We start from the raw sequence: 57,671 nt of genomic DNA, 5'->3' as shown, positions 1-57,671 counted from the left end.
CATTTCAACGAATCATTATTGGCATAATTCGACCTGAGTGTCACCTCAATGGAGGCAGGACAAGGGTTCTCACCATCGGTAAACTCGGAAGGGTCGCTTCCCATGGCCGCTGTAATCTCTTTGAGGGCTTGTTCTTTACTGATATAATCCAGGCGTTTGATATAAGGTCGCTTCTTGATGTCGACACAAATCTTCTGAGCTTCAGGATTTGTCATGTCATTTTCCAAAATCAGCTGCACCACCAAATTCTCCTTGACATACGAAGAAAGGTTTCTGCCGGTAAGCGTTGAAAACACAACCAATCCCAATAAAATAAGCACCAAGGCTGTGCTAATACAAAGAGTAACGGCCTGTAGCCCACGATGACTACTGGTTTTATTTCGTTTTTTTCCCATTCCGATACGGATATAATACACCAAATTTGTTGCAAAGGAACAAAAAAAACAGCGATATAGCAACGGTTTAACGACAATTAACGTCCATTCCTGTAAAGAAGGAGCGCAGGGGCAAACGCAAGCTATACCCATACAGTCTTCATCATGTTTCCGGAACTGCCATTTAAGCTATCAATCATTCTTTGCTGAAAGTTCTGATCCACCCCTTCTATTGACTACCATTGACCTGTATTGCCGCTCTACCAGCCCATGTTTTCCATTGATCCATTTTGCCAAGAACAGCACGGATAAGCAAATTTGGTTATCCACAAGACGATTTAACCCTGCTGATTTATAATTTTCTAAAACCTGATTTTGTCAAGAAAACCAACCGTTTTTTAACACTTCACGAACACTCATTCTGGAAAAAAATAGGGAGATTTAGACGCAGTGACGAGAGATTTGGTGGGCAGTTCATGGTCTTTTACAGCCAATTTGTATGCTTTTTCTCCACTCTTATGCATTTTTAATCGAAAATAGCCATGCCATTGACTACTTAAAGCAATGGGGTTGCGGGGCAAAAGCTATGCTATTGGAAGGTAAAAGCATAGCTATAGAAAGTAAGAAGCCTTGACAAAATTCGACAACCCACTGAACACAAACATATTACAAACATGCGAAATCCTTGCCGTATTTGCAAACAAAGGGGCGTGAGGCTGCGAATACGCGAGTTATGAAGAAGGCTTTGTCAAGAAAATTTCACCTTACACGCAGGGTCACGACTTGCACAAAACAACCTTTTCATTGTCATAATGAGAACTATATTTGTACAACTCGCTTTTTTTGTTTTCCTTTGTATCTGACAATCGGCGTGCATGGTGCCACACCATCAGGGGCCGACGTAGCATGAAACAGCGCAACACGATATTGACAATCACCGGTTCTGACGGTTCTGGGGGAGCCGGAATCCAGGCCGACATCAAGGTCATCACGTCCTTGGGCGGATATGCCGTGTCGGTCATCACGTCAATCACCATGCAGAACACGCTTGGTATTCAGCGCTTTTACGATATCCCGGCCGACGTCGTAGCAGAGCAGGTGGAAGCGCTTATTGATGACATCAAGCCCTCGGTGGTGAAGGTTGGCATGGTTCGCAACGTGAAGACGCTGGATAACATGGTGAGCATTTTGGCGAAACGCCAACCACTGAAACTCATTTACGACCCGGTGGTAACGTCGAGCCAGGGCGACCTGCTGATGCCACCAGAGATGATTGACAGCGTCAAGACCAAGCTGCTGCCGCTGTGCTCGCTGGTTATCTTGAAGCAAAACGACGCAGTCTACTTGCTGAACAGCCCGCTCAAGACCCACGACGACATCGTCAAGGGCATGAGAAAGCTATTGGACATGGGGTGCCGGGCCGTGTTGTTGCACAGCGGCGACGACCACGATTTCATCGCATGGCAGCAAGATGACGACATGCACGTGGAGCCCTCGCCCACCCTTTGGCAAACCAACGCACACGGATTGGGCAGCAACCTGACCTCGGCCATCGCCTATTTTCTGGGCGAAACAGATGATTTCAGAGAGGCCATCAGTAGAGGCAACGCTTACATTCATCAGCAGATGAGCCAGATGGGTGAACTGAAAGGACGAGGAAGCGAGCTGCTCAACGCGTTCATGAAAGCCGTATCGACACATTATGCCACCAACAACGACGTGCGGTTTTATGCCGACATGCTGAACGTGAGTCCCCGTTACCTGGGACAGGTGACCAAACGCATCGTACAGAAAACGCCGAAGACCCTCATCGATGAACACGTTTTTCACGAAAGCAAGTTCTTATTGGACACCACCAGCAAGACCGTTCAAGAGATAGCGTACGCGTTAGGGTTCAACTCACAGTCGCATTTCACGAAGTTTTTCAAGAAGATGGGAAACTCAACACCAAGTATTTACCGACAAAAACAAATAAAATGAAAACAACTGAAAGACAAACACTGAATCGTAATTTAGCACAAATGCTCAAGGGAGGTGTCATCATGGACGTTACAACACCCGAGCAAGCACGTATCGCAGAACAAGCCGGAGCCTGTGCGGTGATGGCTCTCGAGCGCATACCGGCCGACATTCGCGCGGCAGGAGGCGTTTCGCGCATGAGCGACCCGCACATGATCAAGGGCATTCAGCAGGCCGTAAGCATTCCGGTGATGGCCAAATGCCGCATCGGACACTTTGTTGAAGCTCAGATTTTGCAGGCCATTGAGATTGATTACATCGATGAGAGCGAGGTACTCTCGCCCGCAGACAATGTCTATCACATTGATAAGACCAAGTTTGAAGTACCTTTTGTCTGCGGTGCAAAGAACCTTGGTGAGGCGCTCAGACGCATTGCTGAAGGCGCAACCATGATCAGAACCAAGGGAGAACCAGGTACTGGCGACGTGGTTCAGGCTGTGACGCACATGCGCATGATGCAGGCTGAAATCAGAAGACTTACCTCTATGGCTGAAGATGAGCTGTACGAGGCCGCCAAACAATTGCAGGTTCCCTACGAATTGGTACAGTATGTACACGAAAACGGCAAGCTGCCTGTGGTGAACTTTGCCGCCGGTGGTGTAGCAACTCCTGCCGATGCAGCCCTGATGATGCAACTTGGAGCTGAAGGAGTGTTCGTGGGTTCGGGCATATTCAAATCGGGCAATCCAGCCAAGCGCGCAGCTGCCATCGTTCAAGCTGTGACCAGCTACAACGATGCGAAGCGGTTGGCCGAGCTGTCAGAAGACCTTGGTGAAGCCATGGTGGGCATCAACGAACACGAGATTGAAGTGCTGATGGCAGAAAGAGGAAAGTAAACAGATGAAAATAGCGATATTGGCATTACAAGGAGCATTCGTCGAACACGAACGAATGCTCCGTTCTTTGGACGTAGAAACGTTTGAGGTTAGGAACAAAGACGACTGGCAGCAGCCGAAAGACGGTCTGATTATTCCCGGTGGAGAGAGCACCACAATGGTGAAGTTGCTGCACGACCTCGATTTGCTGACATCCATACAGCGTGAAATCCGTGAGGGATTGCCGGTATTTGGCACTTGCGCAGGACTTATCTTGCTGGCAAAACAAGAGAATGGACAAGCGGCTTCACGCATTTCCACAATGGACATTGACGTTTGCCGCAACGCTTATGGCAGACAGTTGGGCAGTTTTCGCACCGTATCATCATTCAAAGGCATTGAAAACGACATCCCCATGACCTTTATCCGCGCCCCTTATATCAATCAAGTATATGGCGAGGCCGAGGCGTTGGCTACGGTCAACGGACACATTGTGGCCGCCCGGCAAGGCCATCAGCTGGTCACGGCCTTCCATCCCGAGCTGGATGAGGACGTAAGCATACACAGGTATTTTGTTGACAGCATTAAAAAAGGATAGGAAAGCTATTGCGCCAACCTATCCTGTTCTTTATATAAATGTGTTCGATGCGAACTAAAGTTTACCGATGATTCCTGCTTTTGTCGCCTGAATGAAACGTATGATGTTTTCAATTTCAGGACCGCCGGGAACCTGTTCCTTTACTTGCAGCACCGCATCAAACACACTTGTTTGGCCATGGAATATCAGGCGGTAAGCATTGGCTATGTGACTCTGAACCTTTTCTGTGATGCCATACGTTTCCAACATGGTCTTGTTGGGACCTCCATAGCTTACCGGTACACCGCCAGCAATGATGTACGGCGGCACGTCTTTATAGAACGTGGTACCAGCTTGTATCATGGCATAGTCGCCAACGCGTGTGTTCGCATTCTCGATGACACTCGAACTGAAAATCACTCCATTGCCAATTTCACAGTCACCGGCAATCTTTGTTCCATATCCAAACACACATTGATTACCTACTTTGGTATCATGTGAGATGTGAGTTCCTTCCATTAAGAAGTTGTCATGGCCGATGACGGTCTGTCCTCCCGCATGGGTTGCCCGATTGATGACTACATTTTCACGAATGATGTTGTTGTTTCCAATAATCAATTCGGTGTTTTCTCCCTTGAATTCAAAGTCCTGTGGAAGGGCTCCCATCACCGAACATTGATGCACGGTGTTGTTGCTTCCCATGCGAGTTCCCTTCAAAATGCTGACAAAGGGATAAATCACACAGTTGTCTCCTATCACTACATCTTCTTCAATATATACGAAAGGGAAGATTTCACAATTGTTTCCAATCTTCGCTTTGGGTGATATTTCCGCTTTCTCACTGATATCGTATGCCATAATTTTTAGTTTTTTAGTTTATAGTTTGTTAGTTGATAAGTTGGTACATCATGCGGGTCGGGCTTTATGTGACCAGTCTAATTTACCTAATGGGCCCTACTTTGTCGACTTATCAACCATCCTACCCTATTCTTTCACGCCGCCTCCGAGGGCCTGATAGAGGTTTACAACAGCCTGCATCTTGTGAAAATCGTCCGTAATCTTAGCCATCTGCGCATTGAGAAGGGTTTGCTGAGCAGTGATTACCTCAAGGTATGTACTGCTCGACTGACTTAAAAGAAGCTTGGTATCCTCCACATTTTGTTGCAGAGTTTGTATTTGTTTAGCCTCAATCTTGCTCTTTTCATCCGACGAATGGTAAAGCACAAGTGCGTTACTCACTTCATTTCCTGCCTTGAAAATGCTGTTCTGCCATGTGTTGTAGGCCTTTTCATATTGCGCTTCAGCAACGCGTAGACCTGCAATAATCTTTCCTTTTTGGAAAATAGGCTGCACCAAACTGCCGACAGCCGACAGCATCCATTTGCCTGGATTGATGACTGCAGCTCCCGCACTGTTGGTAAACATGCCGGTAGGAGCAATCGTTAGACTTGGATAAAATCGGCTTCGAGCGGTTTCTATGCCATAGAAACATTCGGCTAATTGCATCTCAGCTGCATGAACGTCGGGACGATTGGCCAGCAACTGGATACCGATGCCGGTAGATAAGTTCGTGGGCAGAGCCTGATTCTCAAGCCTTCCGCGCGAAATACTCTGTGCCGGTTGTCCCATCAAGAGCGACAAAGCGTTCTCCGTTTCACGTATCTGGCGCACCAAATCGGTCTTTTTGGCCTCCACAGCATAGTAGTTTGCTTCGGCACTCTGCACACCTGTCGACCGAATACCACGTCCAAGATCCTTCAATACCTTCATCTTGTCCCACGTTTCCTTGGTCAATTCTTGCATGTTGTTGACGATTTCGAGCTGCTTGTCGAGCATCAAAAGGGTATAATACATATTCGCTATCCCGCTGATAATATTGGTTTTGACCAACGTCTGATAGTCCTTTGTGGCCAATAATGCTACCTGTGCGGCACGTTTCTGACTGAGCAAATTGCCAAATAGGTCAACATTCCAGCTGGCAGCAACGGGCAATTGATAAGTTGAAATGGCCTTTCCACCATCCCAAGAAGCGATAGTTCCCTGGGGAGCAAAGGTGAAAGAAGGAAGAAAAGACAACCTGGCTGCCTTCAATTGTGCCTCAGCCATCTTCACGTTCAGCGCAGCATTCAGAAGATCTACATTGTTGGTCAATGCCCTTTCTATGTGCGTTTGCAATTGTGGATCGGTAAACACACTGCGCCATGGCATGTTACCAAAGCTCGTAGTGTCCGTCACAACCAACGTATCTGTCATCGAAAGCGAATCACGAACGATTCCCTTGGTGTTCACATTGGGGCGTTGGTACGTTCCATAGAGGCTCTTGCAGCTGGTCAATGCCAATGCTGCAAGTCCCATAATCATTATATTTTGTTTTTTCATCACTATTCCTTATTATACTCATCTACTGTGATTCCTACCGGGCGACGCGCATATTGCTGCAGTTCAGCCTCTGCTTCAGAATTCTCTTCATCATCAAACTTAATCGGTGTGAACCTCTCCTGCAATGCCTGGAAGATGACAAACAAACCCGGAACAACAAACAATTGACAGAGCGTACCAATCAACATACCTCCTACAGCGGCCGCACCCAGCGTTTGATTACCATTCTTTCCCACGCCCATGGCAAACATCATGGGCAACAAACCGATGACCATAGCCAATGAAGTCATCAAGATAGGGCGCAAACGAGCACCCGATCCGAGAATGGCAGACCATGTGATGGCCATACCGGTGCGCCTTCTTTCAAGTGCGAACTGCACAATCAAAATGGCATTCTTGGCCAACAAACCTATCAACATAATCAAAGAAATCTGCATGTAGATGTCATTATTGTGTCCAAACAACTGCGTGAAGAGGAAAGCACCCGCCAATCCAAACGGTATAGAGAGGATAACTGCGAAGGGCAACAGGTAACTTTCGTACTGCGCTGCCAATATCAAATACACGAATAAGAAGCACAATACAAATATTATGCCAGTGACATTGCTCGATTCACTCTCTGACCTTGACAAGCCAGAGAAGTCGTATCCATAGCCTTGAGGCAAGTCTGTCGCAGCAACTTCCTTGATGGCTTGAATGGCTTCACCTGTGGAATAACCGCTATTCAGTGTTACCTGTACGTTGATACTCGTAAACATGTTGAATCGATTGATATTTGATGGGCCGAAAACACGCTTCATCGAAATGAAACTTTGCACGGGTGCCATGCCGCCAGGTGTACGAACATAGATGTCATTCAGTCCTTCCGGACGCTCACGACTGGACACATCGCCCTGAATCATGACACGATACAACTTGCCGTATGCATTGAAGTTAGAGGCGTACATGCCACCGTAATATCCCTGAAGCGTACTCAAGACGGTGGCAGGAGATATGCCTGCCTGCTTACATTTAGCCACATCAACATCAATCAGATACTGAGGATAGTTTGGATTGTACGAGGTCATGGCCATTTGTATCTCTGGACGCTTGTTCAATTCGGCCAAATAAGCCTTGGTTACTTGGAAGAATTTATTCAAATCGCCACCCGTTTTGTCCTGCAACACTAAGGAAACACCGTTGCTCAAGGCGAAACCAGGAATCATAGGAGGTGCGAATGCCAAGATTTGAGCATCCTTAATCTGAGCCGTCTGCTTGTATATCATACCTAAAACCGCCATGGCACTTTGCCCCATGTTACGCTCACTGAAAGGCTTCAACTTGATAATAAAGGTAGCTTGGTCAGACCCTTGCCCGGCAATGAAGTTATATCCTTGCAGCTGTTCGCGGCTCTGAATGGCCGGATTGCTGGCCAACATAGCATCAACCTGGTCGATCACCTGCTGCGTGCGCACGGCACTTGTTGCCGGAGGCATAGACACCGTACAGAACAGCGTACCCGTATCTTCATCCGGAACCAATCCTGTTTTGGTTGTTTTCATGGTCAAGAGCAAGGCTATTGCACCCACCAAGATGAAGACACCCGTGAGAACAGGCTTCCTAACCAGCTTTTGCAATCGATTTTTGTATTTACCCAAGACCTTCTCATAACTGGTATTAAACGACGCATGAAAACGATCTATCCTACTCATCTCGCGCTCGGTGCCATCCTCATTCTTTGGTTTCAGAATGAGGGCACACAATGCTGGCGAGAGCGTTAATGCGTTCAAGGCCGATATGATGATTGACACCGCCATGGTGACACCAAACTCTCGGTAGAACGTTCCTGATGTTCCACCGATGAACGACACCGGAACGAATACCGCAGCCATCACTAACGTGATGGAAATAATGGCACCCGCAATTTCGTTCATCGCATCAATGCTGGCGGTCAAAGCACTCTTATACCCCAAATCCAACTTGGCATGCACAGCCTCAACCACCACGATGGCGTCGTCAACCACGATGGCTATCGCCAGCAACAGGGCCGACAGCGTCAGCAAGTTAATGGAGAATCCAAACAATTGCAAGAAGAAGAATGTTCCTATCAGTGACACCGGAACGGCAATCATCGGAATCAAGGTAGAACGGAAGTCCTGTAAAAAGATGTAAACCACCAAGAATACCAGCAGCAAGGTAATGACCAATGTCTTGACAACCTCCTCGATAGAAGCGTAAAGGAACTCGGTCACATCATAGTTAATCTTGTATTCCATGCCCGGCGGGAAGTTCTTAGCCTGATTTTCCAATTCAGCTTTCACAGCTTTAGCAATGTCGTTGGCGTTCGAACCCGCAATTTGTTGAACCATACCCATGGACGATGGTTGGTTGTTGTTGCGCATGCTCACGGCATAAGTCAACCCACCAAGTTCTATCTTTGCCACATCTTTCAACTTCAAGGTCTGTCCCGTCTGCGTACTGTGCAAGATAATGTTGCCAAACTCCTCGGCTGTTTTCAGACGACCTTTATAGCGCATCACATACTCGTAGGCCATGTTGCTCTGTTCGCCGAACGAACCAGGGGCAGCTTCCACGTTTTGTTCGGCCAATGCACCTGCGATGTCAGATGGCATCAAGCCATACTGTTTCATCACATCAGGCTTCAGCCAGATACGCATGGAGTAGGTTTTCATACCCGGACTCTGCACGTCACCCACGCCTTGAACACGCTTGATGGCCGGAATGATGTTGATGTTGTTGTAGTTGGTTAAAAACCTATCATCGTATTTGCCACCTTCCGACGTCAGCGTGTACATCAACACCTGCGAGGTCTGACGCTTGGATACGGTCACACCCACGCGGTTTACTTCTGCCGGCAGTAAGGCTTGAGCCTGCGAAACGCGGTTCTGCACGTTGACGGCACACATGTCTGGATTGGTTCCCTGACGGAAATAAATGGTAATTTGCGCCCCACCGGCGTTGGTAGCCTGCGAGGTCATGTACTCCATGTTCTCCACTCCGTTGATGCTTTCCTCAAGGGGAGCGAGCACAGAGTTTTTCACCGTCTCAGCATTTGCGCCGATGTAACTGGTCCATACCGAAATGGTTGGTGGCGCTATATCCGGATATTGTTCGATGGGAAGCGTGGACAGTCCGATGAATCCCAAGATTACGATGACCACGGAGATCACCGTTGACAATACCGGTCGCTTGATAAATTTCGTAAATGTCATAATTCGTTGTTGTTTTCTCGCTTACTTTTCAGCATTCATGACTGGCCGGTTCTTACCCCAACCCATCAAATGCACCTTTATTTAAAGGCCTCTTTCATCTTTCCGTAGTCACCCTGAATCTCACCAAGCTTCTCTGCATCAGCTATTTTCTTGGCGTACTGCGCCTGTGTGATGGGCTTGATTTCCATACCATCGCTCAACTTTGTAATGCCATTGGTAACGATGCGGTCGCCTACTTTCAGTCCCTCTGTCACGATATAGTTTTGTCCATCGTTTTGCGGTGCCACCTTGATTTCCGTGTATTTGGCTTTGTTGTCCTTGCCAACCGTATACACAAAAATCTTATCCTGCACCTCAGTTGCATACGACTGCGGAATAACGATGGCTTGGTTGCTTACCCGTGGCACGATGATAGATCCCGATCCGCCACTCTTCAACAACCGATCTGGATTATTGAAGTGAGCAATCAGTGTCAAGGTACCCGTAGTTTGGTCTATCACACCACTCATCTTCACCACCTTGCCAGGCTGGTTGTAGATGGTGCCATCGGCCATCTGCAATTTTACCGTTGGCATCGATGCGATGACAGCCGACACGTTGCCCGATGTCTTGGTCATTTCCAGCACGTCTTTTTCTGTCATGGAGAAGTAAACCTCCATAGTACTGTTGTTGGAAACGGTGGTCAACGGCGTGGGACTTGAGGCACTCACCAAGGCCCCCACCTTGAAAGGAAGACTGCCAACGACACCTGCCGCCGGACTCTTCACATAGCAGAAGCTCAGCATCTCCTTAGCCGAAGCCAGTGCAGCTTGTGCCTGAGCCACCGCTGCCTGCGCCGTTGCGTAAGTGTTTTGAGCTGATTGTAATTCGTATTGGCCTATGACATTGCTCTTGAACAACTGCTCACTGTTCTCGTATGTCAACTTAGCCGTGTTGAGTTGCGATTTGGCTGAGTTCACGGCAGCCTGCGCTTGGCGTACCGATGCCTGATAAGTACTGTTGTCTATCACGAACAACACCTGACCCTTGCCTACGGTTTGGCCCTCTTTCACGTTCAGTTTTGTAATGAATCCCGATACCTTCGGCCGAATCTCAACGTCTTGAATACCTTTAATCACGGCCGGATAAGTGGTTTGGGTTGTAGACCCCGTCGCCTCTATCTGCGTGACAGGGTATTCGTTGTCACCGAATTTCATGTTGGGTTTACCGCCACACGAAACCAAGAGTGCAGCCATGGCTGCAAACAAAAACATACTTTTTTGTCTCATACCTTTATATAATCTATTATTTTTCATACTTTCTCAAAAAAACATACAATAAGAACTCATTTGAAAACTATTGAAAGTCTATAAGTTTTTGTCATGCAAATTTACATGATTTTTTCTCACTATGGCATCAATACCACATACATTTAACATATATTATCTGCAAATAACGAAAATAGAGGATTTACATCAAGTGGATGCAAACATTCTTCATTGGAACAAAAATGTTAAAACATGCACATCAAACGGATTCGAGAAAGATGAAAGTGAGCGTTGATATCGATGATATTTCACCCCCTCCAAAATGTCAAAAACGGGTTGCCTGGGATGTTGAAAAATCTTGCAAACCCGCTCTAATACTCGCGTATTTACAAGCAACTGCCTTCTTGGTCGAAAATACGCGAATTTTGTATATGCTTCACCCACAGCAACTTCCTGCTTAATTCCCTATGAACGTTATCTCAAAAGCATGCAAATTGCACGCCAAGAGCATTGAGTTTGACCTGCAACGGGTATGCTTTTCGAGGGCAAAAAGCATGCTATAGAAGACCAAAGTCAATGCTTTTGGCCAAACAAGGGCATCAGAAAGTGATTTTTGAAGCTATTATTGGCTGGATTTTTTCTAAAATGCAAGTTTTGAAATGACCAAAAATATTGACAAAACTGCTGTTCCTTCACGCTTATTTTTGAGGTACGTCCAACCCCATTTTTTTGGCTTTTTCAATCAAAAGAGCCATCAATGGTTCGCGTTCGTTCGGCACCTTGTTATCAAGCACCGCGTCTTTCAAGGTCTGTTTCAGCGTCCCCACCTCGCGCGATGGCTGCAAGTGGAACATTTCCATGATTTCGTTTCCGTCGATGCAAGGCTGCAACAGGCGTTTGTAGTCGCGTTCTTTCAGGTCATCCAACTTCTCGCGTACCATGCGAAAGTTGTCCAAAAAACGCTGTTTGCGCTGTGCGTTCTTACTGGTAATGTCGGCTTCGCACAGCGTCATGAGGCCGTCAATATCGTCACCGGCATCGTTCATCAAGCGACGAACGGCACTGTCGGTCACCTCTTCATCGGCGATAGCGATGGGACGCATGTGCATATCAACCATTTTTTGCACATACTTCATCTTGCTGTCCATGGGAAATTTGAGCCGTCTAAAGATGCCCGGAATCATCTTGGAGCCAATGTAATTATGGTTATGAAACGTCCATCCGGCCTTAACATCCCACCTTTTACTGCGTGGTTTCCCGATGTCATGGAACAAAGCGGCCCACCGAAGCCACAAGTTGTCGGTATGTTGGCAAATGTTGTCAACCACCTCCAGGGTATGATAGAAATTGTTTTTATGCGCTCTGCCGTTCCTTGTTTCCACGATATCCATGAGAGTGAACTCGGGTAAGATAAGATCGAGCAGTCCACAGCGATACAGTTCTACGAATCCCCGACTGGGTTGGTCGGTCATCATGATTTTGTTCAGTTCGTCAGCGATACGCTCCCCACTGACAATCTTGATGCGTTCCCGGTTGCGCTGCAATGCCTCAAAGGTTTCATCCTCGATGAAAAACTTCAATTGTGTGGCGAAACGCACGCAGCGCATCATACGCAATGGATCGTCGGAGAAGGTGATGTCGGGATCGAGCGGCGTGCGAATGATGCCGTCTTCCATATCCAACAGACCGTCAAACGGATCGACCAGTTCACCAAACCGCGCCTCGTTGAGGCAGATGGCCATGGCGTTGATGGTGAAATCACGCCGGTTTTGGTCGTCCTCCAAGGTGCCATCCTCCACTACGGGCTTGCGTGAATCGTGGCTGTAGCTCTCTTTTCGGGCACCCACAAACTCCACTTCCAGCCCCCGATACTTCACTTGCGCCGTTCCAAAATTGCGAAATACCGACAGATGGGCTTGCTTGCCCAGCCGCTGCTTCAAAGCCTCGGCTACTTTAATTCCGCTGCCTACCACCACCACATCGATGTCGTTGGACGGTCGTTCGAGAAAAAGGTCGCGAACATAGCCACCCACTACATAGCATTCCAGCTGCAAGTCATCGGCCACAGCGGATAGGTGATGAAAGATAGGTTGATCAAGGAGATGAGCCAAGTCGGCATTGGAGAGATTACGCATGTTGAAACTATAAAACTTCTTAAGTGGCTGCAAAGTTACTAAAAATTAGCCATGTTTTGGATGCTATGAAAGAGAAAAATCGTATTTTTGCGATATGAAGAAATATATGTGGTTGATTCTGTGTACGCTTCTCATCTGTTCGTGCACACCATCTGAAGACGAAAAAGCAGCAAGATTGCTCTCTCAAATCAAGACCTTATATAAGGACGGTTGCTATAACGAAGCACTCGACTCCATCATGGCGTTGCGCATGCAGTTTCCCAAAGCCATAGAGAGCCGCAAGGAGGCCCTACGCATTTGGCAAAACGCCTCCTTGAAGCAGGCACAGGCCGACATTGCTCAGACCGACTCGGCACTACAAACTGTTTTGAGAAGCATCCCCATGGAATCGAATCTGTACAAAGCCAACATGATGAGGGTGGAACGCGACTCGCTGAAGGCGCGCTACGAGGCCATGTGCGGTGTGGTGCGAATGATTAGGATGCGGCAGAAACAGGGGATATAGAACTGGTTTCAGACACGCCACGCAACCTGGAGAGTTGCGCAAAGGACAGAGAATGAAGAACGACTGGCGAGAGATAACCCCGCAAAGCGATTCTTCATTTTTTTCGTTTTGAACCTGCCAACTCGTTCTTCACATGTTTGTCAGCAAAAAATCGACATCCACTTCCTTTGGATATTTCATGAGAATTGACTAATTTTGCAAACAGTAAATATGAACAATACGAAGACAGAAGAGCAGTTCAAGAAGGTGCTGACCGAATGTCGCACGCTCTTTGAGAAGAAACTTCACGATTACAGTGCGTCGTGGCGCATTCTGCGTCCGTCGTCATTGACAGACCAGCTGTTCATCAAAGCCAAGCGCATACGCTCGTTGGAAATCAAAAAACAAGCCATGATAGACGAAGGCATCCGCCCGGAATTCATGGCCTTGATTAACTATGGCATCGTGGGACTGATTCAACTGGAGAAGGGATTCGTTGACGAAATAGACATCAACACCGAGCAAGCCATGGCCCTGTACGACCAACATGCGAGTGAAGCGCTCACACTGATGGTGAAAAAGAACCACGACTACGATGAGGCTTGGCGCTCGATGCGCGTGAGTAGTTACACAGACTTTATCTTGACAAAGATACAACGAATCAAAGAACTGGAAGATATCCATGGACAGGCACTCGTTTCTGAGGGCATCGATTCCAATTTGATGGACATCATCAACTACGCTGTCTTCGGCGTCATCAGGTTCAGTGAATAAACTCAAGACGATATCGACCAACGTTTGCCGCCTGCTCCTGGGGGTGACATTCATCCTATCAGGATATGTCAAGGCAATTGACCCATTAGGGACACAATATAAGATAGAAGACTATCTGGAAGCATTGGCATGGCAAGGCATGGTTCCCGACTGGATGACGTTGGGAGCTTCGGTGGTTCTGTCGGCTTTGGAATTCTGCTTAGGCGTGTTCATCCTGCTGGCCATCAGGCGGCGAGTGGTGTCGAAAATCACGCTGGTTTTCATGGCAATCATGACAGTAGTGACGCTGTGGTTGGCCATCGCCAATCCCATTAGCGACTGCGGGTGCTTTGGTGACGCCATCAAACTGAGCAATACGGATACATTGTTGAAGAACATTGTGCTGCTGGGTTGTGCCATCGTCTTGGCCATTTGGCCGACACGCATGTGGCGTTTCATATCAAGGCCCAACCAATGGATTGTGTTCAACTATACCATCTTCTTCATCATCGTGTCCAGTCTGTATTGTCTGTACAAGCTGCCACTGTTCGATTTCAGGCCTTATCATGTGGGAGCCAACATCCAAGAGGGCATGGTGATTCCAGAAGGAGCGGAGCAACCCAAGTTTGAAACAACGTTCTTGCTGAAAAAAAATGGCGTGACGAAGGAGTTTACATTGGAGAATTATCCTGACTCCACTTGGACTTTCGTGGACAGTAAGACCGTACAGACGGCGAAAGGGTACGTGCCTCCCATACACGACTTCAGCATACAAACCCAGCAGGGAGATGACCTCACGCAGGAAGTGTTGAACGATACGAGTTACACCTTCTTGCTCATCTCGCCTCATCTGGAATATGCAGACGATTCAAACTTCGGCGATATTGACAGGATCTACGAGTATGCACAGACGTACAATTATCCATTTTATTGCCTCACGTCAAGTACCGAGCCGCACATCAAGCGTTGGCAGGATCTAACGGGTGCCGAATATCCGTTCTGCATGACTGACGAAACCACGCTGAAGACCATCATCAGGAGTAATCCTGGGCTGCTTTTACTGAAGAAAGGAACCATCATTAGGAAATGGAGCCACAACGACTTGCCGAAAGAAGTCGATATGCAACGGCCGCTGAACGAAGAAGTGATTGGGCAAATGCCGGCCAACAGTGTGCCAACCAGGATTACTGAAATCTTCTTGTGGTTCATCCTGCCATTGATGTTGCTGACCGTTGCCGACCGTCTTTGGGCCTGGAGCAAGTGGTTGAAGTTCAAGAAAAAGAAAGAAAAACGCTTTCAACAGAAAGAAAAAGATAATAAATCAACTCTAAAAAAAGAATAGTAAAATGAGAAAAAAAATCGTAGCAGGCAACTGGAAGATGAATCTGAACCTGCAAGAAGGTGTTGCTTTAGCAAAAGAAATCAATGAAGCATTAGTAGCTGAAAAGCCCAACTGCGGCGTTATCATCTGCACACCGTTCATTCACTTGGCATGTGTAGCAGACGTATTGGATAAAAACTTGGTAGGTCTGGGTGCTGAGAACTGTGCCGATAAGGAAAAAGGAGCCTACACAGGTGAGGTTTCTGCAGAGATGGTAAAAAGCACTGGAGCACAATATGTCATTCTTGGACACTCTGAAAGACGTCAATATTACAAGGAAACTCCAGAAATATTGAAAGAGAAAGTGCAGTTGGCATTGAAGAATGGCCTGAAGGTTATCTTTTGCATTGGCGAGACTTTAGAGGAACGCGAGGCCAACAAGCAGAACGAAGTGGTAAAGGCAGAACTCGAAGGTTCTGTATTTAACCTTTCTGAAGAGGAGTTCAAGAACATCATTATCGCCTACGAACCCATCTGGGCTATTGGTACTGGAAAGACTGCAACAGCCGATCAGGCAGAAGAGATTCATGCCTATATTCGTTCAATCGTCGCTGAGAAGTATGGTAACGAGGTGGCTCAGGACACTACAATCTTGTACGGAGGCAGCTGCAAAGCCAGCAATGCACCTGAATTGTTCGCTAAAGAAAACATCGATGGCGGTCTGATTGGTGGTGCATCACTTAAATGTGCCGACTTCAAGGGCATCATTGACGCTTGGAAGAAATAAGACTCCACTCATGTTGAGTGAGGCAAGGCCCATCCAATCGTGAGCCTTTGTCTCACTCGATATTTTTGAATTAACAATCAAGAAAAATGAAGAAATTCGTCACTTTATTCATCATCATCATTTGTTCAGTAACATTTGCTGATGCACAGACTTTCCTTGAGCATCTTCAGAAGAAGGAGCCAGGAAAAGCATCTGTCAAAGTTAGCCAGAGTAAGGATATCGACGAATTGGTTAACGGAAAAGCAAAAACCGCTACAACACAGACTGGCAGAACTGATAACAAAGCGCAAAACGTAAAAAATGTCGCATCAACGAAGAATCAAAACACGCATGCAGTAACAACAAACCCGGCGGAGAAGAATGGTCAGAAGTCAAAAGAGGAAACTGAAACGAAACATGATTCCACGGCTAAGCATGAAGATAAACGACTGCAAAACGAAGATACTTCGACAAATGAGATGGAGATTCCCACCATCGACATGCGCAAAAAAGTGATGCGTAAGGGGTATAAAATCAATGGATACCGTGTGCAAGTCTATGCTGGAGGCAACTCGCGTGCCGACAGACAACGAGCAGAAACCGCCAGAGACAAAATCAAACAGACGTTTCCTAATGAGCCGGTTTACGTTCATTTCTATTCTCCCAGATGGATTTGCCGCGTAGGTAACTATCGAAGTTATGAAGAAGCGGCGCACATTCTCAAGCAAGTGAAAGGTCTTGGATACAACCAAGCCAGCATTGTACGCGGCAAAATCACTGTACAGTATTAAACTATAGGAACGAAGACACACATGAATTCAGAGACTGAATTTCGTGAAGGCCTTGACGAACTGGCCTCACATTACGAAAAAATATTATCACTCCTCGGCGAAGACCCACAGCGCGAAGGCTTACAGAAGACACCCATGCGTGTGGCAAAAGCCATGCAAGTGCTGACAAGAGGTTACGCACAAGACCCCAAGCAAGTGCTTCTTGATGCGCTGTTTGATGAGAAATACAATCAAATGGTCATCGTCAAAGACATTGATTTCTTCTCCATGTGCGAGCACCACATGCTGCCTTTCTACGGAAAAGTGCATGTAGCCTACATCCCCAACGGGCACATCACCGGATTAAGCAAAATAGCTCGCGTGGTTGACATATACAGTCATCGTCTGCAAGTGCAGGAACGTTTGACGCAACAAATCGGAGATTGCATCCAAAGTGCGCTCAAACCCTTGGGAGTGATGGTGGTGATTGAGGCCAAACACATGTGCATGCAGATGCGCGGAGTGGAGAAACAAAACTCCATCACCACCACCAGTGCGTTCAGTGGTGCCTTCAATCAGGCTAAAACTCGTGAGGAGTTTATGAATCTTCTGCGAGGGGAATCAAAGAGAATATAAGCACATTCACACCTATCGTGTTTGACATCTCGCATCCAACATTACACTATTTTCCCATCATCAACAAGCAATTGGACGACAATTCGGCCATCTCAAAACCAACATAAGACGGCAACTTGGGGATTGCCAAACGCAATTATTTACGATTAATCTAAGTATATGAAGTTTATCTCATGGAATGTTAACGGGCTGAGGGCCTGTGTGAAGAAGGATTTTGAAGCATCATTCCATCATTTGGACGCTGACTTTTTTTGCCTGCAAGAAACCAAAATGCAGGCAGGCCAATTGGACTTGCAGTTTGAAGGCTACCAATCGTACTGGAACTATGCCGACAAGAAAGGCTATTCGGGTACCGCCATCTACACCAAACACAAACCGCTGAACGTGACGTATGGCTTGGGAATAGACAAACACGACCACGAAGGACGAGTGATAACCTTGGAGATGGAGGACTTTTTCATAATCACCGTCTATGTTCCCAACTCACAAGATGAGCTTCGCCGACTTGACTATCGCATGCAATGGGAAGACGATTTCCGAGCTTACGTCAAACAACTGGATGCCATCAAACCAGTGATTATCTGCGGAGATCTGAACGTTGCCCATGAAGAAATCGACCTGAAGAACCCCAAGACCAATCGCCGTAATGCCGGTTTTACGGACGAAGAGCGTGAAAAGATGACCATTTTGCTTAACAATGGCTTTGTAGATACCTTTCGTCATCTCTATCCTGAGCAAGTAACATACTCGTGGTGGTCGTACAGATTCCGTGCAAGAGAAAAGAATGCCGGCTGGCGTATCGACTATTTTCTCATTTCAGAACGGCTCAAAGAACGACTCGTTGACGCCAAAATACACACTGAGATTTTAGGAAGTGACCACTGCCCAGTGGAATTGGAGCTGCAATAAATCCACCCCGCTCCTATCATTATCAAGATAAAAACTAATATTCCTTTCGAGAATAAACCACAATGAATGGCTTCGGCAGACAGTTTTTTACCTCTTAGAATATCATTTTCTTGCCAGAAGTCATTATTCATTCGATTTTATTGGAAGCAGGATATCGGTGATTGTCGTGCCAGATGCAAACGCATCCAAATCCACTTCACGATTGATACCACTCACCCATCCATGCTGATCGCGCTGCCATATATAGTGCCGATGAGCGCCCTTCACCACGGGAGCCTCATCACTATAATGGGCAATGAATAGGGGCAGCTTATCAAAACGGGGCGAAAGATGGGCGTTATAGAAGCGACTATCCGCATAAAGTAGCGGATACGAACCGTAATGTTGCTTCACCAACCATAGAAAAACAGCCAAACTGTCCTGTATTTGGCGCTTATTCCACCCTTTTACCCCCGACCATTCCACATCAACCATGGGCAAAAGATGCTGAGATGTACTGTCAACTTGAGTGATAAAGTTGTTGAATTGTGAACGCATAGAACTGGAAGAGGTCAAAAAATGATACGACCCAACCAACAATCCCGCACGTTTAGCCTCTCGTATATTGTACTGATAAAGCGTATCGACGTGCGTACTGCCCTCGGTAGCCTTGATGTATACAAACTGAATGCACGTGTCGCTGGCCACCAAAGGCCAATCGATAGGTCCTTGGTGATGCGAAACATCGATACCATCATAATGATATTTGCTCCGGGGATGAGGCAGCAATCCGCTTTGCCAAGCCGTAGTTTGCAGGCCTGAAAGAAAACTTCTGTACTGCTCGGGGAAAAAGATTACCACCGAACAGAACACAAAAAACAAAACAGACACCACAATAGCCACTGCCTTCAGCCTTCTCTTCCACCTTGAACCGTGGTGGTGATGGCGATGGTGGTGGTGCCGATAGGAATGTGAACGTTGGTTGGTCATGATTTAAACAGCTATGGATTGGCACATTTTTTTAAAGACATATCAATTCATAGGACAAGCCATCTGGCACCAATCCACCAGCCCATGCGCATCCAACACAGACTGCAAGAAGGGCGATGCGTTTGCTATTGTTCCTTTTCATCCTTGATGACGAGTTTTCCTCTGAACAAAATTTGCTCCCGTTTTTGCGCCCTTATCAGCAGGTTAACCTGTCCGTTATCAAAAATTTCCATCATATATGCGTATCGATCTTCATCGTTTTCTACATAGATGTCCATTTTTGTCAACCCTTTTTTGGGGCTACTGACAGCATAATCCTGAATAGGAGCATCAAACACCAAAGCCTTTCCGCCCCCGTATGGAATGTTGTAAGCACGCCCATAGTAGGGAAGATAAGAATAAAGCGTGTCACCAGACAGGCGGATGTCATACCCGTAGTCCAGATGTTTCATCCCCCCACGGAAAGGAATGACATAATTGATATCCACCGCCATCTTTTTATTTTCAATGACCTCGTGAACCTTTTGCGCCGTCCAAGCCGACTTCACGGCCTTCTGCTGTGGTGTCAAACGGCTTGATGAGCATCCCACCAGAAGAGCAAACACAATACATAAAAGAAACCCATTTCTCATGACAGCCTCCTATTTTTCTGCTAAGATACATTTTTTTCAGCAGTATCACGCCATTTATCCCAACTAAATGCCGTTATCGTTTGAGATGTTTTCTGCCATGTTGAATCACCACTCCTCTATAATTCCTGCGCACCCGCTGTCCAAACAAATCAAACATCGGTGCCGCAGGATCCAGCTTTTGCCAGTCGGTAATTACTCGAGAGATGCCCGTAGGCACACTTCCTGTCACCTTCAAGTTTCTGATTTCCCAGGTTGGCGCACACGAAGTGGTACTCTTATAGATGAAAGCCACTTGTATTTTCTTGCCAGCATAGGCACTCAAGTTGATGGGGTTGGTCTGTACGAACGTCCAATTATCAAGTCCGGGAATCTCAACATTCAAGTTCGTCCATGTCGATTGTCCTACCACTCGTATCATCACAGACAAGAATTCTCCTCCCCTATTTCTGTAACTCTTTAAATAGTTGCAAGCCTGTTCAAAGCTCATTTGCACTTTTTCGTATGCTGTTAAATCGATGACCGTCGATACCAACCAGCTTTCAGCAGCCTGGTTGGCGCGATTGACATAGGCAGATGCCTTTATACACTGCACGTTGTTTTTCGCATATTTGGACCAAACGTAAGTCATGCCGTTAGACAATTGCTTGTTCTCGACAGTGAACATCCCCTTGCTCGATGCAAACGACTCATTGAAAACCACGCCATCCACACCCGGTTGGGGTGTTGGGTCTGGGGTAGGATCAGGCACAACGACGCTACCACCACTGCGGTAATGGTCATAACTGAATGCTACATTCACAGAATCGCCCCAGATATAATCCTCCAACCCCGGATAGTCAACAAACGGATTTCTGTTGCCTTGAGCTTTTGCCACCGCCTCATTGCGTTTAATCTCCTTGTCACTCACAGGATCTTTCTTCGCCCAACGCAGCAGCATATCCATCTGCCACTTGACAAACGGCTTGTAGGCATTTCCCGAAAAGATGTTGGCGCCCCCATTTCCACTCGACCATTTTGACACGCTACTCTCATAACAAGTAACCATGTAGAAATAAATTCGAGCCAAATCGCCCTTGTATTCATCGTTGGGTTCAAATACAGTTCCGCTATAACCAGGCAACGTACATCTTCCAAGTTTGCTGAATCCGTTGTTCGACTGGTACGTTTCACCCTTGGTTTCGCCATAAGGAAAATTGCTTCTTCGATTGTTCACATAGCCATCCGAGGGCAGGATGTGATGAGCGTCATACAACATCGGCTTGGCTTTGTAAAACCAACTCTTAGGCACCGTGTGCTCCCGATTGTAGCCGTCTCCTTCACCTGAACAGGGATGCCCTTGCGCACTACTGCCAATGACATAATTGGTGGTGTTGGAATAGATGTCGTAAAGTTTGCCGTCAGCTCGCCGATCGGACGTATGATAAATCTCCCAAAGCCCATTATAAGACCCGTGAATGGTACCGGAAATGACGTGAAAGAAGGCTGTCTTCAACGCAGCACCCGTTTTTCCGTTCGTACGTTCGTAATAGGTTCCCGTGTGGTTGGGACCTTGGGCCCACAAGGTGGCGGTACCTAACATGAGTGTTGACAAGAAGATATGTCGCAGAGTAAACGATTTCAGCATAAAAAATAATTTCAATTTGATTGTTTGCAAATTTACAAAACAATCTTATTTATCTCTATAAAATTACAAGAAAAGTCGCTCTCACTACAAGATCCTATGCTTATGCGGTAACAAATGTAGCCTATTGTGAATCAGTCATAAGAATAATGTAGGGACGCACGACCAGTTTGTCAGCAAAACCAATAGCCATCTGCTGTATTTTTTTCGTTGTCAGTCAACATCGCAACAATCAATGGTCATTCTGAATACAACATCATCATTCATCAAAGCAAAATGATATGAACCACATCACAACGCAGAAAATGTTGAAAATTTTAGCAAAAAAACGGATCAAAAACGGCCTATCAAAATTGATCATCTGGAAAAAAATGATAGGCACGCGGGGTGCAAAGCAAATGATTGGTGAGTCAGAAAACTTGTTTTATGCCCATAAAGTAATGGTTTTGTGTACACAGATGCATCCTTTTGACGACCAATAGGCATGGGTTAACAGGACAAAAGCATGCGATTTACAACCTTAAAGCATTGCTTTTGGCTTAAAAATGCATGAAAGACAGTAGGCCAGCAGTGAAAAGATTTATAACTTATTGTATTATAATTACTTATAAACCATTCGCATGCTAACCGTATTTGCAACGACTGAAAAGGTTGTTGGGAAATACGTCAAATATGAAGAGGTTCGTTGTCAAGAAAATTCATCATAGTTGAGCATCGTGATTTCCACACACAACCTTTCAAACCCATTTGCCCATGCTGTTGTCAAAACAATAAAATTGGGCGTTACGAAGGCCAAGCATGCCTCATGAAAAGCATGCAGAGTCTTTAGAACGGGAACAGCAAGGGCAGCACAAACGTCATCACCAGACCGATGAGCAGCTGTAGGGGCAAACCTACCTTGATATAGTCCATGAACTGGTATTGCCCGGCTTTCATCACCAGCGCATTGGGTGGCGTGGAAAAAGGCGACGCGAAACACATGCTGGCGCCCAGCGTCACGGCAAAAAGGAAGGCGTAAGGGCTTACTCCAACCTGTGAGGCCGCCGACATGGCGATGGGTGCCATGAGCACGGCCGTAGCGGTGTTGCTGATGAACATGGTTAAGAGTGTGGTAGTGTAATAAACCCCAGCCAGCAGCACCATGGGACCCATGTTACCCAAGGCATTGACCAGCGAGCTGGATATAAGAGTCGAAACACCCGTCTTCTCCAAGGCAATGGACATGGGCATCATGGCAGCAATGAGCACGATGCTCTCCCATTTGATGGTTTTGTAGGCCGCCTCGACATTTCGGAAACAACCTGTAAGCACCATAAGCAATCCCGCCACGATGACCGCAGTAACCGGTTCAACGGGAATAAAGTCGAATACCATCATGCATACCATCAGCAACATGATGAGCGCAGCAACGGGTGCCTTATAGTTGAGCGTTACCTTGCTGGCTTGTTCAATGGGCCTGCCCAACACCACCCAGTCGCTATCATCCATGTCCAACTTGTCGATGTTGCTCCACAAGCCTTGCACCAGCAGCACGTCGCCAGCCAAAAGCTTCTGATCGGCAAGGTTCTTCAGCATATAATCGCCATGGCGGCGGATTCCGACTACATTGATATTGTATTGTTCGCCAATGCCCGAATCCTTGAGACGTATGCCATTGATGCGCGAATTGGGCATCAACACCAGCTCAGCCATACCAATGTCATAGAAGTCAACCGAACTGTCATCGAGCTTAGCCAACCCATTTTCTGCAGCAAAGGCTTCCATCTTGTCGGTGTCACCTGCAAGGTACAGCAGGTTACCAACGCGCAGCACGGTAGATGGCTTTGGCACACTTTGCTTGACCTGCCGCATAATACGATTGGTATTGGTTAGTTCTTTCCTGATTTCGATAATCGACAGTCCATGCCTGTTGCGCAGGTCAAGCTGGGCTACCGTCTTTCCCACCAGTGGCGAATGACTGCCAATGCGGTAGGCCTCCGTATAGCTTTGCAACTGATATTCGGACACCAGTTCGTCCATGCTCTTGCTCTTGGACTTCCTGCGCCTTCCTTCTTTCTTTTCCGTGCCAAGGAATATACGGCTCAGCGGCAACAGCACTATGATACCTAAGGTAATACATACGATGCCAATGGGAAAGAACGAGAAGAACGACAATGGTTCAAAACCTGCGTCGGTGAGTGCTTCCTGAATGACAAGGTTAGGCGGCGTACCAATGAGCGTGAGCATACCTCCCAGGCTGCTGGCAAAGGCCAGTGGCATAAGCAGCTTGCCGGGACTGGTATTCGATTGTGCCGCCATGCTCACCACGATGGGCATCATCAGTGCCACGGTGCCTGTGTTGCTGACAAAGGCGCCGATGAAAGAAGTGGTGAGAATGACCAACAAGAAAAGTTTGATGTCATTGCCCTTAGATAAGCGTATGATGCGCTGGCTGGCAGCCTTGGCCAATCCTGTTTGCAGAATGGCACCTCCCACCACAAACAAGCCAATCATCATGATGACTACCTTGGAAGAAAAGCCAGAGAGAGCCTCTTCAGGCGTTAGAATACCAGCTAAAAGCAACACTGACAGGGCGCACAAGGCCACAATATCGGCACGCAGACGACCAACAACAAACATGATGACCGTGACGAGAAGTACAATGAGTGTAAGAATCATATTAAAATAAAATATATTTCTGGTTGTAAATAAAATAGCGTGAACAATGGTTATTTCATGATAACCACTTGCAAATATACGAAAAATAAATGACAATCAGGCTGACATGTACAGGAAATGACAACTACGATACATGGAAGCATGTTTTCATGGCATGAGTTATTCATGACATTCGTATGAAGAAGAAGCGCTTTTCTTGCTCAATCAAACATATAATTTAATAATTTTATGTAAGTTTGCAAATGGGAAATGGAATCACCAAGGACGGTGAAGTTGTTCACAAGATGACATACATTTAAACCATTTGCTTAACGCGCTATGATTACCTTTACAACAGAAAACATATTTCTCTTTGGCTCGTTCCTCGTGCTGATTAGCATTCTCATCAGTAAGACGGGCTATCGGTTCGGCATCCCCACCCTGCTGCTGTTCCTTTTTACCGGCATGGGCTTTGGCAACGAGGGCCTCGGCTTGACATTCGACAGTCCGAAAGACACGCAGATGATTGGTATGATAGCCTTGAGCGTCATTCTCTTTTCAGGAGGAATGGACACCAAGTTTAAGGAAATCAAGCCCATTATCGGCCCGGGTGTGCTGCTCTCCACACTTGGTGTCATCATGACCACCGTTCTCACTGGCTGGTTTATCTTTGCACTCTCACAGTGGGCCGGGATGGATATCAGGCTTTCGCTCATCGTGTCGATGCTACTGGCGGCCACTATGTCGTCCACCGACTCGGCATCGGTCTTCAGTCTGTTGCGCACACAGCGCATCGGTCTGAAGTACAAGCTACGTCCAATGCTCGAGCTGGAGAGCGGTAGCAACGACCCGATGGCCTACATGCTCACCATCGCACTGATGAATGTGGCACTGTCGGGAGGCGAACTTTCTTTCACAGACCTGTTGTTCGATGTGGCCGAACAATTCGTGTTGGGCAGCGCATTGGGCTACGGTGCCGGTCGACTGGCCGTGTGGCTGGCCAATCGAATCAACCTACCGAACCCATCACTCTATCCTGTTTTGCTGCTGAGCATGGTGTTCATCACCTTCACCCTGACCGACCTGCTGAATGGAAACGGCTACCTGGCGGTGTATATCGCAGGACTTGTGGTGGGCAATTGCCGTCTGTCGTATCGCCGCGAGATGACCACCTTCATGGAAGGCCTTACCTGGCTGCTGCAAATCGTGTTGTTCCTCACGCTCGGTCTGCTGGTCAATCCGTCCGAACTCATCGGCGTGAGCCTGTTCGCCCTGGCCATTGCCGTGTTCATGATGCTCGTTGCACGACCGCTGAGCGTATACCTCTGCCTGCTGCCCTATCGCAACATACCCTTCAAGGCCAAGACTTTCCTCTCTTGGGTGGGCCTGCGCGGTGCTGTTCCCATCATCTTTGCCACCTATCCGCTAATCAATGGCGTGGAGGGTGCTGATATTCTGTTCAACATTGTGTTCTTCATAACGCTGCTGTCGCTTACCATTCAGGGTACTACCATCTCGCTCTCCGCCAAGAAGCTCAACCTTGACATGCCCGAAGAGAAAACGGGAAACGAGTTTGGGGTGGAGATTCCAGAAGAGTTGGGGTCGAAGTTGCGCGAGGTGACACTGACAGAAGCCATGCTCGAAAACGGCAACTTGCTCTCACAGATGGATGTTCCGCAGGGCACGCTCGTCATGATGGTGAAACGCGGGAAGACCATTTTGGTCCCCAATGGACAATTGCCACTGGAAGAAGGCGACATCTTACTTTGCCTCTCCAGTGCTGACCAACGCACGCAAGACGTTCGCAAACATCCACACTGGTAACCCAATCGCTCTCGTACGAGCAACACCTCCTGAAGAAATTCTGTTGCAATGCCCGGTGAAGTTGGTGGCATGGCACCAAAAAAAAGTTGCACCTCAAATGAGATGCAACTCTTTTTATGTTGTTGATTTCTATTCGTATTATTTCACTTTGTCAACGATAGCCTTGAATGCTTCAGGGTTATTGACAGCGAGATCTGCAAGAACTTTACGGTTGATTTCAATACCTGCTTTGTTCAAAGCGCCCATCAAGGTAGAATAGCTCATACCTTCCAAGCGGGCAGCAGCATTGATACGCTGTATCCACAGTGAGCGGAAAGTGCGCTTCTTGTTACGACGGTCGCGGTAAGCGTAGGTAAGTCCCTTCTCCCAAGTATTCTTAGCTACGGTCCAAACATTCTTTCTTGCTCCGAAATAACCTTTAGTCTGCTTCAGTATTCGGGTCCTTCTTGCTTTTGATGCTACATGATTTACTGATCTTGGCATAGTTTTTCTCCTTTTAAATTGTTTGACTAAAAGTTAATTAACGCAAGTTGAGCAAGTCGCGAACCTGCTTTAGATTAGAAGAATCTACGAGGGTGTAACCTACTAAGTTTCTCTTTTGTTTCTTTGTTTTCTTAGTCAAGATATGACTATGGTAAGCATGATTACGCTTAATCTTACCAGTTCCGGTAAAGCTGAACCTCTTCTTCGCACCGGAGTTTGTCTTTAATTTTGGCATTTTTTGTTAATTTTAAATGGTTATTTATTTACTTCTGTGGCAACGTATATACCAAGACGTTACGCACATTCCAATGTTTATTCTTCGTTTTGGAGTTTCTTCAATGCGTCCGAACCATTCTTAGCATTGTCGAACAAGCCACCCTTAGGTTTGTCATCTGCGGACGTACCGTCAGTAGGAACAACCTTTTTAGCGGCCTTAGCTTCTGCCATTGCTTGTTCACGGTCGCGCTTTTGCTGGCTTTTCTTCTCTACTCCAACCTTCTTTGGCGCAAGATACAAGAACATTTTCTTGCCCTCCAGCTTCGGCATCTGCTCAACTTTTCCGTATTCTTCCAAGTCGTTGGCGAAGCGAAGGAGCAACACTTCTCCCTGTTCTTTAAACAAAATGGAGCGTCCACGGAAGAAGACATAAGCGCGAACCTTGTTGCCTTCATTGAGAAACCCCTGTGCATGTTTCAGCTTAAACTGATAGTCGTGTTCGTCAGTCTGCGGTCCGAAACGTATTTCCTTCACCTCTACCTTCACTTGCTTCTGCTTCATTTCCTTAGCACGCTTTTTCTGTTGGTAGAGAAACTTACTATAGTCGACCAAACGACAAACTGGCGGTTGAGCTTTAGGAGATATTTCAACGAGGTCAACTCCTTGCTGACGAGCTAAATCCAGAGCCTTCTTTGTCGGCATTACCTGCGATCCATCGTCACCTACAACACGCACTTCCCTTACGCGAATCTGTTCATTCACGCGGTACTGATTACTTAATTTGTCATTCTTCATTCAACTATATTAATGTGTTTACTTTCGCTAAACGGCTGCAAAGTTACTGATTTTACCACAATTAGCAAAATATTTAGATGAGTTTTTATTGTAGTTATATATACAAATTGACGAGAAAACAAGGAAATTCCCTCCTTTCAAAGGTTATATTCTTGTGTTCTCGTCAACCCTGCCCATAGGCACTTCTATGCTATTATTAATCTTTTGGATGGATATTGGTTGCCTCAAGCATTTCGGCCACCTCACTGTTTATGCGTGCAGCGAAGTCTTCCATCTTCATGGTAGCTTGTTCACCGCCACCCTGTTTACGCATGGATACAAGTCCTTCAGCAGCTTCTTTCTCTCCAACAATAACCATGTAAGGCACACGCTTCAACTCGTTGTCGCGAATCTTACGGCCTATTTTCTCGTTACGGTCATCGATAGTGGCCCGAATATCTTGCTCCGTGAAGTACTTAACCACTTGCTGAGCATAATCATTAAACTTCTCTGAGATGGGTAGAATGGCCACCTGCTCGGGTGTAAGCCACAAGGGGAAGTGACCAGCTGTATGCTCAATGAGCACAGCTGTGAATCGCTCAAGCGAACCAAATGGTGCTCGGTGTACCATCACCGGTGTCTGTTTGGTATTGTCCTCCGCCGTATATTCGAGTTTGAAACGCTGTGGCAAGTTGTAATCCACTTGAATGGTACCCAACTGCCAGCGCCTTCCAATGGCATCTTTCACCATGAAATCAAGCTTAGGCCCATAGAATGCAGCTTCGCCATAGGCCACCTTAGCATCCAATCCCTTCTCCTTGCAAGCCTCAATAATGGCCTGTTCACTTTCTGCCCACACCTCGTCAGAACCGATGTACTTCTCTTTATCGTTAGGATCGCGCAGACTAATTTGCGCTTCGAAGTTATCAAAATGGAAAATAGTGAATACCGCTTGGATGATATCCATCACGCGAAGGAACTCATTCTTAACCTGATCAGGACGACAGAAGATGTGCGCATCGTCTTGTGTGAACGAACGAACGCGCGTTAGTCCATGCAGTTCACCACTTTTCTCGTAACGATAAACCGTACCGAACTCAGCGATACGTAGTGGAAGGTCTTTGTACGAACGAGGTTTGCACGCAAACACTTCACAGTGATGCGGACAGTTCATGGGTTTCAACATGTACTCTTCGTCATCCTCGGGTGTATGGATGGGTTGGAAAGAGTCTTTACCATAGTGAGCATAGTGACCACTGGTGACATACAAATTCTTGCTGCCAATATGCGGTGTGATGACCTCTTGATAGCCAAAACGCTTCTGTATTTTGCGCAACATCTCTTGCAAACGCAAGCGAAGTTCTGTCCCTTTTGGCAACCAAATAGGCATACCCTTGCCCACACGGTCAGAGAACATGAAGAGTTCCATTTCCTTTCCAATCTTTCGATGGTCACGTTTCTTGGCTTCTTCCAGCATCAACAGGTACTCATCCAACATCTTCTTCTTGGGGAAGGTAATGCCGTAAATACGGGTGAGCTGTGAGTTTTTAGCGTCACCACGCCAGAATGCGCCTGCAACACTTGTTATTTTAACAGCCTTAATCAAACCAGTGGACATCAAATGAGGGCCACGACAAAGGTCAGTAAAATTGCCTTGCGTATAAGTAGAGATGTTTCCATCTTCCAAATCTTCAACGATGTGTTCAACCTTGTACGTCTGTCCGTCTGCCGTAAACTCCTTGACAGCGTCGGCCTTGGAAAGCTCATGGCGAACAATTGGCTGGTTTCTCTTGGCCAATTCCATCATTTTTTGTTCAATCTTAGGGAAGTCATTCTCTGAGATAGGAGTTCCATCGGCCGTCTGAACATCATAGAAGAAGCCGTTTTCTATCGCAGGACCAAATCCAAACTGAATGCCTGGATACAGTTCTTTCAATGCTTCTGCCAACAAATGAGCCGAAGAGTGCCAAAAAGTATGCTTGCCTTCTTCGTCCTCAAAGCGATACAATGCAATCGTAGCATCTTCGTTGATGGGCCGATTCAACTCAACTGTCTCACCATTAACACCGCAAGATACAACGTTGCGAGCGAGAGCCGGTGAGATGCTCTCGGCGATTTGTAACCCAGTTACGCCCTTTTCGTACTCACGTACCGAGCCATCTGGAAATGTGATTTTAACCATAACAAATTAGTTTATTTATCTTAATCGACACAAAAGTAATGCTTTATTTTGAGATAAAACAACGATTTGGTTTGTTTATTCCTATAAAAATGGGGTTTGATGCCATGGGGGAAACATGGCTGAAGCCTAAAACGATGGCCTATTTTGTCGCCGTTTTGCGTTTGATAACGCCATAAGCGTCGTAAATACCGAGTTCTCCTGCCTTGCTCAAGTCAGCGATCCCGGCATTTTTGGTATGTGTGTTTTCCAGCCGAATGATTCCCCGGTTGTAATAAGCCTCAGCCAACCGGCCGTCCAGTTCAATGGCCTTGGTATAATCGTCGATAGCCAACTGATAATCTTTGCGCGCCGCATGGAAGTTGCCGCGGTTATAATATAGGTAGGCATTCTGCCCATCCAGCTTGATAGCTTGATTGAAATCATCGAGCGTCTTGGCTGCCTTTAGTTGGATATCAACACCATGAGAGGCATTGAAATCGTTCATCATAAACTGACATACCGCTCTCTGCCAGTAGGCAATGGCCGAAGTACTGTCTTGATCGAGATAGACATTCAAGTCGTTGATAGCCTCGTCAAAATTCTGTGTAACGCTATATGCTACGGCACGTTGCAACAACCAAGCATGTACATCCTTCATATCCTTCGCGTCTTGGATAGAAGCCGACAGCTGATCAATCAGAGAAAGAAACGCCTTTGACTGCTCTTCGGTCAGCTGGGCGGGCTTACAAGTGATGTTAAGTGGATATTTCAGGGGATGAAGATTATTAAAGTTTTCAATTTCTTTGTTGAAAGCCTGATAGGTATTCATGCCATTATGGTACGACAGATACGAAACTTCGAACATCGGCATGCGTGCGACATCCACCTTGCGATGCTGTATCTGCCCCCGATACTCACTCTCATACTCACGCTCAACCGTGTTCTCGTCGGCCACAACGATTTGATTATACTTCTCGGGATCAATCTCGCTGCGCTTGCGCATGGCCTTCAATTTGTTGTTGCTCCAGCGTTTTTGAACGCCACTGCGCTTGTCCATCTGCGCCTTGAAGATACGAAATTCATCCATTTCGGCTTTTGCCGTCATGCCCAACCGGCGATAACAATTGGCACGATAGGACAATCCCGTCCAGAAATTAGGGAACTGATCTATCACTGCCGAATAGTCACGAATGGCCGAGCGCAAGTCGCCAGTCCTGTCGTGTAGCAGTGCTCGGTTAAAAATGGCCATCACGTTTTTCGGCTCCATCTTGATAACAAAGTCGAAATCTTCTATCGCCCGGTTGTCATCACCCAGCTGCATACGCAGCAATCCCCGATTGTAGTGAGCCAAAAAGTCGTTCGGTGCCAAATCGAGTGCCAGGTCATAATCGGCCATTGCCCCACGAAGATTGTTGTAATTAAGTCGGGCCAAGGCGCGGTTTACATAGTTGTTGGCCGCATTGGGTTTCAGGTGGATGGCCTTAGAGAGTTCCTCGTCCGCGTCTTTCCACTTCCTGCGAGCCAAACTGATGTAGGCGCGTGTGGTCCATGTGTTACCGTCATAAGGATCTATCTTCAAACTTTTGTCCAAGCACTTGGCTGCTTGCGTGGTATCTTTCTGATGCAGATAGATTTCGGCTTTCAGTGAATAGGCGTTGGCGGCGTTAGCCCATTTCTGCACGATGGTATCTGTCTGCAACAATGCCTCGTCGTATTTCTTCTCGTTCATCAGGCAGACTGCCCGATTAAACCAATAACTTTGTTGTCTGGGTTGCAGCTTGATGGCCCGATTGTAGTCAGCGATGGCCTCATCATACCGCTCTTGTCTGATCTTGGTGATGGCCCTTAAATCAAAAAACTGATGGATATAAGGGTTCAGCTCGATGGCTTTGGAGATGTCAGCTTCGGCACCTGTAAAGTCATCTAAGTAGAATTTTGCCACAGCCCGATATTGCCACGGCTCATAAAGATAGGGTTTTAAGGCAATGATTTGGTTGAAATACTGTATCGACAGCACATAGTCTTCATAGTGAAGGGCCACCTGGCCATTCCTAAGCAGCTTGTCTATATTGTATTGCGCCCGTGCCACGAGCGACAAACAAGCCATGAATATGATGACTACATGCCGATACATACCTTCTACTTGTGCACCCGTTTTAGCGGGCAGGTGCACTGTTGACGCTTTATCTGCGAACGGGTTTGGTGCGGTAATGACACTCGTACTTGCCCTGTGTCATACCCTTCAGTTTGTTTTTGATCATTTGTTTACGGAACGGCGATATGCGATCAACGAACATTTTACCGTCCAGATGGTCAAACTCATGCTGCATCACACGGGCCAAGTAGCCTTCTATCCATTCATCATGCGGCGTAAAGTCGTCATCCATGTACTGCACACGAATGCGTGTGGTTCTCGAAACGGCTTCATGAATGCCGGGAATGGAGAGGCATCCCTCGTCCATCGACTCCTTGGGAGCATTCTCGTCAATCTCTATAATATGCGGATTGATGTATGCACGCCTGAAATCTTTGTATTCGGGAAAGTCGTCACTCAACACGTTGAGGTCGATAACCACCACGCGAATGGATTTTCCTATCTGTGGTGCGGCAAGGCCAACGCCATCTGCCGAATCGAGTGTTTCAAACATGTCTTGTATCAATTGACCCAGTCCTTCATACTCGGGTGTGATGTCCTGCGCCACTTTGCGAAGCACGGGTTGACCATAAATATATATAGGTAATATCATTTTTTAGTTTACAAGTTTACAAGTTGACGAGGTTACGAGGTGATAGTTTACAAGTAGATCGCTGATGCGGTGTTCGTTCTGTGGCTGACAACGTGATGGATTCCTGTTTTCTATTTATGACCGAACCCTGAACTTGCCTACTCGCAGCCATGTCCACGCACACACATATCAAACCTGTTACAACGTCGTTTACCTTATCCGCTTCGACTCCATATAACTTTGCAGAATGATGGTAGCAGATATTTCGTCTACCAACGCTTTGTTTTGCCGGGCTTTCTTGCCGATGCCACTTGCGATCATGGCCTGATGAGCCAGCACGGACGTAAAACGCTCGTCGTAATATTCGATGGGTATTTGTGGCATGGCCTTTCGCCATCGGTTCACAAACTGCTCCACCCGAGCCATGTTCTCACTGGGCTTTCCATTGGTTTGCATAGGCTTTCCTATGACAATCCGTTCCACCTCCTCACGCGCTATATAGTCTTTGAGATAGTCGAAGAGTGTAGATGTAGAAACAGTTGCCAATCCATTGGCAATGATTTGCAATGGGTCGGTAACTGCTATGCCCGTACGTTTCTTTCCGTAATCTATCGAAAGGATACGCATAGTATCAGTAAATGGTCATGAGGCGAAAGTTAACATGGAGTTCACCAGGAGTTCATCGGAGTAAACAGACGTCACCTTTGCAGGTGAACCCGTGCATAACTATCTTTTGCAGGCACTTACCCGCACCTTTTAGCCCACACCATTTACAATCATCTTCTTATTTCTTGTACAGCAACCAAGCGTCAGGATACTTTGAACGGAACTGATTGCGCGATGCTACAGCCGAAGCTTTGTCTGCATGGGTTGAAGCCACGACGCGATACATATTGCGAGCTGAATTGTAAGCGATTTGTGCTCCATAGCCGGCTGACTGCAACGTACGCTGCAATCCCTCTGCGTTGGCTTTCAATCCGAATGAACCTACAACAACGCTGAATGCGCTCAAGCCACTGCCGCTCACCACGGTCACGTCCTCGGTACGTACCGTCGCGTTGTCAACATTATCAACAACCTGCGTCTGTGTTACAGGGGCTGGGGTCAAAGGAGCAACCACCGGAGCCTCGGTCTGAGCCGAAGCCTGTACAGATTCCTGTGCCTTTGCCTTTTCGTATGCTTTCTTATAAGCGCTCTCGCTTGATTTACAACCAGTAAAAGCCAGTGCTACACACATGCCCGCGCATAAAACAATACTTTTTTTCATAATTTTGTAGGATATTATTAATTAAACTTATTGATTCATTATACCTTGCGAAGGTACAAAATATCCGCTAAAATGGAACAAAAGTGCCGCATAAAGTTTGTTAAATGCATAAAACTCATGTTTTTTAACAAAAATATACAATACATTAACCTTTTATCTGCAAAACTTTTCATATATTTGCGATAGTTCGAAACATTCGAACACTTATAACGTTATAAACAACTAATTTAATAACAATTTAAAAAGAATAGAACAATGAGAACAGTAGGTTATATCGGCGCATTCTTAGGTGGCGCCATCGCAGGTGCAGTGGTTGGGTTATTGATAGCTCCACAAGAGGGCAAGAGAACACGCAACAAAATTTCTGACGCCGTTGATGAATTCTGCAAGAAACACGACATCAAATTGTCAAAAAAAGATGTTGATGACTTGGTTGACGACATCAAAGAGGCTGCTACAGACATCGTAGAGTAAACATTAGTATATGTTTTCAAACGATCAGAACGTTGAGACCATCGGCCGTTTGGTCGATATATGCAAACATTACATCGGGCTTCAAACAGAATATGTGAAGCTCGATGTAATTGAGAAGGTGGTACGTCTTATTACGGTCATCACCTTGGTCACAGCGCTTTCCATCATCATGATACTGGCACTCATCTACGTGTCGTTCGCAGCTGCATACGCACTCGAACCTCATGTGGGGCTGCCCATAGGCTTCCTGATTGTGGCCGGAGGCTATTTATTCATCTTTTTGTTGTTCTTCCTCTTCCGCAAACAATGGATAGAGCGACCACTTGTCAGGTTTCTGGCAAGCCTATTAATGGAGAAGTGACATGACAAACAATACAGATAATAACGCTCCCGCACAATATAAATCGCTCAGTGAAATCAGGATACGCAAAGACCAGATTTTGAAAAGCATCAGGAAGGATGAAGAAGGCATGCGACATCTTTGGAACAGTATGTTCAACAAGCCGGCCACACTGACATCAAAGCTGCCCTCTAAGCGTATATCAGGATTGATGAACACGGGGACTGGCATCTTCGACGGCGTGCTGTTGGCCTGGAAATTGTACAGAAAATTCAAGAAAAGAAGATAATTTTTTTTCAGAAACTAAACTATGACAACCGATTGACGGTTGTCATTTTTTTTGCGCCCCCATTGTCATGGCCTTCAAAGGGCGTTGTCACAATCCGCATCATTCCAAAGACTGACTCTAAAACCAAGCTTCCCTTTGTAAACTGAGTTGATGACTACATACCCCCGTATCGTTGTTGATAGTTAGTTTACCAGATGAACCTCTCCTGAAAAAGCGATAGAAAACCCACCCTCTGACAATATTATTGCCGATTGACCAACTTAAATACAAGTTGCAATTTTTGTTGTGTTTATTCAACAATTATCACCCCTAAAACGGCACCTGTAAACTTTCAAACTAGAAAAAAACGATAGGCTTGGAGGATGCAAACAAGAGATTTTGGAACAAGAAAAATCGAATTTTATCACAAATGGATAGACTTTACGCGCACACAAGCATCACTTTGGCTACCTACCAACATGCTTTTGAGCAGTAAAAGCATACGTATTGCACCCTTAAAGCATTGCTTTTGGTATGAAAAGTCTTATCTAGTTGAAACGAAACAGTATAAGATATTCGTAAATACCTGTTTATTAATGTTTTATAAAAATCGCTCATTTTGGGCGTATTTGCGAGAAAAGGCAGGGTTGTTTGCAAATTCGCCAAGCATGAAAAGGTTGCTTGTCAAGAAAATTTATTTGCACTTATCATCGTTATCTTTTTCATGACGATACAATCAGTGATACTGTTGAGCTTTCAAACCAATGTGACTTCTATATTTGCTTGGAGTTTGTAGCCAGTATCTGTTATTACCGAATAACTACTTCTATGTGGCCTACGAGCGAGGTATGTGTCGTAATTTTACTGATTTATGAGTAAAAAAAAAGAGTACCGCCGTACTCTCAATCTTATTAACCTTAAATCTAATACTATGAAAAACACATTGCAAAGATACAAAATGATATCGTATCTGCAAGATTTTGCCATGAATTTGGACTTTTTATAACTATTTTTAATCGAGCTAAAGACATTTTTGACAAAAAGACACAATTTGCGTAGCAAATGCTGATAAATGTAAACGACCCGCCATTTACACATCTATCTGCAATCCGTCATAAGCCAATTGCATGCCAGCGGGTAGCCTTTTATTCACTTCTTCATGAAAGCCTACGTCGTGGTTCATGTGTACAAAGTAGGTTCTTTTAGCACCTATTCGCTTGGCAAACGCCACGGCTTCATCCACGGTCATGTGCGAATGGTGTTGCGGCTGATACCTCAGCGCATTCACAACGAGCGTGTCGATGCCTTCAAGATAGGCATATTCGGCCTCATCGATGGTCTTCATGTCCGTGATATAGACAAGACTACCAAACCGATAGCCTAAGATGGGCAGCTTGTCATGCATCACCTGGAAAGGCAACACCTCGACATCCCCCACGTTTAGGGGTTGATGTGGGACCACAGGGGTTAAGTCGAGCTGTGGCACGCCGGGATAAAGTTTCTGCGTAAAGCAATAAGGCATGGTTTGATGCAACAGGTCTACCGTGTGCTGGTCTGCAAAAATATGTACGGAACTGAACACGCAGAAAGGTCGCAAATCGTCGATGCCGGCTACATGGTCATAATGAACATGCGTGAGCAACACACCATCTAACGGAGTAAAAGCGAAGGGCATAAGCTGTTGACGGATGTCAGGGCCACAGTCAATGAGAATCCTCGTTGTTTGCGTTTCCAGCAAAGCAGCCGTACGCAAACGCTTGTCATGTGGGTCAGTGCTCTCACATACCGCACAATGACATCCCAAAGAAGGGACGCCACCCGACGTGCCGGTACCCAAGAATGTTAATCTCATAAGATGTTTACCTCCGGTTTGATGATGATGCCGAAGCGTTGGAAAACATCATGCCGTATGGCCTCACACAACTTTACGATATCGTTTCCGGTGGCTCCACCACGATTCACCAGCACAAGTGCCTGCTTGTCGTGCACGCCAGCGGCACCCATGGAACGGCCTTTCCACCCACATTGGTCAATCAACCAACCGGCTGGAATCTTCTCATGTTCTTCATCCACGGCGTAATGGGGCATCTGAGGATATTGCATGGCCAAGCGTTCATACTCCTTTCGGTCAACAATGGGGTTCATAAAGAAGCTGCCAGCGTTGCCTTGCACCTGTGGATCGGGCAGTTTGGCTTGTCGAATGCCGATGATGGTTTGGCGCAATTGCTGTGGCGTGGGGTGTTCTATTCCCTGCCGCTGCAATGCTGCTCGAATGTTACCATAATCTAAATGGGGACGATAGGTACAGTCAAAACGGAACTCAACATGGGTGATAACAAACCGATTTTTCCACTCATCCTTGAACTTGCTGTATCGGTAGGCGTACTCACAATCAGCTCGAGCGAACTTTACCTCATGTCCCGTGGCGATTTCTACAGCCATTATGGAGTGAATAAAGCGGTTGACCTCGCTGCCGTAAGCACCGATGTTCTGCACGGCCGCAGCGCCTACCGTGCCTGGAATCAATGAGAGGTTTTCCAGACCGTAAGCTTCTTGCTCGACACAAGTAGCGACTAAATCGTCCCACACCACGCCACTGCCGCTCTTGATGATGGCCTGATGGTTGTTGATCGCAATGTCAATCGAACGGATGTTCGAACACAAAACGGTTCCATCAAAATCTTTTGTCAATAACAGGTTGCTGCCTTTTCCCAATGGCATGATGGGATAATCGGCCTCGGTGAGCCGTGAAAGAGCTTCGAGAAGTTCGGCTTTCGTATCAAACTCGATGAAGCGACGACACGAAACGTCTATGCCGAACGTGTTGTGATGCAGCAGACTATGGTTGCGTATATCTCTCATCCCTACCCTTTCAGCTATTAAATTTCACCAATTTCCATTCAGATTTCAGCCGACGGAACACCATGATATTCTCCAAATCGGTAGCGATGCCACGCACAACAAAGATTTTTTGATTCCCTCGCTTATGCTTCTGACCATAAACTATATTGTAGATATTTCCTTTGGGAATGATGGGTGGTTTGAACGCCGACCATTGTTCGGGAACAATAGAGCCCGTGATGGTGCCAAAATCATCATCGGGATCGGGTGCTGTAAACTCAACTGTTTCGTTCATGCTGCGCACCTGAAAAGCACTGTCGACAGCAAATCGCTGGTAAAACTGCAAAAAAGGGCCGTTGACACTCTCTTGTATTGGCTGGTAAACAATCGAGGTTAACATAAACTCACCATTGATTCGGTTGAAGATATACTGCTTGATGGTTTTGTTTTTGAACAAAATCTTCTCAACAGTCACCTGATTTACCGACGTGTCTTTCACCACTTCCATCTGTTTAAGGTTGTCAAAAATGAGCGTGAAATAGCCTTGTTTCATGAAAAAATAGTCCATCTTCCACTGCTCTTTCTTGATTTCGTCTGTCTGTTCTCCATGCTTCATCACGGGCAAAGGAAACTTCACACGCTTGAACTGCAACTTTTTGTTTGCGGCAAAATTAAAGATAAAGTCGTCAAACAGCTCGTCGGCAGACTTCGACATGGGCGATTCAGCAATCATGGCCGACAAGGTATCCTCGTCAACACTATCCTCTGCAATGGAATCAACCGCCATGGTTTCAACAGCTTGATGCTTTTTATCAACACATCCCGTTGTGGAAAACAGGACAGATGTCAGCACCATCAATGCCAAAACGAAGAAAGTAAATTTTCTCATACGAACACTTTTGCTTATAAAATCCTCTCACTTTTTCTAACGTACCCCTTCAAATTCCAAAGAATACACGGCATTTCTGGACGAAGGTACCATTTGTTTTATGCAAAGATAGCGCAAGCCGAAGACAAAGAAAGTTTGCTTTCTTTGTTGAGACGATGCCTATCTTATGGAAAAATAGCGCAAACCGAATCCAAAAGAAGTTTACTTATTTTGGTAAGGTGCAGCCTATTTTATGCAAAATTACGACTTAATTTCGATATAAGTCTTCTTTTTAACTTAAAAAATAGTACCTTTGCAGTAGGAAATTATTATAAAGTATGATACTTGATAAAATAGATGAGCTTCTGAAAGAAGTAAGCAATCTTTCAGCCAAGAACGCTGAAGAAGTTGAACGGTTGCGCCTGAAATACCTCAGTAAGAAAGGTGAAATCAATGCTTTGATGGCCGATTTCCGCAACGTGGCCGCTGATGAGAAGAAAACAGTAGGCATGAAAATCAACGAACTGAAGCAGCTGACGTTGGACAAAATCAATGCCTTGAAAGAGCAAGTTGATACTTCCGCCGACGCTTCTGATGACATTGACATGACCCGTACACCCTATCCTATCCGCTTGGGGACACGACATCCACTGACAATCGTGAAGAATCAAATCTGCGATATCTTCCAACGTATGGGCTTTGTGCTGGCTGACGGACCAGAAATTGATGACGACTTGCACGTTTTTACCAAGCTCAACTTTGCGTCAGATCATCCTGCCCGCGACATGCAAGACACGTTCTTCGTGAGCAAACACCCCAATGATGTGACCAAAAACATACTGCTACGCTCACATACATCAGGTGACCAGTCGCACTATATGGAGACCCATCAACCTCCTATCCGCATCATCTGTCCGGGAAGAGTGTACCGCAACGAGGCCATCTCGGCCCGCGCGCACTGCTTCTTCCATCAAGTAGAGGGTCTTTATATCGACAAGAATGTGTCGTTTACCGACCTCAAGCAGGTATTGTTGACCTTTGCACGTGAGATGTTTGGTCCGGATACCGACATCAGACTGCGCCCCAGCTACTTCCCTTTCACTGAGCCAAGTGCCGAAATGGATATCTCTTGTTTCATTTGTGGTGGTGATGGCTGCGCGTTCTGCAAGCACACGGGCTGGGTAGAGATACTCGGTTGCGGCATGGTAGACCCCAACGTGCTGGAATCATGCGGCATTGATAGTAAGGTATATAGTGGCTATGCTTTCGGAATGGGCGTGGAACGCATCACCAATCTGAAGTATCGCGTGAGCGATTTGCGCATGTTCTCAGAGAACGACCTGCGGTTCTTGAAGGAGTTCGAAGCCGCCTATTAATGACAAAAGACACAGACAGTAAGCTGATATCGCCTGCCTGTGCCATCAAATAACTACAAAAAGACAGTCCATGCGGATTGTCTTTTTTTCTTTGTGCACAACACTTTACAGTCGAAAGCATGATGCCACGTCGACCAGGTCACACCTATTGTTCTATTTTCTCATAGTATCTCAACGAACCTAAGGCCGTTGCTTCGGGATGTAACATGATGATAAAATCCCTTAATAATAAGTCGGGACGGAAAGGAGTCTCCTCAAAATAAGGTTTAACACTGCCATTACACTGATAAATCTGACCCGTCTTGAAAGCTTTCAATCCATCATAACCATGAAATTCGGCCAACAAATCCTTCTTCGTCATGAGCCTTTCGCCGTTGAATTTGAATGCCCACACGTCACTATCTCCGGCCTTTTCCAGCACCTCCTCAAACGATAACGGCAGGCTACCGCTATGTTTGTCGTCCGAAAAGGCGTATGTACCATTGGCATCGGCTATCATTTGCCCCATCGTACTTTTCCCTCCGGGGCAGTACCACACGCTACCGGTCTTGCGTTCCGTCAAGATTGAACGTCCAGTGTGCCACGCTTGAGCCGTCGCCTTCAACCCTTGATAAAGACTGTCCACGACATTAAACAGCGAATCGGCACGCTTTTCCTGACCGAACAACATGCCATAAAACTTCATCCACTCGGCTCTACCCAACGGAGAAGTTTCCATATAATCAGCCATCTCTATGATGGGCGTACCCAATTGCGCCAACTTTCCATAACCACCACTGTTCTCAAAAGGTGACAAGAACAACGCCTGCGGCTTCAACTCGATGATTTTTTCCAACTGAGGTGCCATGCCTTCACCACAATCCACAATCTTTCCCAATCGCACCCGCTCATGAATGGAGGGTATCAGGATGTATTTCAAGTCGGCAACGCCAACTATTTGATTTAAACAACCTAAATACTCCAGCAGTTTGCAGTGAGCTGTCGTGAAGACAACGCTGCGCATTAAAGGCGTATAAACCAACGTTCCTTCGGGCAAATGATCCACCCGAGCCGAATCTTTCCTATCCACCAGCACATAAGTATGCAGCGTCTTGCCCTCACGCCACGGGTCTACCAATGTGACAACGGTAAACAGCCGATGCTTCACCATCTTGATATGTTGGGCATACTTGAATGCCAATGGCTTCCCATCGCCAAAACCTGCCGACCCACGGCCATGCCGGCAACCCGCCAACGAGATGACCGTTAAGAGAACAAAAGCTCCAAACCAACTCAAAAAAAACTTATTCTTCATGCCTTTCAGTTCTATACATCACGCAACATGTCCTGATAAAATAGGATACAAAAATACAAATTTATGGAACAAAAACTATATTAAAGTGCCACGATTTTTCATCTTTCCATCTCTATGTGCGCATGTCATACAAGAAGGTAAAAAGATGTTTTTCTACTATTATTATGTCATAATTTTTGTTTGTTCAAAAAAAATCATAACTTTACCCAATCAAAATATAACTAAACACCCAATTAACCATGGAAGAAGAAAAAGAAAATGTTATGAGCGGTCAGCTGAATACCAAGAAGCTGTTTACCTTCTTAGGAATCATAGCAGTGACCGCTATCGTGTGGAACCTACCCATCGACACCTTCGGCATCGATGGGTTGACCGTCATTCAACAGCGAATCATCGCCATTTTTGTGTTCGCCACCCTGTCGTGGATCACCGAAGCCGTGCCTTCGTGGGCCACCTCATTAGCCATCATCACCGTGATGTGCTTAACTGTTTCCAACAACAGTCTATCAATGTTCAAGGGCGAAGAGAATGAAGTATTCGGTACCTTGCTTAAATCAAAGGAGATTATGGCCACCTTTGCCAACCCCGTCATCATCCTGTTCTTGGGCGGATTCATCCTTGCCATTGCAGCGACAAAATCGGGATTGGATGTCCTTTTGGCCCGCAACCTCATCAAACCGTTCGGACACAAGAGCGAGAATGTACTTTTAGGGTTTCTCCTCATTACCGGCATTTTCTCCATGTTTGTCAGCAATACCGCCACGGCAGCCATGATGCTCACCTTCCTCACGCCTGTATTTGCAGCCCTTCCAGCCAATGGTAAGGGGCGCATTGCACTGACCATGAGCATCCCTTTAGCCGCCAACCTTGGTGGTATGGCCACGCCAATCGGCACACCACCGAACGCAATTGCACTACAAGCCCTCAACGACCCTGAAGGATTGAACATGGGTATCGGCTTTGGTAACTGGATGGCATTTATGTTTCCATTAGTCATCATCCTGCTATTCATTTCGTGGCGCATCATCTTGAAGTTCTTCCCCTTTACCCAAAAGACCATTGAGTTGGAAATCAAAGGGCGCATACATAAAGGATGGCGCATGTGGGTGGTAAGCGGAACCTTCATCCTCACCATTCTTCTCTGGCTCATCCCAAGCAAGATCACCGGCATGGACTCTAACACCGTGGCCATGATACCCATGGGTATTTTCGCCATTACAGGCGTCATTACAGGCAAAGATTTGCAAGAAATCAACTGGAGTGTCATCTGGATGGTAGCCGGCGGATTCGCCTTAGGCCTCGGCATGAACGGATCTGGCTTGGCCGACCGTGGCATCGAGAGCATTCCATTCAAGGAATTCAGTCCGGTAATCATACTGATTTTGTCGGGATTGATTTGCTATTTCTTGTCCAACTTCATCTCCAACACCGCAACAGCGGCCTTGTTGGTTCCTATTTTGAGCGTTGTCTGCGCAGGCATGGGCGACACCCTCAATTCCATTGGCGGCACAGCTACGATACTCATCGGTATTGCCATTGCTGCTTCTTCAGCCATGTGCTTGCCTATCTCAACGCCACCAAACGCCATCGCCTATTCAACAGGACTGGTCAAGCAGAACGACATGCTCAAGGTGGGCTTGACAGTGGGTATCATCAGCATGGTGTTGGGTTACATTCTCCTATTCCTCATTGGCGAAACCCATTTCCTGTAGCATAGCGAATGAATCCCCATGACCCGTTGTGAGCATCCTACTCCAGCGGGATTATGGGTGTGAATATTCTTGACAAGTAGCCGCTTCATATTTGGCTTATTTACAAGCAACAATCGTTTCGTTGTAAATAAGCCAAATATGAAGCGGTTTTCAGATGTATCTATGAGCCAACATGTTACGGTCAACAATTACCATCAGTGGCTTATTTTTCATGCCTTTCTTCGTTAAAAGCATTGCTTTAAGGCTGCAATCTACATGCTTTTGCAGGGCAAGACCATGTAAATTGACCACCAAAGTGATGCTTTTAAACGGTTAAAGGCTATGCTTTGAAGGTGAAATTCGCATTTTCAGCCCCAATTATCTCCTTGTTTGCACCCTGTTTGCCTATTGATTTTTTCTATATTGAAAGATAGGAAGTGCCGTTTTTGGGGTGTTATTTGGTAAAAAAAGTCAACGACTTGCGCCATCTTCCACCCACTATTCTCTATTTAAACGAATAACGTATGCGGATGAAAGTATGTCATCCATCCAATCCATTTGTCATATATGCAAACATCACCGGTCACAGTTAAGCAACTAAACTGCAGCCGATTTTTTGGACATCCTTATGGATGATGGGACAAACGTTTACTGTATTTTCTTGTAACTGAACACCGCCCACACATCGATGACAATGGCGAACAGAAGCAAAATGAGCAGGTCTTGAGCAATGGAAGCGAAGTTTCCCCCTCGAACAAACACCGTTCGCATGCCCTCGATGAAGTAGGTCACGGGGTTAGCCAGCGTCAACTTTTGCGCCCAATCGGGCATACTGGACACGGGAGTGAACAGTCCGCTAAGCAACATGACAAACATAATGATGAAAAACATCACGAACATGGCTTCCTGCATGGCATCACTGTAGTTGGAAATGATGAGTCCGATGCCGCTGAATATCAAGGCCAGGAGCATGGACAACAGGAATATCAACACGATGTTGCCTGCTGGAAAAATGCCATAAACGAGCCAAGCCAGGAAGATACACTCTATGATGACGACAGCGGATATGAGCCAATAGGGAATCATTTTGGAGAGAATAAACTGGAGTTTGCTCACAGGCGTCACGTTCATCTGCTCAATCGTGCCGGCTTCTTTTTCGCTGACAATGTTCAAGGCCAAGAGAAAACCACACAGCATGATGATTACCAACGACATCAGGGCAGGAATCATGAACAGCTTGTAGCTCTTGTGAGGATTGAACAGTGCCACGGTAGAGAACGGCGACTCCATCGGTCTGACTTGTCCGTCCTGCAAATTTTGGTTCACAATCTGGGCCAAATATGCCGAGCCCATGCCGCCCTTGGTACCATCTACGGCATTAGCAGAGATTCGTACCTGTGGCTGTTGTCTATTCACATGGTCGCGTTCGTAGTAGTGAGGAATGGTGAGTACCACGTCTGCATCATTCCTTTCGATGGCCTGCATGGCCTCTTCGTTGGTCTGAGCCATTCCCGAGAACTTAAAATAGGGCGATGATTGGATGCGCTGTACCAAGCGTTGCGACAGCGTACTATGATCGTTGTCAACTACGGTGATGTAGATGTTCTTCACTTCCAGGCTGGTAATCCACGGAAACACCAGCATGATGGCGATTGGATAAAACAGTATCAGCCTGGGTATGAATGGATTGTGCCGAATCTGGATGAATTCTTTCTCAATGAGATAGGACAGTGTCATGACAGTCTGATTTTAAATTTCTTCAACGCAACGGCTAACAATACCACGGCCATGGCAGTGAGTACAGCCAGTTCTTGGTACACCATCTGCACGTCAACACCCATGATCATCAGTTTCTTCATGGCCGACACATACCATCTGGCTGGGATGATAGCCGAGAGATAACGCAGAATGGCCGGCATGCTCTCGATGGGATAAATCATTCCAGAGAGCATCGTGCTGGGCATCATGAGCAACATACCCGACATCAGCAAGGCCACTACTTGCGTGTTGGCAACCACACTGATGAGCAATCCCAAAGCCAACGACAGCAGGATGTACAGCAACGAAACACCAAAGATGAGTGCCACGTTGCCCGCAATGGGCACGGCCAGGACAAACTTCGAGATGAGTAGGATGCTGATGAGTATCAAGATGGACAGCACAAAGTAAGGTACAGCCTTGGCTATCATGATATACAGCGGTTTGACGGGCGATACCAGGAGCACCTCCATCGTTCCTCTTTCTTTCTCACGGACAATGCTCACCGAGGTCATCATGGCGCAAATGAGCATCATGAGCATGCCCATGATGCCAGGAACAAAGTTGTATGCGCTCTTCATCTGTGGGTTATACAGCAGCTGAGTGTTGACGGCAGGCCTGCTTTCTCCATGCATTTCTCTCGTTAGTTCGTCCATCACGATTTGTTGGGCATACGACACCTGCTGTTCAGCGATGTTCGGATCCGTGTAATCAGCGATGAATTGGACGCCAGCCTGGCCGCTATACCGATTGTTTCCGAAATCGGGAGAGAAGGCGATGGCCATGTTCACCTTGTTGTCTGACAGCAGTTGTTTGGCCTCTTTCGTCGTTCCAACCGTATGAGTGACAATGAAATTGCCCGATGCATCCAGGCTATTAACCACCTGTTGCGTACGACTATCCATCGAAGAAGTGACAATAGCCACCTTCACATCTTTGATGTCGGTGGTGATGGCGAAGCCAAAAACGAGCATCATCACTACCGGCATGCCAAAGAGAATCAGCATGGTGCGCCGATCTCTCATGATGTGTTTCGTCTCTTTGATGACAAATGAGTTAAACTGATTCATTCTTTTTCTCGCTAAACATTATTCTCCACGGGTGGCTTGGCGTGCCAACAGCGTAAACACCTCATCCATGTCGTGGCATCGGTATGTGCGTTTCAGCTCGTCGGGTGTACCCATAGCCCGAATCTTTCCATCCACCATGATGGAGATTCGGTCACAATATTCGGCCTCATCCATATAGTGCGTGGTGACAAATACGGTGATACCGCGCGCCGAAGCGGCATAGATGAGTTCCCAAAACTGTCGTCTCGTGGCCGGATCCACACCACCAGTAGGTTCATCAAGGAATACAACTTCGGGTTCGTGGAAGATACTTACCGAGAATGCGAGCTTCTGTTTCCACCCCAATGGCAACGACTTGACCAGCGAATCACGATGCTCTTCAAAATGTAACTGCTTGAGCATATCGTCCATCTTGGTGGCAATGGCCTGCTTACTCATGCCATAGATGCCGCCAAAAAGCTTGATGTTCTGGGCCACGGTCATGTCTTCGTACAGGGAAAAGCGTTGACTCATGTAGCCAATGTGCTTCTTAATCTGCTCCGAATGCTTGCGTATGTCAAATCCAGCTACCTTCCCTTTGCCGCTTGTGGGCTTGTTCAATCCCGTAAGCATGTGCATGGCAGTGGTCTTTCCGGCACCGTTAGCACCTAAAAAGCCAAAGATTTCGCCGCGATGAACACTGAAAGAAATGTCGTCAACGGCATGGAACGTCCCAAAAGCCTTGACCAGATGTTCGACCTGTATCACGTCTTCCGCCTTCTCTTCCGGCCCCTCTTCCGCCATTCCTTGCTGCACCTGGGCAGACTTATCCTCATGCTTCAGACCCTCAGGATTGAAGATATCGGCAAACTGTGTTAAGATTTCATCGGGACCATCGATAGCTCTCACCCGTCCTTTGTCCAGAAAAGCCACCCGCTCACAGCAGCGAATCTCGTCCAAGTAGGGCGTTGCGGCCACAATGGTGATATTCCTTTCCTTCAGCATTCCCAGCATCTGCCACAATTCTTTGCGCGAAACAGGATCGACACCCGTGGTGGGTTCATCCAAGAACAGTACGCTTGGTTGATGGACAAGCGCACAAGAAAGAGCCAATTTCTGTTTCATACCACCCGACAACGCACCCGCCTTACGGTGTTTGAAAGGCTCTATCTGCGAGTAAATGGCCTTGATTCCATCATATCCGGCAGCGATGGTGGTGCCAAAAAGATCGGCAAAAAACTGGAGATTCTCCTCTACTGTCAAATCTTGATACAACGAAAACTTGCCCGGCATGTAGCCCACACGCTGGCGAATTTCCTCATATTGGCTCACCACGTCATAGCCTTCGACACTTACTGTGCCAGCATCTGCCAGCAAAAGTGATGCCATAATGCGAAACAGAGATGTCTTGCCGGCACCATCGGGGCCAATAAGTCCGAACACTTCTCCTTGCTTCACGCTGAAAGAAACATCATCCAGCGCCTGGACATCATCGTAACTTTTGGTGATATGACTTACTTCTATCGCGTTCATTATTATCTTACAACTTCATCCCACCATACATACCAATCTTGATGTGACCGTCATTCTGTACGGAAACCTTCACGGCATACACTTGATCGGCACGTTCGTCATCGGTCAAGATGGTCTTCGGGGTGAATTCAGAGCGTGGTGATATCCAAACCACCTTTCCCTTGTACTCCTTACTGGTGTTGTCTCCGTAATCGCTAAAGACGGTCACTTGCTGCCCAATCTTCACCTTTTCCAACTGCCGACTGGTGAGATAGGCGCGCAAGAAGAGGTTCTTGGTGTCGGCAACCTTGAACAATGGCTTGCCAATAGAGGCGAACTCGCCTTCTTCAGCATATTTCTCAAGCACGGTACCCGTGAGCGGTGAGGTGACATGACACTTCTTCAGTTGGTCAAGTACCTGATATTTTTGGATGTCGTTCGCACTGATTTGGGAATTCAGCGCACGCGTACTACTGTTCAAAGAAGACTGTTGTGCATCCAATTGGCGCTTCAACACCCGAACGACCGATGTGGCATCGTCCAATTGTTTGCGGTTGGCAGCGCCATCATTCACCAGTCCTTCAAATCGTTGACGCTCCTGTTCGGCCTGGTTGAGCTGTTGCCTGAGCACGGCTATCTGCGCGTTTACATCCGGTTTCTGATTGGCAATTGACTTGGAGTTGGCCCCTACCTGGCGGGCTTTCAAGGTCAATTGAACCGTATCTATCAAGCCTACCTGCTGTCCTTCACTCACTTCAGAACCTTCGGTAACCCCCAGTTGCAAAAGTCTACCGTTTTGTTCGGCCGACACAACGACCTCCGTTGCTTCAAAAAGGCCGGTGGCATCGTATTTATTCTCGTGTGACGAACATGCCGACAAGATGCCAACAAGTCCGACCATCACTATCTTCATCGTTTTCATATCAGTTGTTATTGATGTTTTTGAGTTGATAAATTGCTTGCAAGAGCTGTATTTCGTGAATGGTTTTCTGCTGCCGTGCCTCGCTCACCGCATTGACGTCGCGCAGCATTTCGTTGATGCTCTCAATGCCATTCTGCACCTTTTTCACCGACGTATCATGGATGCGCTCACGCAAAGTGATGATGCGCGTGTCTTGTTCCAGCTTCTTGCGCAGGTCATCCACCACCCCTGCCGACTGCTGGTTTTGCAAACGCGTGTTGAAAAGGAAGGTTTCACGCTCACTTTCAATCTGCATTTTCTTGGTTTCCAGATTCCTCAAATCGTTCTTACGCGTATAAAAAGGTGCCACGTTCCATGACAACGTAATGCCACCCGCAATCATACCCGGACGCATGATGTCCATCACTTTGTTATGATACATGCCCATGGCGAAAGCGCTTATCGTGGGATTGAGCTGACTGTTCAATGCCTTGCGCTGCGTATCGAGCAAATTTGACTGCGCTGCGAAGTACGACAATTCGGGACGATGCGACGTGCTGTCCGGCAAAACTTCCGGCATCACAGGCTTCGCCAGTTGGGTTTTCTCATCCACCTCCTGTCCGATGAACAGTCCAAGCATCCGCGCATACGAGCGTCGTGAGGCACGAAGACTACCCTCCTGCTGCTCGGCACGAACCTGCTCTACCGCCACTGCATCCAAATCAGACTGGTTAGCGACACCACCTTTCAGCATGGCTTCAACGGTATTGCAGCTCAACTGCAAGTCGTTTTGTAAGAGTTTTACCTGCTTGAGCTGTTCATCCAACATCAGAATGCCGAAATATAGCTGGTCCACGCGCTGGTTGATGTCGTACAAACGCACATTCAACTGGTTTTCGTCAACCTCGGCTTGCGCCTTTGCCAGCTGTTTACGAGCGGCGATGCCACCTCCATCATAAATCACCTGATTAACCTGTACGCTGCCATTGAGCAGGTAGTTTTTCATATCTGTCATGCCTGTAGCCTTGATTTGTTCAGGAAAATCGAGCGGATCGGTGAACCCATTGGCTCCCAAACTGACCTTCACTTGTGGCAAATAGGCCTTTGAAGCGTTGGAAACCGTGTAGTTCTTGCTCTGCCTGACCAACTCGTATTGCTTGATGACGGGATACTGTTCGCGCGCCAACTCATGGCAACGCTCCAACGTAAGCTGGGCAAAGCCTTGCACGGCAACAGCAGACAACAGCAGCATCATGATTCGTTGTTTCATATACTTTGTGTTAGTTCTGTTTGCAAAAATACAATATTTTGCTGTAATTGTTCTTACCCTTTATGCGTTAAATATGTTCTTTTTGTACGATTGTATAAGATAAAAAGGTTAAAATGAAAATGAATCGTTATCTTGATGCCGCTTTTCACAATGCCATTGAATGCCAAAAACGGCATTGTATGCACAGAACCTGATGAAGCAGGTCAGCCCATTATTACAACGCAAAATGTTAAGTTTTTTGTGTGAAAAACGCCCCTAAAACGGCTCTTCAAATCTTTCAATCTGGAAAAAATCAATAGGCACGAAGGATGCAAACAGGAAGTAATTTGGATAGAAATATCGAGTTTTTGCGCAAAAACAATGAATTTTCACTGCAAAATGCAGCACTTTGGTGGCCTATCCACATGCTTTTGCGCCGCAAAGTCATGTGAATTGGGCACCAAGAGCTATGCTTTTGGCTAAAAAATGGGTGAAAAAAGATGGGGCAAGGGTTACAAATAGATGAAATTCTTTCTATATCAACAACATACAAAAGTCTCTCATATTTGGCGTATTTGCGCCCAGTGTCAGCTTTGTTTGCAAATACGCCCAAAATAAGCAGGCTTGTTGTCAAGAAAAATCACATCCATGAACAAGCCTGATTTCCTATCCTACAACGTGTAAGGCCAATGCCCTATTTCCGTCTTTTATCGATAAAACACAGTGCTGCACCAATGGCTGTGCAGAATTCACTGTACTTGGGAATGATGAAATTCACGCCATACAACTTCTCCAAGCCACCAAATATGGACTTGCACTGGGGCAGAAGCGTGAGGTTGCCGATGAGGACAAAGTTCTTGATGCCCGACCCTAATGATGCCAGTATGGTGCTGCTTCCGATGGTTTGCAGCACCATGGTGATGATGCCCTGTGCGATGTCTTCGCGCGAGGCGTTGCTCTTGGCGTTGCCAAAGAGTGAGGCGGTGGCTGTCTTGGGCAGGTTGGGCAGCGGATTGGGACTGATGTCGCCGATGCACACGTCGATGTTCGAGCAGTCACCCTGCATGGCCAGCATGGAAATCTGCTTGATGTCGTCGGTCTTGAGCATGATGCGCGACAGTCCGATGAGCGTTCCTCCTCCCAGTCCCATGCCTCCAATGTGGCGGATGTCATCGCCCTGACATTGGATGAGACTGGTTCCGGTGCCCATACTCACAACGATCATGTCGTCCAACTCGGTCTCAAACTGTGCGCCAAGACCATTGCAGACAAACTCTTCTGCCTTGGCCGTGGGCAATCCATACACGGGATCATCAACGTAAGCCGCACCAACGCCGGTGAGCATCACCTGCTCTACCTCGCCAAGAGAAATCTTGTTGTCGTGCAAATACTTACCAAACGCACCATAAAGAGAGGTCACCGGGTCGGTAGCCTTGATGCGAATGGGGGCCACCACGGTACCATCATCATTGATTCCCACAATCTTTGTCGTACTGATTCCTACGTCAATTCCTATTACAATAGCCATAATTATCGTTTTATAGTTTGCAAAAATAGTGCAAACCGAAAACAGAGAAAGTTTACTTTCTATGTTAAGGTGCAGCCTATTTTATGCAAAAATAGTGCAAACCGAAAACAGAGAAAGTTTACTTTCTATGTTAAGGTGCAGCCTATTTTCTGCAAAATTACAACATTATCGATAATTATTTGTACATTTGAAGCAAAATAAAAACCAAGCAATCATGGAAGAAAAGACATATCATGTGGTAGCTGCCATCATCAAAGACGGCGACAAATACTTGTGCATGCAGCGGGGACGCTCGCGCTATGCGTACATTTCAGAACACTGGGAGTTTCCTGGTGGAAAGGTTGAAGCGGGAGAATCTGACCACGAAGCACTGGTGAGAGAAATCAAGGAAGAGATGGATTGGGATGTCTTTGTGGGCAAAAAAGTGGGTACAGTGGAATTCCACTATCCCGATTTCAACATGCATCTCACGGCTTACCTTTGCAAAGGCGGCGACGAAGAGTTCAAGATGTTGGAACACTTGGACTACAAATGGCTCACCATAGATGAGTTGAATGACCTGAAATGGACGGAGGCCGACAGAAAACTGATAGAAATTCTCAAGTCAAATTCAATCTTATGACAAACGACTTACGGCAAAAGATGCAGCAGTTGGTGGAAGAGCTCAACCGCGCATCAGACAATTATTATAGCGGACGCACTGAGTCGATGACCGACTTTGAATGGGATGCCAAGTTCGATGAGCTGAAACGACTGGAACAAGAAAGTGGGTTGGTGCTGCCAGACAGTCCCACCACGAATGTTTCTGACGGCACAATCACCGGGCAGAAAGAGGCGCATGAGTTTCCAATGTTGTCACTGGCGAAGACCAAGAAGCCCGAAGAACTGGTAAAATGGGCTGAAGGACGACCAATATGGCTGTCGTGGAAGCTGGACGGTCTGACCCTCGTGGTGACTTATGACAATGGAAAACTCACCAAAGTGGTAACGCGTGGCAACGGACACATCGGCACCAACATCACCCATCTGGCTCCTGCCATCCAGGGAATTCCTGCTACCATCAAGACCACAGGACATCTTGTGATTCGCGGAGAGGCTGTGATTTCGTATGCAGACTTTGAAGTATTCAACATGGAAGCAGACGAAGCATACGCCAACCCACGCAACCTTGCATCGGGATCGCTCACGCTGAAGGATGTCGAAGAGGTGAAACGACGCAAGATACAGTGGATTCCGTTCACGCTGGTGTACACCGAAGAGGCGATAAACTCTTGGGGGGAGCGCTTGGATTGGCTTAGAGAAATGGGCTTCAATGTAGTGAAACACGAACGCATCAGCGACCCTTCCATCCACAACGTGAACCAAGCCATTGAACAATGGACCAGCCTGGTGACCCACAACCAATGTCCCTTCCCCGTCGACGGCTTGGTCATCACGTTCGACGACACGACCTTTGCCGCCACAGGATCCATCACTGGCCATCATGCTACACGCGCCGGACTGGCCTTTAAGTGGCAAGATGAAGCGGCTACAACCGAACTTGAGTACATTGAATGGTCGTGCGCAGCGTCTACTATCTCACCCGTTGCGGTGTTCAAGCCGGTAGAATTGGAGGGAACAACCGTGAAAAAGGCATCGCTGTGCAACATCAGCGAGTGCGAAAGGTTGGGCATTGGCGGACCAGGCAGTGTGCTGTCAGTGATTAAGGCCAATAAGATTATCCCGAAAGTAATTAAGGTTGTGCAAACTGTTGGAGCGTTGGAAATACCACACGAATGCCCCGTTTGCCATCATCAAACACGCATCGACATCAGTAAGGCAAGCGGTACACGCACCCTTCACTGCACCAACGAGGGCTGTCCGGCCAAACAATTGAAGAAATTCAATCGCTTTGTGTCGAAAAACGGCATGGACATCGATGGCATTTCTGAGCAAACGTTGGCCAAATTCATCAACTTGGGATGGCTCAACACATACGCAGACATCTATCGTTTACCCAATTATGCACAACAAATCGCGTCATTGGAAGGATTTGGAGAGAAGTCAGCGGGTAACATGATGCGCTCCATTGAGAAGTCAAGGACTGTGGAAGCGCGCAAATTCCTCTATGCTTTGACCATTCCCATGTGTGGTATTGACGCTTGCAAACGCCTGTTGGACGCTTACTCTTTGCACGAACTCATCAGCAAAGCCATTGAGGCTGCCACGCCAGAGGCGTTTGCCAACATCCCCGGAATTGGCCCGGAGACATCGGCTTCGGTTGTAAATTGGTTCCAAGTGGAAGCAAACAGAAACGTGGTTGATGACCTATTGAAGGCATTGAACATTGAGCAACCGTCCACACAGCCTACGGGTGCGAGGTGTGAAGGCCTCACTTTTGTCATCACAGGCGATGTACATCACTACAAAAACCGCGCTGAACTCAAGACTTATATCGAGAGTCAGGGCGGACATGTGACAGGAAGCGTGAGCAAATCGACCAACTACCTTATTAATAATGATGTGAACTCTACCTCCGGAAAGAATAAAAAAGCAAAAGAATTGGGGATAGAGATTATATCAGAAGATCAATTCAGGGAACAATTCACCTGAGGTTTTTCTTTTTCATCCCGCAACATCCATCGCGTTGACTACTGGTTTCATCATGTTAAACACATTGATGAACCAGCACAAACAGGACGCATGTTGCAGGATGATAGATGCCAATTAGAACGTCCACTTTGCAGCTATAGTTGGAATGGCGTAGAACTTATTGTTCTTTCCATGGTCGTTCCAAACGAAATTATTGCTGAGTTCCACCTCTGAACCGATGCTCAGGTTAACCCCTTCCCATCCCTTGATGGCATTAAGGTTGACCCACAACTGAGGTTCAGACAAAAAGATGAAATTGCCATTTACATTCGGATTGTACCAAAGATCACAAAAACCGTTGAACGACATCAGGTTATTGGCGAAGTTAATGCCCCACACTTCCGTGAGTTGCACACTGCTGAAAGCTTTCGCACCCATGTGCTTGCTCCGGAAAAACTGTTTATACAACAATTGCACCGAGAAGGTTTTGGAGAAATTGTCGTTGTGCCAGTTCCACGCACCACCCAGCAATGCAGCATGCTGAAAGCGGGTTGCGTTCCAAGTTTTCTCATTAGAAGCCAGTCCACCGTTATACTCAACGTGTGCGGCCCATTGCTTATTGGGCGTTAGATTGAACTCACGGGATATCTCCCAATAAGCACCAGCCACGCCATCACGCTGATAATCGAGGTCAGTGAACATGTAAGTACTCCCCCATTTGTCAGCTTTGAACATTTCCACGGTTGTTGTTACCGACGGACGCCCACTCAACTCGCTGTAGATGTTGTGGCCTAAATCGTAATGAAACTGTACGTTTTGCGCTACTGCCGACAGGCTTAGACCCGCCAAAAACATGGTGATGATTTTTGCTTTCATATCAAAATTGTCGTATTATAAAAAATGTTACAGAACGCAAAGTTACGAAAAATGTTAAGAATTACAAACCATTTTTCCTGACAAATCACGACATAACAGAAGGTCAATCGGACATGTGAGGCATCAAAAAACAGGGAACAAACTTTGTGTTAAGCTTGTTCCCCATATTTGAAAGTGTTTATCAGCAAGTGGTGCTTATATTTCCCCGTGCTTCTTTATGACTACTCCGCAATAGGTAATATACCACAACTGCTGTTAAACGCGAAGCCTGCTCCAAGCACATTGGAGATGTCTTTGGTAGAGGGTGATGATGGCGAGAACACCAAACCGCTTAAGTTCGCTTTTTTACTTACGCAGGCTGCCCAATAGAGTCCACGTTTTCCTGCATCCTCTACCTGTCCTGTCAGATTATTGCGACCTGCTGGTGCAAACAATAGATAGTAGTTCTGCATATTTTTCTGTATCCACCTGCCAGCGTCCCAATCTCCTTTGGTATAGCTGCCGTTATTGGTGAAAATAGGAATGTAAGCCACTGGCAAAACCTTAAATCCAGCTGGACATGGGTCGTAAATTGACTTATTTGTATTTGTCAAATCGTGATTCTCCAAGGTTGTGTTGCTTGCCCAAAGCGAATAGGTTTCTCCGTTGTTGAACTCTGAATAGAGATGCGCTCCCGTATAGAAAGTACCAGGATTTTGGATGAAGTCTTGTATTCGTTTGCCATCTGCTGCGGCAGCTTCTATGTTAAATCCAGCCACATCAATATTAGGCATTGGGTCTTTTCTACCAAATTGATAAGAGGTGGTGTTTATTTCTCTATAGTAAACAGGCTTTTGGATAATCTCTACCGTGGCGGTCTGTCCGTTGTTGTCGTTCTGCTTGAGTTTAATTTTTATGTGCCTATCCTCTGTTCTTGCCGTTCCATTGCTGTTCTTGCTTTGCAGCCATTTAACGTATGCAAGTCCCAGCGGCTCTTTTGCTACCACATTTATTATGTTTGTTCCTTTTTCCAATGTCGTAGTATTCAATGCTTCTGGAGACGTAAACCATAGGTGCCACGACCACATGACAACGCCCTTATTGTCGGTTACTGCCACAACAGCATTACCATTCTTTATATGGCTTTTATCGACGGTAAAGACAAGATTATTGTTTTGTATCGACACATTGTTGCTTACCTGATTTCCGTCTTGCCAAATAATCTTGGCTTTCGCACCACCAATGATATAAGGGGAGCTTATCTCATTTCCTTGATAGTCTTTGTAGCACTTGCGAGAGGTGTCGTAAGCGCTTCGATTGGGTTGTCCGTTCTTGATGGCGTTGCCATATACCAATGGAATGGCGTATGTGCCAGGGGCGGAAACGATATAGCAGTTGGCGGTGGTTCCTCCCATTTTTACATCGTACCCAGGATTTTTTGTAGCCAGGTTGTATGGATTTAGACTTGAGCCGTGTACTGGATTATTTTGTAACGTCTTGTTCCTGTTAGCCACTTCGTCAACAACATCCCAATTTACGGTTGCTATCACCTTTTCACCCGAAGTAGTAGCAGAACCTGCACCAGATGTTTTATCCAGCTTGATAATTTTGTCAGCCTCTGAAGCATTGATAGCATTCCATTGCTTGCCGCCATCGGTAGACACTTCATATCCTTCAACTGTCCATTCCAATGGCGTACCACCTGTTTTGTAGCTTGTAACGGTAAAGGGCACAGCTTCTTTCTGGGGTTGCGTCTTTGTGTCATAAGTCAACACCTTTCCGCCATTTACTGTGAAGTGATAGTCGCTTTTTCCAGTCTTGCGATAAAAGCTATAGGTTTTGGTCGTGCCAGGCTTCCAGTCTGCCTTTACTTTTCCTGTAATGGTTTTTCCTCCCACATCAATCCTGATGGTAATTTTTCCTTCTTGTGGAATCATGAACATGGTGTTGAAGTCATTCGCTATATGCTCTGACGATCCTACGATGCACACATTGTTCTCGGTTCTGAACCCATATTTACCACCGTAATTTGTTAGCTCAAAAAAGGTAGGCTCATCGCTTGAAAGTTCCCATGTGCCAAATTTGTTGCTCTCATCTGGTAGGATGTATGTTCCTTTCGCCTTGACGTTGGCAATGGTCACACTTGAGATATAGTCATCATGATTAACACCCAATACGTCTTTCCCTATTTTGAAGCGCAAAGCAGTAAGCGGATGTCTGAACGTCAGCTTTATCGGAGGACATTTCTTTTCCTTTTTGTTCTCTTGGCTGAGAGTTACCACATCTGACGTAGCGGTAACAAAATCCAACTGCTGACCAACGTTATCTTTCACCTCAAAGTCTATCTTTTTCTTACCGCCCTCTTCTCGCAGGCTACCTAATCCGTCCAGATTGGGACCGTAAGCATAAAACCTACCGCAAGGCTGGCTACCTTTCCATATCAGCGATCCGTCTATTGGCGATCCGTTCCCATTGAAGGTCTGGTCCTTGAATTTGCTGTCCATAGCTAAAGAACCAGAATTTGCGCCAAAGAAGGCTGTGGCTTTGAATTGCTTGCTCAGTGCTCCGTTTGTAACAAACACATGCTCACCTCGGGTCGTAGTTTGAACTTCGTCTATTTCGGAGGGTAATCCAGGGGTTGTCTCTTCCACGATGGTTACGGTACTGCCGTCTGAGCAGTGCCCATCAAACGTGCGTACGGTGATGTCTGATGGCTTCAGTCCCTGCATTTCCAGGTGTGTCGTTCGGCTTGTCATCGCCTTTGTCAACGATTCATCGGCTGTACGCGTGGCGTCTTGGATGTTGAATGTGATGTGTGTGGCTTCGCTACCATTGTTTTCGGTGTTATCGATATCATCAGTGCATGCCGTGGGCAGGAGCGTAAAAGCTATTGCCAGCGCACAGCTCTCCACATATTTTTTGGCTGATAGTGTCATTTTCTTCATGATGTTGTTATTTTGTTTTAATAAAATGTTATACTTTGGCGGAGCGTCTAATTCATCTCCCAGTCTACCACCTCTTCTCCATCATCCACTCGTTTATCTTCTTCGATGTCAAGAATAGGTTCATTCGACTTTAAGGGAATATCAGAATTTTGTAAAATAGCTACATCCATTTCGGTATGTATCACTGTGCACGAAGGCTTAATGTACTTTTTTCTCATAGCTGTAATTTTATTGATTATTGGACAATTTGCTGGTATAAAAAAATGTCATGAATACATTTCAAGAAGTCATGTTTAGCGTATCTCTCACACATAATGCGAAGATGATTACATAACAAAAGGAAAACCTATTATTTTTCATCATATCATTATCTTTTTTCTAATTTTCGAATTTAGTTTGTAAATATACACTTTTTTTTCTTTATTTTCAGCAGTTTCACGGTTA

47 protein-coding genes and 1 pseudogene (1 of these 48 running past the window's edge) are annotated in these 57,671 nt (G+C 46.5%); 17 read left to right on the top strand and 31 right to left on the bottom strand.

The genetic code is table 11. The annotated features are described in order from the left end of the window. Positions 1-395: the start of a cell division protein FtsX gene (locus HMPREF1254_RS00490; protein ID WP_036890738.1), read on the bottom strand. Its footprint begins 487 nt before the window's first position; only the first 395 of its 882 coding nucleotides appear in the window; it begins with the start codon at positions 393-395; its stop codon lies beyond the left edge, outside the window. 822 nt (positions 396-1,217) lie between these two features. Here HMPREF1254_RS00490 and HMPREF1254_RS00485 point away from each other — a divergent pair. From HMPREF1254_RS00485 to pdxT, 3 genes are read left to right on the top strand one after another with little or no spacing between them, the layout of a single operon-like run. Further along, positions 1,218-2,354 carry a bifunctional hydroxymethylpyrimidine kinase/phosphomethylpyrimidine kinase gene (locus HMPREF1254_RS00485; RefSeq protein ID WP_231385779.1) on the top strand — a complete coding sequence of 379 codons (1,137 nt, stop codon included), beginning with the start codon at positions 1,218-1,220 and terminating at the stop codon, positions 2,352-2,354. Beyond that, positions 2,351-3,229, top strand: coding sequence for a pyridoxal 5'-phosphate synthase lyase subunit PdxS (pdxS, locus tag HMPREF1254_RS00480; protein ID WP_023056668.1), 879 nt, complete (start codon positions 2,351-2,353; stop codon positions 3,227-3,229). The genes HMPREF1254_RS00485 and pdxS overlap by 4 nt, the downstream gene beginning before the upstream one ends. 4 nt (positions 3,230-3,233) lie before the next feature. After that, a complete protein-coding gene (gene pdxT, locus HMPREF1254_RS00475; RefSeq protein ID WP_023056656.1) occupies positions 3,234-3,806 on the top strand; it encodes a pyridoxal 5'-phosphate synthase glutaminase subunit PdxT in 573 nt (190 codons plus the stop codon). Between the two features lie 54 nt (positions 3,807-3,860). Here the strand turns inward: pdxT and lpxA are convergent, their stop codons facing one another. From lpxA to HMPREF1254_RS00445, 5 genes are all read right to left on the bottom strand, one after another. Beyond that, positions 3,861-4,643 (bottom strand): acyl-ACP--UDP-N-acetylglucosamine O-acyltransferase, encoded by a 783-nt coding sequence (lpxA, locus tag HMPREF1254_RS00470; protein ID WP_023056623.1) that lies wholly within the window; start codon positions 4,641-4,643, stop codon positions 3,861-3,863. A gap of 126 nt (positions 4,644-4,769) precedes the next feature. Further along, positions 4,770-6,164, bottom strand: coding sequence for a TolC family protein (locus HMPREF1254_RS00465; RefSeq protein WP_036890736.1), 1,395 nt, complete (start codon positions 6,162-6,164; stop codon positions 4,770-4,772). 2 nt (positions 6,165-6,166) lie between these two features. After that, positions 6,167-9,376, bottom strand: a complete 3,210-nt coding sequence (locus HMPREF1254_RS00460) for an efflux RND transporter permease subunit (protein ID WP_023056648.1) — start codon at positions 9,374-9,376, stop codon at positions 6,167-6,169. A gap of 77 nt (positions 9,377-9,453) precedes the next feature. Beyond that, positions 9,454-10,644: an efflux RND transporter periplasmic adaptor subunit gene (locus tag HMPREF1254_RS00455; protein WP_036878462.1), complete on the bottom strand. Its 1,191-nt coding sequence runs from the start codon at positions 10,642-10,644 to the stop codon at positions 9,454-9,456. Positions 10,645-11,321: 677 nt separating this feature from the next. Further along, positions 11,322-12,758, bottom strand: a complete 1,437-nt coding sequence (locus HMPREF1254_RS00445; protein WP_023056663.1) for a CCA tRNA nucleotidyltransferase — start codon at positions 12,756-12,758, stop codon at positions 11,322-11,324. 94 nt (positions 12,759-12,852) lie between these two features. On the opposite strand from HMPREF1254_RS00445, the gene HMPREF1254_RS00440 reads away from it, so the two are divergent. The 6 genes and pseudogenes from HMPREF1254_RS00440 to HMPREF1254_RS00410 all read left to right on the top strand — a co-directional run bounded on the left by HMPREF1254_RS00440 (position 12,853) and on the right by HMPREF1254_RS00410 (position 18,397). Further along, positions 12,853-13,263 carry a hypothetical protein gene (locus HMPREF1254_RS00440; RefSeq protein WP_023056681.1) on the top strand — a complete coding sequence of 137 codons (411 nt, stop codon included), beginning with the start codon at positions 12,853-12,855 and terminating at the stop codon, positions 13,261-13,263. 210 nt (positions 13,264-13,473) lie between these two features. Next, a complete protein-coding gene (locus HMPREF1254_RS00435) occupies positions 13,474-14,016 on the top strand; it encodes a DUF1599 domain-containing protein (RefSeq protein WP_023056741.1) in 543 nt (180 codons plus the stop codon). Continuing rightward, positions 14,009-16,103, top strand: a pseudogene (locus HMPREF1254_RS12480) (BT_3928 family protein). Before HMPREF1254_RS00435 ends, HMPREF1254_RS12480 begins: the two are co-directional and overlap by 8 nt. 86 nt (positions 16,104-16,189) lie before the next feature. Continuing rightward, positions 16,190-16,873 (top strand): SPOR domain-containing protein, encoded by a 684-nt coding sequence (locus tag HMPREF1254_RS00420; RefSeq protein ID WP_023056719.1) that lies wholly within the window; start codon positions 16,190-16,192, stop codon positions 16,871-16,873. 21 nt (positions 16,874-16,894) lie between these two features. Continuing rightward, complete coding sequence (gene folE / locus HMPREF1254_RS00415; RefSeq protein WP_023056717.1) at positions 16,895-17,488, top strand: GTP cyclohydrolase I FolE; 594 nt, start codon at positions 16,895-16,897, stop codon at positions 17,486-17,488. 159 nt (positions 17,489-17,647) lie between these two features. After that, positions 17,648-18,397, top strand: a complete 750-nt coding sequence (locus tag HMPREF1254_RS00410; RefSeq protein WP_023056633.1) for an exodeoxyribonuclease III — start codon at positions 17,648-17,650, stop codon at positions 18,395-18,397. A gap of 123 nt (positions 18,398-18,520) precedes the next feature. Here the strand turns inward: HMPREF1254_RS00410 and HMPREF1254_RS00405 are convergent, their stop codons facing one another. The 4 genes from HMPREF1254_RS00405 to HMPREF1254_RS00385 form a co-directional block, all read right to left on the bottom strand. Continuing rightward, a complete protein-coding gene (locus HMPREF1254_RS00405) occupies positions 18,521-19,366 on the bottom strand; it encodes a glycoside hydrolase family 25 protein (RefSeq protein ID WP_023056645.1) in 846 nt (281 codons plus the stop codon). A 125-nt stretch (positions 19,367-19,491) separates the two neighbouring features. Next, positions 19,492-19,998, bottom strand: a complete 507-nt coding sequence (locus HMPREF1254_RS00400; RefSeq protein ID WP_036878466.1) for a DUF4251 domain-containing protein — start codon at positions 19,996-19,998, stop codon at positions 19,492-19,494. 73 nt (positions 19,999-20,071) lie between these two features. Then, on the bottom strand, positions 20,072-21,637 hold the full coding sequence (locus tag HMPREF1254_RS11415) for an endonuclease (RefSeq protein ID WP_023056694.1): 1,566 nt from the start codon (positions 21,635-21,637) through the stop codon (positions 20,072-20,074). 807 nt (positions 21,638-22,444) lie between these two features. After that, positions 22,445-24,277, bottom strand: coding sequence for an SLC13 family permease (locus HMPREF1254_RS00385; protein WP_023056729.1), 1,833 nt, complete (start codon positions 24,275-24,277; stop codon positions 22,445-22,447). A gap of 318 nt (positions 24,278-24,595) precedes the next feature. On the opposite strand from HMPREF1254_RS00385, the gene HMPREF1254_RS00380 reads away from it, so the two are divergent. Then, positions 24,596-26,080, top strand: a complete 1,485-nt coding sequence (locus tag HMPREF1254_RS00380) for a potassium/proton antiporter (protein WP_023056735.1) — start codon at positions 24,596-24,598, stop codon at positions 26,078-26,080. Positions 26,081-26,218: 138 nt separating this feature from the next. On the opposite strand, the gene rplT is transcribed toward HMPREF1254_RS00380, so the two are convergent. The 8 genes from rplT to HMPREF1254_RS00345 all read right to left on the bottom strand — a co-directional run bounded on the left by rplT (position 26,219) and on the right by HMPREF1254_RS00345 (position 33,707). Continuing rightward, a complete protein-coding gene (gene rplT, locus HMPREF1254_RS00375) occupies positions 26,219-26,563 on the bottom strand; it encodes a 50S ribosomal protein L20 (protein ID WP_004348507.1) in 345 nt (114 codons plus the stop codon). 37 nt (positions 26,564-26,600) lie between these two features. After that, a complete protein-coding gene (rpmI, locus tag HMPREF1254_RS11535) occupies positions 26,601-26,798 on the bottom strand; it encodes a 50S ribosomal protein L35 (protein ID WP_023056639.1) in 198 nt (65 codons plus the stop codon). 77 nt (positions 26,799-26,875) lie between these two features. Beyond that, complete coding sequence (gene infC, locus HMPREF1254_RS00370) at positions 26,876-27,574, bottom strand: translation initiation factor IF-3 (RefSeq protein ID WP_023056693.1); 699 nt, start codon at positions 27,572-27,574, stop codon at positions 26,876-26,878. Positions 27,575-27,770: 196 nt separating this feature from the next. Then, entirely contained in the window at positions 27,771-29,735 is a 1,965-nt protein-coding gene (gene thrS / locus HMPREF1254_RS00365; protein WP_023056704.1) for a threonine--tRNA ligase, read from the bottom strand. Positions 29,736-29,874: 139 nt separating this feature from the next. Continuing rightward, entirely contained in the window at positions 29,875-31,848 is a 1,974-nt protein-coding gene (locus HMPREF1254_RS00360; protein WP_036878480.1) for a tetratricopeptide repeat protein, read from the bottom strand. Positions 31,849-31,897: 49 nt separating this feature from the next. Further along, positions 31,898-32,461 (bottom strand): peptide deformylase, encoded by a 564-nt coding sequence (gene def / locus HMPREF1254_RS00355; RefSeq protein WP_023056742.1) that lies wholly within the window; start codon positions 32,459-32,461, stop codon positions 31,898-31,900. 189 nt (positions 32,462-32,650) lie between these two features. Next, a complete protein-coding gene (gene ruvX / locus HMPREF1254_RS00350) occupies positions 32,651-33,067 on the bottom strand; it encodes a Holliday junction resolvase RuvX (protein ID WP_023056692.1) in 417 nt (138 codons plus the stop codon). A gap of 157 nt (positions 33,068-33,224) precedes the next feature. Further along, positions 33,225-33,707 (bottom strand): SPOR domain-containing protein, encoded by a 483-nt coding sequence (locus tag HMPREF1254_RS00345; protein WP_023056709.1) that lies wholly within the window; start codon positions 33,705-33,707, stop codon positions 33,225-33,227. Positions 33,708-33,962: 255 nt separating this feature from the next. On the opposite strand from HMPREF1254_RS00345, the gene HMPREF1254_RS00340 reads away from it, so the two are divergent. The 3 genes from HMPREF1254_RS00340 to HMPREF1254_RS00330 are packed head-to-tail and all read left to right on the top strand — an operon-like array spanning position 33,963 to position 34,810. After that, the gene (locus tag HMPREF1254_RS00340) at positions 33,963-34,181 is read left to right on the top strand and encodes a YtxH domain-containing protein (RefSeq protein WP_023056718.1); all 219 of its coding nucleotides are present in this window, start codon (positions 33,963-33,965) and stop codon (positions 34,179-34,181) included. A 10-nt stretch (positions 34,182-34,191) separates the two neighbouring features. Beyond that, positions 34,192-34,542 carry a phage holin family protein gene (locus tag HMPREF1254_RS00335; RefSeq protein WP_023056691.1) on the top strand — a complete coding sequence of 117 codons (351 nt, stop codon included), beginning with the start codon at positions 34,192-34,194 and terminating at the stop codon, positions 34,540-34,542. A gap of 1 nt (position 34,543) precedes the next feature. Continuing rightward, entirely contained in the window at positions 34,544-34,810 is a 267-nt protein-coding gene (locus tag HMPREF1254_RS00330) for a hypothetical protein (protein WP_023056731.1), read from the top strand. 1,069 nt (positions 34,811-35,879) lie between these two features. On the opposite strand, the gene HMPREF1254_RS00325 is transcribed toward HMPREF1254_RS00330, so the two are convergent. From HMPREF1254_RS00325 to HMPREF1254_RS00315, 3 genes are read right to left on the bottom strand one after another with little or no spacing between them, the layout of a single operon-like run. Further along, positions 35,880-36,641: an MBL fold metallo-hydrolase gene (locus HMPREF1254_RS00325; protein WP_023056740.1), complete on the bottom strand. Its 762-nt coding sequence runs from the start codon at positions 36,639-36,641 to the stop codon at positions 35,880-35,882. Then, a complete protein-coding gene (gene murB / locus HMPREF1254_RS00320; protein WP_023056662.1) occupies positions 36,638-37,651 on the bottom strand; it encodes a UDP-N-acetylmuramate dehydrogenase in 1,014 nt (337 codons plus the stop codon). Before murB ends, HMPREF1254_RS00325 begins: the two co-directional genes overlap by 4 nt. A gap of 10 nt (positions 37,652-37,661) precedes the next feature. Continuing rightward, positions 37,662-38,519, bottom strand: a complete 858-nt coding sequence (locus HMPREF1254_RS00315) for a DUF4348 domain-containing protein (RefSeq protein WP_036872759.1) — start codon at positions 38,517-38,519, stop codon at positions 37,662-37,664. A 317-nt stretch (positions 38,520-38,836) separates the two neighbouring features. Between HMPREF1254_RS00315 and pheS the strand changes: the two genes are divergently transcribed. Further along, positions 38,837-39,874, top strand: coding sequence for a phenylalanine--tRNA ligase subunit alpha (pheS, locus tag HMPREF1254_RS00310; protein ID WP_023056714.1), 1,038 nt, complete (start codon positions 38,837-38,839; stop codon positions 39,872-39,874). A gap of 145 nt (positions 39,875-40,019) precedes the next feature. Here the strand turns inward: pheS and HMPREF1254_RS00305 are convergent, their stop codons facing one another. After that, positions 40,020-41,168: an ABC transporter substrate-binding protein gene (locus HMPREF1254_RS00305; protein ID WP_023056626.1), complete on the bottom strand. Its 1,149-nt coding sequence runs from the start codon at positions 41,166-41,168 to the stop codon at positions 40,020-40,022. 239 nt (positions 41,169-41,407) lie between these two features. Between HMPREF1254_RS00305 and HMPREF1254_RS00300 the strand changes: the two genes are divergently transcribed. Next, the gene (locus HMPREF1254_RS00300; protein WP_023056629.1) at positions 41,408-42,880 is read left to right on the top strand and encodes an SLC13 family permease; all 1,473 of its coding nucleotides are present in this window, start codon (positions 41,408-41,410) and stop codon (positions 42,878-42,880) included. A 627-nt stretch (positions 42,881-43,507) separates the two neighbouring features. On the opposite strand, the gene HMPREF1254_RS00295 is transcribed toward HMPREF1254_RS00300, so the two are convergent. The 6 genes from HMPREF1254_RS00295 to coaW all read right to left on the bottom strand — a co-directional run bounded on the left by HMPREF1254_RS00295 (position 43,508) and on the right by coaW (position 50,856). Next, positions 43,508-44,596 (bottom strand): ABC transporter permease, encoded by a 1,089-nt coding sequence (locus HMPREF1254_RS00295; protein ID WP_023056665.1) that lies wholly within the window; start codon positions 44,594-44,596, stop codon positions 43,508-43,510. Continuing rightward, positions 44,593-45,687: an ABC transporter permease gene (locus HMPREF1254_RS00290; protein ID WP_023056674.1), complete on the bottom strand. Its 1,095-nt coding sequence runs from the start codon at positions 45,685-45,687 to the stop codon at positions 44,593-44,595. Before HMPREF1254_RS00290 ends, HMPREF1254_RS00295 begins: the two co-directional genes overlap by 4 nt. Positions 45,688-45,705: 18 nt before the next feature. Further along, positions 45,706-47,199, bottom strand: a complete 1,494-nt coding sequence (locus HMPREF1254_RS00285; RefSeq protein ID WP_023056696.1) for an ATP-binding cassette domain-containing protein — start codon at positions 47,197-47,199, stop codon at positions 45,706-45,708. Positions 47,200-47,206: 7 nt separating this feature from the next. Then, the gene (locus HMPREF1254_RS00280) at positions 47,207-48,100 is read right to left on the bottom strand and encodes an HlyD family secretion protein (RefSeq protein ID WP_023056661.1); all 894 of its coding nucleotides are present in this window, start codon (positions 48,098-48,100) and stop codon (positions 47,207-47,209) included. 1 nt (position 48,101) lies between these two features. Then, complete coding sequence (locus HMPREF1254_RS00275) at positions 48,102-49,349, bottom strand: TolC family protein (protein ID WP_023056724.1); 1,248 nt, start codon at positions 49,347-49,349, stop codon at positions 48,102-48,104. 673 nt (positions 49,350-50,022) lie between these two features. After that, positions 50,023-50,856, bottom strand: coding sequence for a type II pantothenate kinase (gene coaW / locus HMPREF1254_RS00270; RefSeq protein WP_023056675.1), 834 nt, complete (start codon positions 50,854-50,856; stop codon positions 50,023-50,025). A 214-nt stretch (positions 50,857-51,070) separates the two neighbouring features. On the opposite strand from coaW, the gene HMPREF1254_RS00265 reads away from it, so the two are divergent. Further along, positions 51,071-51,478, top strand: coding sequence for a (deoxy)nucleoside triphosphate pyrophosphohydrolase (locus HMPREF1254_RS00265; protein WP_023056624.1), 408 nt, complete (start codon positions 51,071-51,073; stop codon positions 51,476-51,478). Continuing rightward, complete coding sequence (ligA, locus tag HMPREF1254_RS00260) at positions 51,475-53,448, top strand: NAD-dependent DNA ligase LigA (RefSeq protein ID WP_023056723.1); 1,974 nt, start codon at positions 51,475-51,477, stop codon at positions 53,446-53,448. The genes HMPREF1254_RS00265 and ligA overlap by 4 nt, the downstream gene beginning before the upstream one ends. A 114-nt stretch (positions 53,449-53,562) precedes the next feature. Here ligA and HMPREF1254_RS00255 read toward each other — a convergent pair whose 3' ends face one another. From HMPREF1254_RS00255 to HMPREF1254_RS11905, 3 genes are all read right to left on the bottom strand, one after another. After that, complete coding sequence (locus HMPREF1254_RS00255) at positions 53,563-54,303, bottom strand: nucleoside-specific channel-forming Tsx family protein (protein WP_023056671.1); 741 nt, start codon at positions 54,301-54,303, stop codon at positions 53,563-53,565. A 221-nt stretch (positions 54,304-54,524) separates the two neighbouring features. Continuing rightward, a complete protein-coding gene (locus tag HMPREF1254_RS00250; RefSeq protein ID WP_023056640.1) occupies positions 54,525-57,227 on the bottom strand; it encodes a hypothetical protein in 2,703 nt (900 codons plus the stop codon). 47 nt (positions 57,228-57,274) lie between these two features. Continuing rightward, complete coding sequence (locus HMPREF1254_RS11905; RefSeq protein ID WP_155945401.1) at positions 57,275-57,445, bottom strand: hypothetical protein; 171 nt, start codon at positions 57,443-57,445, stop codon at positions 57,275-57,277. Between the last annotated feature and the right edge of the window lie 226 nt (positions 57,446-57,671).

It is taken from the genome of Prevotella sp. BV3P1, from assembly GCF_000479005.1.
Classification (GTDB): Bacteria; Bacteroidota; Bacteroidia; order Bacteroidales; family Bacteroidaceae; genus Prevotella.
Note: the sequence above shows the minus strand (reverse complement) of the source record. Positions and strands in the feature narration are given on the sequence as shown.

Coding starts and splice junctions, on each gene's coding strand:
- pdxS (WP_023056668.1), top strand. CDS start 2,351: ATGAAAACAACTGAAAGACAAACACTGAATCGTAATTTAGCACAAATG.
- pdxT (WP_023056656.1), top strand. CDS start 3,234: ATGAAAATAGCGATATTGGCATTACAAGGAGCATTCGTCGAACACGAA.
- lpxA (WP_023056623.1), bottom strand. CDS start 4,643: ATGGCATACGATATCAGTGAGAAAGCGGAAATATCACCCAAAGCGAAG.
- HMPREF1254_RS00465 (WP_036890736.1), bottom strand. CDS start 6,164: ATGAAAAAACAAAATATAATGATTATGGGACTTGCAGCATTGGCATTG.
- HMPREF1254_RS00460 (WP_023056648.1), bottom strand. CDS start 9,376: ATGACATTTACGAAATTTATCAAGCGACCGGTATTGTCAACGGTGATC.
- HMPREF1254_RS00455 (WP_036878462.1), bottom strand. CDS start 10,644: ATGAGACAAAAAAGTATGTTTTTGTTTGCAGCCATGGCTGCACTCTTG.
- HMPREF1254_RS00445 (WP_023056663.1), bottom strand. CDS start 12,758: ATGCGTAATCTCTCCAATGCCGACTTGGCTCATCTCCTTGATCAACCT.
- HMPREF1254_RS00440 (WP_023056681.1), top strand. CDS start 12,853: ATGAAGAAATATATGTGGTTGATTCTGTGTACGCTTCTCATCTGTTCG.
- HMPREF1254_RS00435 (WP_023056741.1), top strand. CDS start 13,474: ATGAACAATACGAAGACAGAAGAGCAGTTCAAGAAGGTGCTGACCGAA.
- HMPREF1254_RS00420 (WP_023056719.1), top strand. CDS start 16,190: ATGAAGAAATTCGTCACTTTATTCATCATCATCATTTGTTCAGTAACA.
- folE (WP_023056717.1), top strand. CDS start 16,895: ATGAATTCAGAGACTGAATTTCGTGAAGGCCTTGACGAACTGGCCTCA.
- HMPREF1254_RS00410 (WP_023056633.1), top strand. CDS start 17,648: ATGAAGTTTATCTCATGGAATGTTAACGGGCTGAGGGCCTGTGTGAAG.
- HMPREF1254_RS00405 (WP_023056645.1), bottom strand. CDS start 19,366: ATGACCAACCAACGTTCACATTCCTATCGGCACCACCACCATCGCCAT.
- HMPREF1254_RS00400 (WP_036878466.1), bottom strand. CDS start 19,998: ATGAGAAATGGGTTTCTTTTATGTATTGTGTTTGCTCTTCTGGTGGGA.
- HMPREF1254_RS00385 (WP_023056729.1), bottom strand. CDS start 24,277: ATGATTCTTACACTCATTGTACTTCTCGTCACGGTCATCATGTTTGTT.
- HMPREF1254_RS00380 (WP_023056735.1), top strand. CDS start 24,596: ATGATTACCTTTACAACAGAAAACATATTTCTCTTTGGCTCGTTCCTC.
- rplT (WP_004348507.1), bottom strand. CDS start 26,563: ATGCCAAGATCAGTAAATCATGTAGCATCAAAAGCAAGAAGGACCCGA.
- rpmI (WP_023056639.1), bottom strand. CDS start 26,798: ATGCCAAAATTAAAGACAAACTCCGGTGCGAAGAAGAGGTTCAGCTTT.
- infC (WP_023056693.1), bottom strand. CDS start 27,574: ATGAAGAATGACAAATTAAGTAATCAGTACCGCGTGAATGAACAGATT.
- thrS (WP_023056704.1), bottom strand. CDS start 29,735: ATGGTTAAAATCACATTTCCAGATGGCTCGGTACGTGAGTACGAAAAG.
- HMPREF1254_RS00360 (WP_036878480.1), bottom strand. CDS start 31,848: ATGTATCGGCATGTAGTCATCATATTCATGGCTTGTTTGTCGCTCGTG.
- def (WP_023056742.1), bottom strand. CDS start 32,461: ATGATATTACCTATATATATTTATGGTCAACCCGTGCTTCGCAAAGTG.
- ruvX (WP_023056692.1), bottom strand. CDS start 33,067: ATGCGTATCCTTTCGATAGATTACGGAAAGAAACGTACGGGCATAGCA.
- HMPREF1254_RS00345 (WP_023056709.1), bottom strand. CDS start 33,707: ATGAAAAAAAGTATTGTTTTATGCGCGGGCATGTGTGTAGCACTGGCT.
- HMPREF1254_RS00340 (WP_023056718.1), top strand. CDS start 33,963: ATGAGAACAGTAGGTTATATCGGCGCATTCTTAGGTGGCGCCATCGCA.
- HMPREF1254_RS00335 (WP_023056691.1), top strand. CDS start 34,192: ATGTTTTCAAACGATCAGAACGTTGAGACCATCGGCCGTTTGGTCGAT.
- HMPREF1254_RS00330 (WP_023056731.1), top strand. CDS start 34,544: ATGACAAACAATACAGATAATAACGCTCCCGCACAATATAAATCGCTC.
- HMPREF1254_RS00325 (WP_023056740.1), bottom strand. CDS start 36,641: ATGAGATTAACATTCTTGGGTACCGGCACGTCGGGTGGCGTCCCTTCT.
- murB (WP_023056662.1), bottom strand. CDS start 37,651: ATGAGAGATATACGCAACCATAGTCTGCTGCATCACAACACGTTCGGC.
- HMPREF1254_RS00315 (WP_036872759.1), bottom strand. CDS start 38,519: ATGAGAAAATTTACTTTCTTCGTTTTGGCATTGATGGTGCTGACATCT.
- pheS (WP_023056714.1), top strand. CDS start 38,837: ATGATACTTGATAAAATAGATGAGCTTCTGAAAGAAGTAAGCAATCTT.
- HMPREF1254_RS00305 (WP_023056626.1), bottom strand. CDS start 41,168: ATGAAGAATAAGTTTTTTTTGAGTTGGTTTGGAGCTTTTGTTCTCTTA.
- HMPREF1254_RS00300 (WP_023056629.1), top strand. CDS start 41,408: ATGGAAGAAGAAAAAGAAAATGTTATGAGCGGTCAGCTGAATACCAAG.
- HMPREF1254_RS00295 (WP_023056665.1), bottom strand. CDS start 44,596: ATGACACTGTCCTATCTCATTGAGAAAGAATTCATCCAGATTCGGCAC.
- HMPREF1254_RS00290 (WP_023056674.1), bottom strand. CDS start 45,687: ATGAATCAGTTTAACTCATTTGTCATCAAAGAGACGAAACACATCATG.
- HMPREF1254_RS00285 (WP_023056696.1), bottom strand. CDS start 47,199: ATGAACGCGATAGAAGTAAGTCATATCACCAAAAGTTACGATGATGTC.
- HMPREF1254_RS00280 (WP_023056661.1), bottom strand. CDS start 48,100: ATGAAAACGATGAAGATAGTGATGGTCGGACTTGTTGGCATCTTGTCG.
- HMPREF1254_RS00275 (WP_023056724.1), bottom strand. CDS start 49,349: ATGAAACAACGAATCATGATGCTGCTGTTGTCTGCTGTTGCCGTGCAA.
- coaW (WP_023056675.1), bottom strand. CDS start 50,856: ATGGCTATTGTAATAGGAATTGACGTAGGAATCAGTACGACAAAGATT.
- HMPREF1254_RS00265 (WP_023056624.1), top strand. CDS start 51,071: ATGGAAGAAAAGACATATCATGTGGTAGCTGCCATCATCAAAGACGGC.
- ligA (WP_023056723.1), top strand. CDS start 51,475: ATGACAAACGACTTACGGCAAAAGATGCAGCAGTTGGTGGAAGAGCTC.
- HMPREF1254_RS00255 (WP_023056671.1), bottom strand. CDS start 54,303: ATGAAAGCAAAAATCATCACCATGTTTTTGGCGGGTCTAAGCCTGTCG.
- HMPREF1254_RS00250 (WP_023056640.1), bottom strand. CDS start 57,227: ATGAAGAAAATGACACTATCAGCCAAAAAATATGTGGAGAGCTGTGCG.
- HMPREF1254_RS11905 (WP_155945401.1), bottom strand. CDS start 57,445: ATGAGAAAAAAGTACATTAAGCCTTCGTGCACAGTGATACATACCGAA.